Genomic DNA, 54,442 nt, shown 5'->3' with positions numbered 1-54,442 from the left:
GCTGACGGCCGCCCTGATGCTGATGCTCGGCGAAAAACATCGACCGCTCAAAGCCCGGATCAACCTGTTCTCGAGCCTGCTCGGCCTGGGGATTTCGCTGCTGTTGGTGCAGTGGACTCAACAGACAGGCGTGCCCGGTTCCATCGGCGTGTACTTGCCGGGCAACTGGCAGGTGCCGTTCGGTATTGTGCTGGTGGTCGATCGTCTGTCGGCGCTGATGCTGGTGCTGACCGGGATCATCGGCGTCTGCGCCCTACTGTTTGCCATGGCCCGTTGGGACGGTGCCGGTTCGAGTTTCCACGCGCTGTTCCAGATTCAGTTGATGGGCCTTTACGGCGCCTTCCTGACCGCCGACCTGTTCAACCTGTTCGTGTTTTTCGAAGTGCTGCTGGCGGCCTCCTACGGGCTGATGCTGCACGGCTCGGGCCGGGCGCGAGTGTCGTCCGGCCTGCATTACATTTCGATCAACCTGCTGGCCTCGTCGCTGTTTCTGATTGGCGCGGCGCTGATCTATGGCGTCACCGGCACCCTGAACATGGCCGACCTGGCGCTGAAGATCCCGTTGGTGGCAGAAGCCGATCGCGGTTTGCTGCACGCCGGTGCGGCGATTCTCGCCGTGGCGTTCCTGGCCAAGGCTGGCATGTGGCCGCTGAACTTCTGGCTGGTACCGGCCTACTCCGCCGCCAGTGCGCCGGTGGCGGCGATGTTCGCGATCATGACCAAGGTCGGTGTGTATACCTTGTTGCGCTTGTGGACCCTGCTGTTTTCCGGGCAAGCCGGGGCGTCGGCGTACTTTGGCGGCGACTGGCTGATCTATGGCGGTATGGCGACGATCATCTGCGCGGCAGTGGCGATCCTCGCCGCGCAACGGCTGGAACGCATGGCCAGCCTGAGCATTCTGGTGTCGGCAGGGATTCTGCTGGCGGCCACAGGTTTCGCCCAACCGAGCCTCACGGCCGGGGCGCTGTTCTATCTGGTCAGCTCGACCCTGGCGTTGAGCGCGCTGTTCCTGCTGGCGGAGCTGATCGAGCGTTCGCGCTCGGCCAATGAAATGCCGCTGGACTGTGAAGGCGAGATCATCCCGCGACCGCCGAAATCCTTGCAGCCGCCCAAAGGCACCAACCTCGATGATGAACAGCAAGCCGTGGTCGGTCAGGTGATTCCCTGGACCATGGCCTTTCTCGGTTTGAGTTTCATTGCCTGCGCCCTGCTGATCATCGGCATGCCGCCGCTGTCGGGGTTTATCGGCAAGCTGAGTTTGCTCAGTGCCCTGCTCAACCCGTTGGGTCTGGGCAACAGTGTTGATGTACCGGTATCGAATGCTGCCTGGGGCTTGCTGGCGCTATTGATCCTCTCCGGGCTGGCGTCGCTGATCGCCTTCTCGCGCCTGGGCATCCAGCGGTTCTGGACACCCAAGGAGCGCCCTTCACCGCTGCTGCGGCGCCTGGAGTGCGTGCCGATCATCGCGCTGCTGAGTCTGAGCATTCTGCTGACCTTCAAGGCCGAACCGCTGCTGCGCTATACCCAGGCCGCTGCCGAGACCCTGAATGACCCGCAGCAATACGTCATGGCGGTGCTGGGCACCCGTACGGTGCCGAACCCGCAAGCCCAGGCCGCGCTGCTGGAGGTACAACCATGAAGCGTCTGTTCCCCGCGCCCTGGTTCTCGTTGGCGCTGTGGCTGTTGTGGTTGGTGCTGAACCAGTCTGTCAGCCCCGGCAATCTCTTGCTCGGTGCCGTGCTGGGGTTGGTCGCACCGTTGATGATGAAACCGTTGCGACCGCTACCGATCCGCATTCGCCGACCCGGGGTGATTGTGCGGTTGTTTTTCCTGGTCGGTCGTGACGTGCTGGTGTCCAACCTCGCCGTCGCCTGGGGCGTGTTGAACGTCGGGCGACGGGCACCGCGCGCCAGGTTCATCAAAGTGCCGCTGGACCTGCGTGACGCCAATGGCCTGGCCGCGCTGTCGATGATCACCACGGTGATTCCCGGCACCGTCTGGTCGGAGCTGGCGCTGGACCGCAGCGTCTTGCTGCTGCATGTGTTCGATCTGGATGACGAAGCGCAGTTTATCCGGCACTTCAAGGCGACCTACGAGCGTCCATTGATGGAGATCTTCGAATGAGCGCCCTGCTCTCGAGTGCGACTCTGCTGAGTCTGTTCATTTTTTCCGTGGCCATGGTCCTGACCCTGATCCGCCTGTTCAAGGGGCCGTCGGCCCAGGACCGGGTTCTGGCGCTGGACTATCTGTACATCCTCGCCATGCCGATGATGCTGGTGCTGGGCATCCGCTACGCCAGTGACACCTACTTCGAAGCCGCGTTGCTGATTGCCTTGTTTGGCTTTGTCGGCTCGTTCGCGCTGGCGAAATTCCTGCTGCGCGGCGAGGTGATCGAATGAATGCTCTCGGCGAACTGTCACTCTGGATCGAGATTCCAGTGGCCATCCTCCTGGTGCTCAGCAGCCTGTTCGCGCTGATTGGCGCGTTCGGCCTGCTGCGGATGAAGGACTACTTCCAGCGCATGCATCCGCCGGCCCTGGCATCGACATTGGGTGCCTGGTGTGTGGCGCTGGCGTCGATCATTTTCTTCTCGGCACTCAAGTCCGGTCCGGTACTGCATGCCTGGCTGATCCCGATCCTGCTGTCGATCACCATGCCGGTGACCACCTTGCTGCTGGCTCGGGCGGCGCTCTTTCGCAAGCGAATGGCTGGGGATGATGTGCCGGCTGAAGTGAGTAGTCGAAGAGCTGAAGGTGGGAGTTGAGGCTGTACTTTTTGTGTCGCCTGATAGTCAGTCTTCGCGGGCAAGTCGGATCGCCGCACCGCCGCTCCCACAAGGACGGTGTGAAACCTGTGGGAGCGGGCTTGCCCGCGAAAAATTTTGAAGCCGCCACCACCAGCAACCCAAAGCCCAGCACCACACACAGTGGTGAAAACGCCCAGGTGTCCAGACGGGCAAACTTCGAACCACCGACTTCTTTGAAGAACCCCACCAGCTCGGAGTCGCCGATTGCACGAGCGAACATCAGCAGTGCAATCGCGCTGATCGCCCATTGCAGCGTCCAGTGGGAAACCACTGACGCAAACAACCCGACTCGCAGACAGACCAGCAGCGCAATCACCGTCAAGCCTGCGGCCACCAGCAGTGTGCCGAACGCCGAGGGTTTGAACGCCGGCTCCAGCTCCTCGCCAGACGTGCCCGGGACCTGCGGCACCACCGCGTCACTGCCTGCCTTGCCGCCTGACGCCCAGTAAATGTGGATCAGGCTGATCAACACAAAAATTCCGGCAATCCATTGAGCAACCAAAAGCGTCATGACCAGACTTCCTTGGTGAAAGGTGCAGCAGAATGTGGCGAGGGAGCTTGCTCCCGCTCGAGCGCGAAGCGGTCGCAAAACCAGCTGACACGTTCTGCCTGAATAACCTGGTTGGATGGTTTTAGGGCCGCTTCGCCCGAGCGCGGACCGGGCCGCGGGAGCAAGCTCCCTCGCCACAGTGGGTCGTCCTTACTTCAACGCAGCAGCCACCTTGTCAGCCACATCCTTGGGCAACCACGCCCGCCACACATCCGGATGCGCCCGCATGAAGGCTTCGGCAGCTTGACGTGGCGTCGTGTGTTTTTCACTCATGTCGGCCAAGGCCTTGTTCAAAGGATCGATCGGCAAGTCGACCTTGGTAAAAAACTCGACGAGTTGCGGATATTGCTTCTGGAACGGCGTGGACACGCCAATCGACAGTTTCGACGGCAGCGAGCGGGTGGGTTTGGGATTAGGGTGATCGGTGTCGGTCAGGGTTTTCCAGGCCTCGGCGTCGAACGGCGGCTCTTGCAGTTGAATCAGCTTGAAACGCCCCAGCAACGGAGTGGGTGACCAGTAATAAAACAGCACCGGTTTGCCACGACGAATCGACGAACTGATTTCTGCATCCAGCGCTGCGCCGGAGCCACTGCGGAAATTCACATAACTGTCGTTCAGGCCATAGGCCTTGAGCTTCTGCTTGTTGACCACTTCCGAGGTCCAGCCGATCGGGCTATTGAGGAAGCGCCCTTTGCCCGGGGTTTCCGGATCCCTGAAGACATCCTTGTAACGCGGCAAATCGAACACGCTGCGCAAACCCGGTGCCATGGGCTTGATCCCTTTGGCCGGATCACCCTTGACCACATACTCAGGAACCCACCAGCCCTCGGTCGCACCCTTGACCGTATCGCCCAGGCTCGCCACTTTGCCCTCGGCTTCGGCCTTGACCCATACCGGGCTGCGTCCGGCCCATTCTTCGCCAATGACCTGAATGTCATTGTTGGCCAACGCGGTTTCCAGCGTGATGGTGGTGCCCGGAAGCATATCGGTGGGCAGTCCATAACCCGTCTCGACAATAATCCGCAGGATATCGGTGATCAGGCTACCGCTTTCCCAGTTGAGGTCGGCAAAATGAATCGGCGCCGGGGCCGCAGTTGCCGGGATGGGTGCGGTCAACAAACCGAGTGTGGTCAACGTGCTGGCCAGCAGTACGCGAAATCCTTTCATGCTTTTGCACCTCGTGCTTTTCACAGCAATAGCAGGATGATCTTCCAGAGGAAGACCACAGCCTCTCGTAGTCAGTCAATTGACTGTAGTAGAGGTTGCTGTATTCGAGGCATGAGGACTATTTTTCGCCGGATTCCTGCAAACACTTCAATTCGCGTCGAACCATGCTGGCGTACTCCGCCGGGCGCAAGCTGTAGATCTCAGAGGCTACCCAACCCAACCAGGCGCCTTGCAGAACGGCCTTCTGCGTGAAAAGACGAAGAGCCTGCGCGCGGGCACTTTCAAGATTCTGCTCATGGAAATCGGCGCGAGTCAGCGTCATTACTCGCTGGCCTTGAACGTGAGTTCGCCCTTGCGCCATTTCGCCGCTTTGCCGGTCACCGCTTTCAAGGTCTTGGTCAATCCGCCCTCCAACTGCTGGTTGGCGGCAAACACCGTCACGACGGTTTGCCCTTCCTTGAACAGGATTGCGTGCCCGTCGGCGGTGGTAACAAAGGCGTATTCGCCCAGGCCATAGACCGTGAGTTTGATCTCGCGGAACTTGATTTCAAACTTGCCACCTTCACGACTGGGCAATACCGCGGCCCTGAAATGGTCACCCACTTTGAGCTCCAGCCGCGGTTTGTCATCGACGACCAATGCCGTTTCGGTATCGATTTCGGCGATGTAGATGCCTTCAGCGGTCTGTTCAGTGACATAGACGAAACGTGATTGAAACTGTTTGACCAGCTTTGCGCGCAAATCACCGAGCACGAATAAAGCATGCATATCGAGATTACTTACTGCCAAGGAAACGTCCCCGAATCTAAAAATGACTCTGCCTGCATGAAACGCAGACAGCACAAAAAAACGACCCTGTCGGTGTGTCACGACAATGAGTAAACGCTCAAACCCCTGAATAGAGCCGAGCTCTCCTTCGACACAGGGGGCTTGAGAATACTAGTGGAGCGATGCTCGCGCTGCCTTTCCCGACCGTCGTCAGACCTTGAAGGAAATCGCCCTTCTTACAGCCAGAGAATACTGGACTATCTACTTTAGGGAGAAAACTCTTTAAAAAAAGCACTTTTCCGACATATCGCCAGAAGAAAATTGCTTTAGATAAGGCTGAACCACCGGCGCCGGAGGTAATTCTAGAGCAGCGACGCTGTTTCAGACTACCTGTTAGCGACGGACCCAAACCATAGAAAGGGATTTCATATGCATGCACTTCCACCCTCGGCTCAGGCCCCGAGCACGTTCGCGAACAGCCTGGCACCGCTTCGCAAGGTGCTATTCTACGCGCTGGAGTCAGAGCCCGAACAGCTACCTTCGGTCCGTTATCAAGTGCTACTGGCGGGCAAGAATTTTTTCCATATCAAAGAAATCTCCACCGGTCGTGTAAGAGGTTTCCGCCGAGATCACAACGAAGCCTGTGCGCTCGCAAAGAAGCTCGAGACGCGCACTTGACACACCGACCAGCGTTTGCCGGGGCTGGCGTTTCGTCATATCCATGACTTATCTCAGCCGCCGGCAGGCAACAACTGCCATACTGGCCCGACCATTGAAAAGCAGCCAGCATGGCTGTACTTCAAAAAAGCACAATAACCCCCATGGGAAGGCTTTACGTGACGGAATTTGATATAGGCGAGTTTTTCATCCATGGCGAGTCCAGGGAAGTAGAAGGCGAGTTTCAGGCCGTGATCGTGATGCGCGCCAAACCGCCACTCACCACCGTGACTTATCATCAGGTTGAAAAGGACCGCTGGTTCAAGACTTCAGACGTTGCCGCAACGGCCGCCAAAGAGGCAGCCAGGTCGCTGAAAACTGCCGTCGATGAAGGTGCATTGAACGCTTGATGAGCTGCCCGATGTCGCCAATCGAACTCCTGGCGGCAGTTTCCCTCAGATACAGTGCATGGCAATGACCTCAACCCCGGGATGCCTGGGTTGCCAATCTGCAAGGAGATGATCATGGAATCGCCAACACATGACTTGAAGGGTTTATTCGATCAGCTCGGACTGGACTCCACCGAGAAGGCGATCGATGATTTCATTGCCCGCCATTCGCCGCTGGCCAACGATCAGAAAATGATCGACGCCGATTTCTGGACACCGCAGCAAGCGGCGTTCCTGAAAGAGGAGCTGCGCGAAGATGCCGATTGGGCACGCGTCGTCGACGATTTGAATCTGCGTTTGCATCAAAGGCACTAGCGCCGACGACTCACTACCAGGCAACCGGCTGCCTCAATGGTTCAACGCGGATTTTCGGGTTTATAGCCCAGCCGCAAGCCACCCCAATGCCGGCCCTTGAGCATGATCGGCACCGACAGGTCGTGCATCAACTCACCGGTGTCGCGGGTATAGGTCTGTAGCAAAACCGCCTGCTGATGGCTGCCACAGCGGATTCCGGTTCGGTCTGAAAATTTTCGTTTGGTGCGATTTTGCAGGGTATCGACTTGCGCATCACCGCTCAAAGGCTGACTGAATATCTTGTTGTGGGTCGGCACGTAACCCTGCTGGGTGCAGGCAATAGCGAACACCAGGCCTTCGTGACGAGGCAGCAGTGGCTCCTGAATCCCCGGCAATACCTGGTCGGCGTAGCTATCAAAGCGAGTCCGGAATTTGGCCGGTGTGGTATTGGGGATTGCCTGATAGTTGCGGTCGAACAGGTCGTCCAGACTGACCCGGCCCTGATCGATATCGGCTTCGAATCGCACCGCGATCTGGCTGGCGCCTTCCCGGGCAAGGTCATAGATCCGCTGGTGATAGTCGTCCAGCCCCACTGCCGCGAGGCGTTCGCTGATGGTCTCGGCCTGGCCTTCCATCTGTACCGCCGCTTGCGCCAGGCTGCGGGTCTGTTGATCGCTGGCCGCCAGGTTACTGCGCATCTGCTCGACAGCGTGAAACAGACTGTCGAGTTGTTCGCGATTGGTTTCTGTCCCTTTGGCGATGTCACCCACCTGGCTCTCGACCCCAGCCGCCAGCCGGGCGATGTTCTCCAGGGACTGGCCGGTGTGTTCCACCTGCTCGACCCCGGTATTGAGATCGCTGGACAACTGCCGAATCTGCTCCACCACCTGCGCCGTGCGCTGCTGAATATCAGCGACCATCACGCCGACCTCGTCGGTAGCGCTCGCGGTGCGCCCGGCCAGGCCTCGTACTTCGTCGGCAACCACGGCGAAACCTCGTCCGTGCTCGCCCGCGCGTGCAGCTTCAATCGCCGCGTTCAGTGCCAATAAATTGGTTTGGCTGGCAATCGACTGAATCACCAGAGTCACGCGCTGGATTTCTTCACTGCGCACACTCAAGGCTTCTATCAGCTGGCGACTGTCATTGGCGCGCTGGCTGAGCTGATGCATGCGGGTAATGGATTCAGCGAGCACCACGCGCCCTTCGGCACTGCTCTGACGGGCTTCACTGGCCGCGCTCAGGGCTTGTCGGCTGAGGTGTGAAGTGACTTTCTCGGTGTCGATCATCGCTTCGGCACTGCTGACGATCCGTGCAGCGGCATCCAGTTGCGACTGCAGCTTGCCGGCCAGTTGCTTGACCGAGAAGGCCACGCCGGCGGCGGACAGTGCGTTGTGACTGGTGGTATGGGACAGGTCGCGGGTCAACTCGGCGATGGCGCTGCCGGTGTCCGCAGGGGTTGTATCGATGCCGGGTCGCGAACGCAGCCGGGGAAGCCAGATAGTCAGCACCGCCAGTGGCAGGCAAAGGTAAAGCGGCCAGCCGCCGAATGCCATGCTACTGAGCACCAGCGTCAGGGCGATGCTTTGCACAGTGGGCGCCAACCAGCGCACCGTGGCGTTGGACACAGCCACAGGTTGCGGCACTGTGCCAGCCAGAGAGCCGTCTCTCGTCATGTTCGTCACCCCACGCTTGTTCTATTTGTTGTGTCTGCATTGAACGCCACTACCAGGCCATTATCTATGGTCCATTAGTAGTGGGGGTTGCAGCAGATCAATAGAAGTGCGGGGGATTGGATGGAACGCTGGAACCTGTGGCGAGGGAGCTTGCTCCCGCTCGACTGCGCAGCAGTCGTAAACCTGCAAATGCGGTATACCTGACGCAATGGAGTTGCAGATTTTAGGGCCGCTGCGCGCCCCAACGGGAGCAAGCTCCCTCGCCACACAAGCGCTCTTGCCACAAAGGGTGTATCAGGCCTGACGCTGGTGCTTGTCGATTTGCTCGTGACGCTCTTGAGCTTCGATGCAGTACTTGGTGGTCGGGCTGATCAGCAGGCGTTTCAGGCCGATGGCCTCGCCGCTGTCGTCGCACCAGCCGAAGGTGTCTTCAGCGATACGGCCCAGAGCCATTTCCAGCTGCGGCAGCATACGCTGGTCGCGATCGATGACATTGACCAGCCAGTGGCGCTCTTCTTCGACGGAAGCAGCGTCGGCAGGATCGGCTGGAGTGTCCAGGCTTTCAATGGCAACACGGCTCTGCTCGATACGCGCGTGGGTTTCGACCTTCATGGCTTGCAACAGCTCAGTGAAGAAAGCCAGTTGCTCGGCATTCATGTAGTCATCCGCCGGCATGGCCAGCAACTTTTCCTTTGTCATTGATTTCTCTATAAAAAATACGTGCATTAAGGCGAATAAGGGAGCGTTCCAGTCGACCGGCTTCAGATCGTCGGAAAGGCGCCATACATTCCAAGCGCCACCCGGCACTCAATTTACGAGGGGCGGCAGTCTAAGGCCGACTTGAGGGCTCAGCAACTGAAATGACAGCGAATTTGTCGACAAAGCCCTGAAAGTGCTCTATGGCAGGCTTTGTTGGCGGTAATCGGAGTGCGTTTATAACAAGAAATTCAATCGAGTAGCGCTATATAGAAGACAAACGGCTACGCCACGGTGGAAGATCATCGCGATGGAGGCTTCGAACACTTTTGGTGTGGGGCCAGACTAAAACGTCTTGCGGCACCAATCGATAGTTATTCTATGTAGCAGCTGCCGAGCTGCGCGAGGCTGCGCAGCAGTCCTAAAACCTGCGATAGCGGTTTAACAGAACAACCGCATGCATCGGATTACGACCGCTTCGCCCGAGCGCGGACCGGGCCGAACGCAGCCTGGCGGCAGCTGCTACGGACCGCGTAAAAGCTTAATTGACCGTCTTGCTAACCAGGGTGAGTGTGGGCCCGCAATGAACCCGGAACCCCGGTGCGCGCCAGCCCGCCCTTCTCGATCCAGGACTGGGTCCATTGATAGGCCCGTTGCATCAACTGATCGGTCTGGCTGAAGTCGAACACCGAAATCCCCAAAGGGCACAGTGGCGCGACCACATGGATGTCGGCCCGCGGCGAATACAGCTCAATGTCCCGCACCAGTTGCCCCATGCTCATCAGGTTCAGGGTATGCAGCGCCAGCGCCACCAGACCGGTCGGCGGGCATGGGCAGGCACAACCGAAGCCGGTCGGCACTACCACCACACGGGTCGCCCCAAGACCTACCGCGCTGGCGATCGGGGTATTGCTGGCCACGCCGCCATCCACCAGCCATTTGTCGCCGATCTGCACGCAAGGAAACACCAACGGGATGGCCGCGCTGGCCAGCAAGGCCTGTTCGGCGCTACCGCTCGACAGCAGCTCCTCGCCACCCGTGAGCAGGTTGGTGGTGACGATGTACAGCGGCAGTTCGGTGTCTTCGATCAACGTGACCGGCAGCGCACGGCGCACCAACTGCTCCAGCGCCGAAGACTGCAGCAAAAAACCTCGTCGACGCAGGATCGCCGCCACGGTATCGATCAGCGAAAACGGGAACACGTCCGCCTTGCGCAAGCCTCGCCAGAAGTCCGCCAGCTCAGCGACGCCCCGGGCATTGGGTTTGGCCGCGAAATACGCGCCATTGATGGCCCCGACTGAAGCGCCGATCACCAGATCGAAAGCAACGCCTGCCTCGACCAACGCCCGCAGCATACCGACCTGAACAGCCCCGAGACTGCCGCCTCCGGCCAGGACCAACGCAGTTTTAACCGCGGACATATCAGGCCCCCTGCTTCAACCCGACCCGTGGATTAACAAGCATAGCTGGCGCCCTGTTCAAGAGGATGGTCAACCCTGAAGGTTTACCGCTAAATTAGCCCCCGTCATCGCACCGTTGCTCATCACAAGGAGCTGTACATGAAGCTGATCGGAATGCTGGATTCACCTTACGTTCGACGCGTCGCCATTACCCTGAAATGTCTGGATATCCCCTTCGAACATGCGTCGGTTTCGGTGTTCAGAAACTTCGAGCAATTCCAGCAGATCAATCCGGTGGTGAAGGCGCCGACGCTGGTCCTGGACGACGGCGAAGTGCTGATGGACTCGAACTTGATCATCGACTATCTGGAGGCGCTGACCGGTCCCGGCAACAGCCTGATGCCCGCCGACCTGAATCAGCGCCTGCGCTCCCTGCGGCTGATAGGGTTGGCAATGGCGGCCAACGAGAAATCGGTGCAGATCTATTACGAGAGAAACCTGCGACCTGTCGAGAAACAACATGCCCCGTGGCTGGAGCGTGTTCATGGGCAGTTGCTGGCGGCGTATTCGGAGCTGGAGCGGGAGCTGGTCAAACAGCCGCTGAAAATGGACGGTTCGATCGCTCAGGACGGCATCACCCTCGCCGTCGCCTGGAGCTTCACCCAACTGGTGATCGCCGACCAGGTCGACGTTGCGCAATACCCCCGGATCAGAGCCTTTACTGCCTACGCCGAACAGCTCGAAGCGTTCCTCTCGACTCCGGCGACCTGAACTGGTTTCAGCCACGCACAGGTTATGGACCCGACATAATGTGGGAGCGTGGCTTGCCCCGATGGGCTTGGCAGCGCGTAGCAGCTGTCGAGTAGAACGAGGCAGCGTCCGGCTGTGAAGCAGCCGTAAAACCCTGCACCTCGGTGTTTCAGATAAACCGCGAGCACAGGTTTTACGAGGACTCCGTCCTCGAACGCTGCCTCGCTCTACTCGACAGCAGCTACGGGAGGCTAGCCTTTAGAGATGTGTAGATACCCATGCCGCGATGGGCTGCGCAGCGGCCCCAAAATCTGTGTCCGCGTTATTTCAGGTAATACAAGCGCAGAAATCTTCAATTGGAAAACACATACTGCCCTTTTACTTTCTTCGGCTTGATAAAAGCAAAGTCAGGAAATAGCTGCGTGCGCAGATACCAGACAAACGCCAACATGGCGAGAGTGATCCCCATGCCGATGGCCGAAATGACCGGTGCTTCAGCAAAGTCTGCGAGCGCCCGAGGAATCTGAATAACGCTCAAGAGGATGTAGATGTTATAGGCACCTGCGTAGTTTCTATAGAAACCATAGGCAAACAGCAACGGAATAAATCCGCACAGGGCGCCAAATACCCATGCAGCATTTGGCCCTATTGTCGCCCCCAGCCCAAAACCCACTACAGCGCCGAGTAATGCCTGGATAAAGATGATCGTGATCAGAATATTGATTTTCTTGTAATGCTGCTCATACAGGTTCTGATCGGAATATGAAGCGATCCAGAACGCCAACAGTCTGTCCTTGGCCGCACCGCCGGCAAACGCCTGGAACGTTTCGGTTTTGGATCGTCCGGCTGCCAGCATCCGGGTGATTTGCTGTTTGATTTCCTTTTTGTCCAAGATCCGTCTCCTGCCAGTCAGAAGCACCAAACCCGAGCTGCCTGAGGTATCAAGCGATCGGCAATCTAATCGCCCATCCGAAAGCGCCGATTTGCGAAGGCCAACAAGACAATCCTAGACCATGCAATGGGTAACAGCGGGGCGACATCAGCGGGGGTTATGCGTTACTGATCAAGGCTGGACTTCGAAAACAAAGGCTATTTACGTTTATAGCTTTTGCTCCCGCCTGGCGTCAGGCAATAAACCCCACCTCTTGGGCCGGTGCAGTAAGTGCTGGTGCCGCATTGGCAGCCGTCAGCGCTTTGCAGCAAGGATTGTGGACGTGGGCTCTGGCTTTGTGTCCCGTACATGGCCGAGCAGCTCTTCTTCGAGGCACTGATGGAACCGTCGTTACACAGAAAGGTATCGCCATCGCATCCGGCGATTCCACCCTTCCTGCCCGAGCACGGCTGGTTGGCCGCCGATGCATTCGAGGCTGCAAACAACAGCATCGAGATCAAACAAAAGGTTGAAAAAGGCATCCAGCCACGGCGAGTCAGAGCGCGCACGTCAACGTCCTCCTATGAGTTATGGCCAGATGATATCAAATCTTGATCGTTCCGCAGGGAACGATCTGAGATCTTAATCCGGAAAATTGGCCCGCAACGCCTCCAGCCCTTCGCGGTAGATGCCGGTAAACAACTCCACCGCCGCCTCGTCGCTCACGCCGACCGGTGTGAAGCGGCCCGACCAGGTGACTCGCGAAGTCTGTCCGCTTTCCAGGTTTTCGACGCGTAATGTGGCCAGGTAATCAGTGACCGGAAACGGTGCCTGGCTGATCGAATAGCTGTAGGAACGCGCCGCATTGTCAAAGGCCTCAAGGCGCTCGACGATCACCAAACCATCCGTTGTATTCAGGCTGCGCACGCGGCCGCCATCGCTGAGTTCGCTTTTCGGGATGAAGGGCAACCAGTCCGGCAGCGAATTGAAGCCGCCAATCAATCGCCAGACCCGTTCGGCCGGGGCCGGGATATCGATGAATACTGAGGCACTAGCCATACAACACTCTCCAGAAAATCAATACCTGATAACGGCTTCAGGCGGCCGCGGGTGGAAACCTTCAGGGAGGTGCTGACCGATGAGGGTGATCAGTACCGTCACTGGCTGACACACACCGTCGAAGTGCGCGTGCTGGTGGTCTGCCCCTCCTGCGTTGGAACGCCTTCGACTTCAGTGCTCTCGGTGGTCTGGCATTCTTTGGTGATCGGGGGCGGGGCCGGAACCGGGATTGGGACCGCGATCGGGGCGTCGCGCTGCTCGCGTTGCCGGTCGGCGGCGGCCTGACTGCGCTGGGCATCCGATTGCGTCATGCAGTTGGCGAAACTTTCGGTGCCGGGCTCGAAACCGTAACTGACACAGGCCTGGCGGCTTTCGGCGTCCCGATTCTCGGAACTGACACAGCCTCCCAGAGTAGCGGCGACGCAAAGACCGAGCAGAAGCGGCGCGAGAGCGAATCCGAGACGGATTTCCATGGTGATACCTGCGGTGGGGAGCGAACTGGATTAAGCGGCGTTATGAGAGGCACCGCTTGCCTGCGGGCCCGTCGCTTCAAAAACTATTCCTGACATTTCTTATAGTTCAGCCATGAGGCAATGCCAGTCGGCTATAGGGATTGTGTACAGGCGAATGTACTCGGTCGACGTTGCCGAACGCCTGCGCAGGCTTACACTGAATACAGGTGGCGGCCTCACTGAAGCCGCGCCAGGAGGTGTGTGATGCGCGCGAAAAGCGTTGGTACCGCGGTCCTGCTGATGCTTATGAGCAGCATGGCGCAACCGCTCGCCGCAGCGACCTCGGTCGAGGTCAGCTTCAAGAATCCCGAGTCGTTCCGGGATGCCAACCTGGACACTTCAGGCTATGGCCGTGGTGCGGACGACTTCGTGTTAAAAGAGTTGCGTGGCTATTTTGAACAACTCGGCCAACGCTATCTGCAATCCGGGCAAGTGCTGCAGATCGAAGTGCGCGATATCGATCTGGCCGGTCAATACGAGCCCTGGAAAATCAACTACAGCCATGTGCGTTTTATGCGCGATATCACCTGGCCATCCATGAAACTGCATTACGTACTCAAGCAAAACGGTCAGACAGTCCGCCAGGCTGATGTCCATCTAAGCGACAAGTTCTATCTGGAGCGTCCCGGCCGGGCCACCAACAGTGACCGGCTCTACGCCGAAAAAGCCATGATCGCCGACTGGTTCCGCAGCCAGTTCAAACGGCCGGCGTCTTAGTGCTCAAAACGAGCAATACCTACCCCGCTCACCCAGGAGCCCTGCCATGATCAAACCTCTGCTCACGACCCTGGCCGTACTGGCAGTACTGACCGGTTGTAGCACCCCGCCAAAGCAGATCTACCAGGACCAACCGCTGGTCGCGCAGGTCAAGAAAGGGATGAGCAAGCAGCAGGTTCTCGACATCGGTGGCCCACCGCTATCAGTGAGCAAACGCTCGGTAAACCCCGGTTCCTGTCTCGACTACCTGTTCACCAAGGACGGCCAGCAACAGGCCTATCATGTCAGCCTCGATGCTGCCGACAAGGTGGACCACAAGGGTTTCCTTAACTGCGCCGGTCGGGAACACGCGGACCAGTCCGCTAAAGAACGCGTCGAGCACAGTGGCGGTGGGGGTTATTAGGACGCTTGCGTGGCTGAGTAACGCAAAAGCCGCGCAGTGCGCGGCTTTTCAGCTGGATTTGCTGTGAGCTTGGCCAAGCCAACCTCACATCTATTACATCGCAGTACGGAAAATTTCCTCGATCTCGTCCTGGGTGGCCGGACGCGGGTTGGTAAAGCCGCAGGCATCTTTCATGGCGTTGGCAGCCAGGATCGGGATGTCGTCAGCCTTGGCGCCGAGTTCGGCCAACCCGCCCGGAATGCCGATATCCGAAGACAGTTTACGAATGGCGGCGATGGCCGCAGCGGCGCCTTTTTCCGCATCCAGCCCCCGGGTGTCGACACCCATGGCAGTGGCGACGTCTTTCAGACGGGCCGCGCAGATGCTGGCGTTGAAGCTTTCGACATGCGGCAGCAGGATCGCGTTGCAGACTCCGTGCGGCAGGTCGTAGAAACCTCCGAGCTGGTGCGCCATGGCGTGGACATAGCCCAGCGAAGCGTTGTTGAAGGCCATGCCGGCCATAAATTGCGCGTAGGCCATATTTTCCCGGGCGTTCATATCGCCACCATTGGCCACGGCGTTGCGCAGATTGGCCGAGATCAACTCCACAGCCTTGAGGGCACAGGCATCGGTGATCGGCGTTGCCGCAGTGGACACGTAGGCTTCGATAGCGTGGGTCAGCGCGTCCATACCGGTGGCGGCGGTCAGGCCTTTTGGCATGGCCGCCATCAGCGAAGGATCGTTGACCGACAACAGTGGAGTGACGTTGCGGTCGACGATGGCCATTTTTACGTGCCGGATCTCGTCGGTGATGATGCAGAAACGGGTCATCTCACTCGCCGTGCCAGCGGTGGTATTGATCGCGATCAGTGGCATTTGTGGCTTGGCGGACTGATCCACGCCTTCGTAGTCGCTGATGTGGCCGCCGTTGGCAGCGCACAGGGCAATGCCCTTCGCGCAGTCATGGGGTGAACCACCGCCCAGGGAAATAATGAAATCACAGTCACTGCGATTGAGCAGCTCAAGGCCTTTCTCGACATTACTGACCGTCGGATTGGGCTTGGCGCCGTCGAAGAGCGTGGAGTTGATGTCCTGTTCGGCCAGAAGCCTGGCGACTTTATCGGCCACGCCGGCTTTGGCCAAGCCTGCGTCGGTGACGATCAAGGCTTTACGAAAACCATATTTGCGGATGGCGACCATGGCTTCGTCGAGACTGCCAATGCCCATCATGTTCACGGAGGGAATGAAGAACGTGCTGCTCATGACTAATCCTCTTTTATTCTGGAATACGTAGAAGCTGGGGGAGGCTTCTACTCATAACGCAGGCAGTGAGGCTTGTATGATTGTCATCCTTGACAACGTTCGGCGGGGGCGTGTGTTGCATCGAGCGTTCAGATGAACAGTGTCAAGATGCAGAGATTGGCAGGGCCATCGCTACCGGTATTGTTTGATCCTGGGATTGAGCCTAAAGCAATGACGCAAAACCTGAATGCTTCTTTAGGTTTCACTGGCTCCTCCTTTAGTACTGCTTTCCCGAGCACTATTCAGACCTGATCAACTGACCCACTATCTGCCGCAGCTGTGGATGTTGCGGCACGCGAATCCCGAATTCGCTTTGCAGCAGTTCGATCAGTTCGTCGGCGTCGGTGATCTGCCGCCGTTCACTCTCAGCGCCCATTCGATGGAGGGCATAGCTGCCGTTATTGAGCGTTCGACGCAGTCCCTCCCCCGTCCTCGCCACCATCAACTGCCCAAGAAACGGCGAGTCTTTATGGGTCGAGACGTACCAGTTACCAATCTCGTAATCGATATACGATTGCGGCTGCAGATCAAATATGTAGAGCGCGCGCCACTCGCCGGAGACCTTCGCGCGAAGGGTATAACTGCCTTCATGCTGTGTTATACGGTACGGCTCGTGAGGGGTTGGCTGCTCGTCTTCAGTGTCCAGTCGAAGCGGTGTCGTCGGCACCATGCCGCCGAAGCCGACGTCGGTGATATAGCGGATTGCGTCCAGCGTCAGCACACTCAAGCGGTGAGTGCGAGCGGTCCATGCGTCCTCGGGACCGCCCATCACCACGCGCCCGGTGATGCCCCGGGCTTCGTATCCCAGCTGTTGCAGCAATGCCAGGAACATGTTGTTGAGTTCATAGCAGTAACCGCCGCGCCCTTCGTGCAGGACTTTGCGCTCCACCGACGCAAGATCGATCGGAACCGGAACCTGCAACATCGTAGAAAGCGATTCAAAGGGGAAAACGCTGGTGTGGCGAAACTGAAGCTCGCGCAGCGTTTCCAGGGTCGGTGGTGGCGGCGCGTCGTAACCCAGGCGTTGCAGATACAGCGCAACGTTCGCCAGCTGTGGTTGGCTCATGACTTGGTCCTTATGCATGGAGGCTCAAGGACGCTACCCATCCAACCAGGTTCTGATGATGGAAACGCCCTGCTGATAGGCCAGGTATATTGCATAAGTGTGCGGTGCCGACAATTGATTTAACCAATCAGGTCAGATTGCAAAAACCATCGTCCACTCGCATGGCGCGTAACAAGGCTCACGGAGAGGGTGGCTGGTTGAAGGTGCTCAGAGTGCCAAGGGTGGGGACGGTCGGGCTATTTTTGCAGCGTCTTCTTCAGTAGACCAAATAGCGCATATGAACTTTCACTTGATATTTCAAATTTATCCAAGGGTGGCAGTTTTTCCGGGGCGAGAGTTTTGCGCCAAGCTATACTAAAAAGGTTAAACACGCGCGGGAGAGTGTTGCAGGGTGGAGGTATTGGAAGTTATGGAAATTTATATATGTGGCGATCCTTGGATAGTACATGGTTAATAATAATTTTTCTGTGATAGTTTGGTGTAGTCGTGAGGATTTGATATGAATGCCTTGTTGAATAAACTGCAAGCCTATCATCATGAGGTGGCTATCAAAATTACTCAGATCAAAGGATTGCTGGGGAGGGTGAGGCATGAACCCGCTGATGCCGATGACTGCAAGCTATTGTTTAAGACGCTGGAAGCCTTGCATGGTGATGCAGAGCGACACCACCATGAAAATGAAGAGCTTATTCGGGTGGCCTTGCTAGCGACCAAGGCACCGATCCACCAACGGGTCAAGGATATCGAGCGAGATCATCTGGCATTTGAGCGCATTGCTGGACAGCTCAAGATGTTGGAGGACTCAACTCAGGAGACGAAAGTGATCGCTGACGCCATCGATGACTTCATCAAAAAATACTACGATCATATGGATGCCGAGGAGAACATTTTCTTTCCGATGGCAGATAAGTGGCTGTCAGACATCCAGTGGCAGGAAATAAAGCGTCAGTGGCATTAATGGGCACTTCTAAAAACCTCATTTATGATCCGTATCGCAATGGAAGAATGCGGCTTTCAAACACGTTTTCCGGTCAAAGAATGGGTTTTTAGAAGTACCCTGATCAGCGCTCGCAGCGTCTTCCTTCAAGATTGGGCTGCTATTTAATAGTCGAGCTCACAAAGTAATTGCGTGGATGCCAAAGCACGATTAACTACACAAGCAGGTCGTAGGACAGTTTCCCGATCAGGATGCAGAGCAGCACCAGGAACAGCACCCGCACAAACGGCACCCCTTTACGCACGGCCAACCAGGTGCCGGTCAATGCGCCAAGGATATTGAACACCGCCATTGGCAAGGCGATGGCGTACAGCACGTTACCGGTCGGGATAAAAAATATCAGCGCAGCAATATTGGTCGCGATATTGACCAGCTTGGCGCAAGCGCTGGCATGCAGAAAATCGAGGGCAAAAAAACGGATGAACAGGAAGATCAGGAAACTGCCAGTGCCCGGCCCGAACAGGCCATCGTAAAAGCCGATGGCACCGCCAATCAGCACCGCCAGGCACTGTTCTTTCCGGCCTATCCGCAGCGGTTTGTGCAATGCGCCGAAGTCTTTCTTCCAGAACGTATAGACCGCCATGATCACAATCATGACCAGCACCGCCGGCCGGATCACCGACTGCGGGATGAGCGAGACAGTCGCCGCGCCAAAGAACGACATCACGAAAGCGCTCGCTGCAGCGGGAATGATCAGCCCCCAGTCAATCACCACCTTGCGCACGAAAGACCTGGCCGCAAACGCCGTCCCGCAGGCGGCGGCGACTTTGTTGGTGCCCAGCAGGGCCGCAGGTTGTGCAGCAGGAAAAACGTTGAACAGCGCGGGTATCTGAATCAGCCCGCCGCCGCCGACTGCCGCGTCGATCAGACCTGCAGCGAAGGCGAACAACGAGAGAACAAAAATATCGGCCATAGCATCCCCTTTTTTACCGCTTCCATGTACAGGTGGCGGGAAGGCTAACGGATGTGTCAGGTTTGTGTTGCAATGCCATATTGCAAAAAGTGCAATCAGGAGAGGCATCGTGGCTTTGGATATGTTGCGGGAAATACAGGCATTCCTGACCGTCGCGCGCAAACGCAGCTTTATCGTGGCCGCCCGTACGCTGGGGCGCTCACCTAGCGCCGTGACACGGGCGGTGCAGGCTTTGGAGGAAAATGCAGGGGTCAAACTGTTCAATCGCAGCGCCAATGCCGTCACGCTGACCGAAGCAGGCGAACACCTGTTACCCCATGCCCAGCGATTGCTCGATGTGCAGCGCGACGCCGGTGACGAACTGGCCGCCCTAAATGGCTCCGCCACAGGCTGGATACGCTTCTCGGCGCCCGAACTGCTGGGGCTTGAGGTGATCCCGAGGCTGATTGCCGACTATTGCCAGCGCTACCCGGACGTCAACATCGAAGTGATTTTCACCGACGAAAGCATCGACCCGGCCAAGAGCAAACTCGACTTCGCTGTCCGTGGCGCCTTCCCGCAATCCAGTGACTTGATCGGCTACCCGCTCTGGAGCTACTCACGCCACCTCTATGCAAGCCCGGACTATCTGAAAATAAAAGGCACGCCGACGACCATTGATGCGCTGGAAAACCATGCCTTGATTCTCCACACGGCGCCGCGGATCCTGAAGGAGTGGAATTTCTGCCGCGAAGGCCGGATGACCAGTCTGCGGGTCAATCCCAAATTGCGCCTCAGTTCCGGAACCGCCGTTTTCAAGATGGCCCTGGCGGGTGTCGGCATCGCCCGCCTCGCAGACTGGCAAGCCGAACCTGAAGTCCAGGCCGGACACCTCGTGCGTGTATGCCCCGACTACACCCTCACCTCCAGCACCGGCGAAAACCCACAAATGCATGCCGTTTACCCGGCGGGTAATCTGCCATTACGGGTGAAGTTTTTTCTGGAGACGGTCAGGGGCTATAGCGCACGATTTGGCGAGCAGAGTCGTCGCACCGGACATTAAATCGACTCACTCATCGAACAGGAGGCACACGGATCTCTCCGGACCGACATTGATTTCTGACGCCCTTGCCGCAGGCGCCGAATGCCAGGTCCTTGCCCATACACACACGAACCTCCGACAGTTCCGGCCCATTACAGATAATCGCGATGCCATTGGCGGGCATGCCTGGATTGCTCTGCCGGAACAATCGCGCAATCTCTCGAGCCTCGAAGTAAATCGTGGTGCTGAAGGGTTGCAGCTGCTCCGGGATCCGGACAGCGCCAACGGCCTTGTCTGCTGCGTCCAGATAACCCGAAGCCCCCAGACCGCTGCAGGTGCCATGCTTTTTCCATTCATGCTCAAGCAAACGTTGCGTTGGGAACAACGTCAGCCCCTTCGCCCGCTCAGCAGCTGATAAAGGAACCAGTGGCGAACAAGACTGCGGCCAGCCGCCATTGGCGTACTGAGGCCAGAGACCATGAAGCACAAAGCCGTAGCCTTTTCCCGAGCATTGCTCATTCTCGCGATGGGTCAGGCAAAACGTCGGTGACCAGGACAACGTCAGAAGATAATAATCAAAGACCCCCGCAACCGAATCACCCCACTGCTTGCTGTTTCGGGTTTCCCGGGCATCGCTCATACCAACGCTGAACATCGTCAGCGCAACGAATGCCCACAGTACCGATAGTCTTCTCATTTACCCTCCCCAGAGGATCGGTTCATCCTGCCACCCCATTCTGACCAGTCACCGGTAAGTTAAGCGAACGCTGTACCCCTGTGGGAGCGAGCTTGCTCGCGATGAACGTTAACGATAACGCGTGTTTGCTGAATAAACGCGTCGCCCTTGAGGCCATCGTCGGAACGCTGCCCGGAGCAAACGAGCGTCGACCGGCTGCTCCTACACTGGCATTGGGCCAAGCCCTAATGCCGGTAAGTTGCAAACTTGTGGGAGCGAGCCTGCTCGCGATGAAGGCGGTACATTCAGCATCAATATTGGCTGACCCGCCGCTATCGCGAGCAGGCTCGCTCCCACAGGGCTGTGATGTTCAAGTCCTAACTTACCGGCATTGGGGCACCACAAAAATGCCCGCAAGCTGGCGCCATGCCTTAACTCTGATTCATTCGATAGGCCATCGCGCTCCAGTACCGGTTGCCACTGGATTTCTGGCGAGTCCATCCGCCAGCCTCCAACTGCTTGGCGATCATCCGATTCATGAATCCATGACCGAGCAGCAGGACCGGCCCTTCGCCGGCAAGGGATTGAAGTCTCTGAGCCGCCGTGTTGGCCCGCATCCTGGCCTTGCCGGCAGACTCGACCTTCCCTGAGAAGCCGCAAAACCATAAGATCCGAAGGATAAATGCCCAGGTAAACGGTGAAAGGCGCGGCAATGTCCAGCGACCATAGGGCAGCTGCGCCTCGCAGAAGATCGCATCCACCAGGGTGGGCTGCAGGCCAAGCGCCCGAACAGATGTCAGCGCCCGAGGCGCACTGCTCGACACTATCACTTTGGCGGTAGCGGCCAGCTGCACACTAGCCTCCGGGGCGGGCTGGTTGATGATTTCGGCCAGGTTGTATTGCTCGATCCAGAGTTTCATATCGAGTGCTGAAACCTTGTCGATCGCGACCAGATCCGGTTGGCCATGACGCATCAGGATGATTTCCCTGTTCACTGTATTTACTTCCTTGTCTTATTGTCCCGTGAGTGCAGAGGATGCACTCTTCCCGGCCTTTGAAGCGTGGTGATCGTGCCTGGATAAAACTGCACATTGAGACGTAAGAGTATCAGCTGGAGCGACAATTGCGCCTTGTGTGACGTAAGCGACTGTTCCCCCTTCATCACAAAAAATGGGCGACGTCAGAGGTCGCCCATTTTCTTTACGACAAACCTGCGCCAGCAATCGTCGCCCGATGACATCCAGCAAATTGCAGCCATCACGCAACGGGATGGCCACCCGCGCGAAGTCATTCAGAACCACCGCGTCGCCGCTGATCTCCTCGTGCATGGCGAGGTTTAGCCCTCTGGCCGGATAGTTGGCGCCTGACAGCAAAGCCGACTCAACCGTGCGTGCAGCATCATGTTGGACTAGGCTTTGTACGGAAACGGCTTGAACCCGGACCGGCCAGACTAAAGCGTCCCTGGGAGTAGAAACCGCCATGAGCTTGATCTCGGCCGGCTTGTTTACAGCACTCCGGCATATGGCAGTCGTTTTTGCCCTTATGAGCCCCCTCCTTCTCAGCGCCAACGCTGCGGATGCGCCTTCGTTTCGGGTTCAATCCCTCAAGGAGATTCGCGAAAAAGCGGTGGTCATGCAGCGCTGGGAGACTAGCTGCGCAGCTGCATCGCTTGCCACCGTACTGACCTATGGTTTTCAGGACCCTGTGAGCGAGCGCCACATCGCCGCAACGATGCTCAAGAACACCGAGCCGGCAAAGGTACGAGCACGCGGCGGTTTTTCACTTCTGGACATGAAGCGTTTCGTAGAAGACCGAGGCTATAGCGGCGATGCTTATCAGAACCTGTCGCTTGAGGACCTGAAGCTGTTCCAGGCACCGATAGTGCCGATCAACGTCCGCGGGTTTAATCACTATGTGGTGCTGAACGCCATCACCGAGAGTGAAGTTCTACTCGCGGATTCAGCTTTCGGAAATCGCCGCATGTCCCTGGCGCGCTTCAATGAGGTCTGGCTGAGCGGTCTGGCGTTTGTCGTGTCTCCCAAAGCGAGTACCGCCCTATGAAATATGCGCATCCACTGCCCCTCACCCTGCTCGTCCTGGCCGCCGCTGTAGCGATGCCCGCAACCGCCCAGACCGAAGAGGAGCTACTCCAGCAACTGGAGGCGCAAAAAGCACTTAACGCACAGCTGCGTGAGCGTGTAAAAACACTCGAGCGCCAGGTTTCCGGAAGCGCACCGACACCTGCCCTGCGATCAACGGAGGCGTATTCGACGCAGATCGAGCCGGAAAGTACCGAGGGTACGACGGCAATCGAAGAAGCTTTGGTGTCGAGGGGACTGGTGCTGTTGCCCCCGGGATCGTACCGCGTCACGCCGCGGTTCACTTGGGCGCATTCAGGCGCCGACAGATTTCGTACCCGCAGCGACAGCTACACGGGCAGCTTGGCCGGCCAGGCAGGGTTACCGCTGGGGATGATGCTGAGTGCATTTGCACCCTACACGTATCGCGATACTTCGATCGGTTCGAACAGCGGTGCCGGCAACTTCGTGCTTGAGCTCAGCAAAAAACTGAACAACGAGTCGGAGCGCCTGCCCTCATTCGTAACAAGCCTCAGCTATTTGCACGACAATGGCGACGACCCCTTCGAGCCAATTCCGATCAGCTTTGGCTTTCGCGCCATCAGCGGCTCGCTTTTTGCCCTCAAGCGTATAGATCCGGTAGCGCTCTATGGCGGTATTTCGTACACGCACGCCTATTCGAAAAACGTCAACGCCGACAATCTGCTAGGCGAACGAAATTTTTCGGGGAGCATCGCCCCGGGCGACACGTGGGCCTACCGTCTGGGCGCCTCCCTTGCCGCTACACCAGACATCAGTCTGGACGCTTCGCTGTCAGTGGCTTTCGTCCAGGGAACAGAGGTTCGCTCGGACGCCGTTGGCCGCTATACGCTATCGAGATCGACCATCGCGGCCCTTAATCTGGGCGCCGACTTCATCCTCAGCGAGGATTTTTCGCTGCTGCTGTCCGCGTCCGCTGGCGCGACTGATGACTCGCCGGACTTTATCTTCTCGATAGCCTTGCCATATCGCTTTTAGCCAGGACAGGCAGAGGACATCGCTGAATACTCACGTTCAGAGTTCAAACGGGAAGCTTGTCCAATCCATGGTTCTGGGCATAAGCGAACAGCCCCAGCCGGCTGGTGACACGGAGCTTGTGGTAGATGGCGGTCAGGTGATTGCGCAGCGTATGTTCGCTGATATGCAGTTTTTCCGCGACCCCGCTGGCAGGTACACCAGCATGGTTTGACATGACCGCAATGATCTCTCGCTCGCGGTCGGTGAGAGAGGATATTTTCTGCCACTCGGGATCGGCCTCCTGAGCGGGCTCTTGGGACGAAAATTCATCTAAAATTCGACCGATGGTGGCGCGATCCAGCCAGATCTGTCCTTGGTCTACCTTCACTATTGCTGTCAGGATAGCGTCGACCGGCGCCACCGTCTCGACGACGCCGTGGGCACCAGCGAGCACAGCCTGGCCATGCACCCATTTGTCTTGCAGCGCAGTCAATACCAATATCTTTGCCGGCGATCTCGCCCTGAACAGCGAAATCGCGTCAAGCCCGCTTTCCGTACCGAGATCAAGGTCGAGCAGGATGATGTCCGGGGCAGCCTTACCCATCAAGGCAAGCGCTTCGGCACAGTTGGTTGCGCTCCCGACAACTTCCATGACGGGCTTGCCGCTCTGAATGAGCTTTTCCAGCCCCCACAGGATGCAGCGGTGATCATCGACAATAAGAACGCGGATCGGCCTGGAGCGCTCAGTACTCATGTGGCGATTTCACTTACATGGGAATCGTGGCGGGGTACGACAGTATAGCTGTCCAGCGTAAACCAGTTCGCCGTTGCAGCGCTTCGCCCCCGCGCTACGAGCCGAGGTTCCATAGGAGAAACCTCCTACGGATGCAGGTACTTACCAATCACTTCCTCCCATGAAACAAAGGAAAACACGCCCATATACGCCACGCTGCGCACAGGTAAAGCTTACTTCACACAATAAACAACCAGCAGTGTGCCAGCAGCAAAGTCATATTTTGATTTGTTTCACCTCCCCATGCGGAGAGGAGCGTGAAACATGGGTCCGATCAACTATCCGCAAAATCAAGCCAGGAGATACCAAATGAACACAACTCGGAAAACGTTGGCTATGGCGGTCACGGTAGCCGGATTGCTGAGCGCTGGCGCGGTATTTGCGGACAGCGCGCCGATTCGCCTGACGGAGGCGCAAATGGATCAGGTTGTTGCTGGTGCACAAGTGTCTTCTACCACTACCGTTGAATACTTTCACGGCCATTCCAACAACCCTGCAAGCGAAGACGCGAGTGGGACCAGCTCCTTCGCAACTACGACGACGATATCCTGCGGAGGGGCGTCAACCAACTGCGCTAATCCGGCGCAGACTACCGAAGTAAGTGACCCCGTCTTTGTGGATGGGCCAGGTAAAAATTAGTTCTGAACCAAGGGGCGGCATCCAGGCTGCATGCGACTGGTGGGTGTTAGAGTCAAAGCAACAGATCAGTCGCTGTCGTCAGAACACCCTTGTTAAAGGCATGCCGTTCACTTGCATCAAATGAACGGCATTGCTTGGAAGGAAGGGGGACAGCCCCTGAGGGATCCCCACAAACCTACTCCAACGCCTGCGCCTGTTGACGTACCTCGGCTCGTAACACGCGCTCCCCTTTTCATCGTACATTGAAGTCCCGCGCATTCGTGGCACGGTTATGGTGGACTTGAAATCCCGCATGGAAGGTTTGGAATGACTCGAATTGTTGAAATTCTGATGTACACCTTGAAGCGGGGATCGGGATTGGATTTCCATCGAATAATGCAGGAAGCAAGCGTTCCGCTTCACTTGAAAGCGGGCATGGATGTCGTTTCTTATGGCGGTTCATTACATGATGATGACAGCTATCACTTGATTCGCTCCTATGAAAGCGAGACCCATCGCCTGGCATCTCAAGCTGTTTTTTACGCAAGCGCTGCCTGGAGACAAGGCCCGAGAGCAGACATCATCAGTCGGATTGAAGTCAGTACAACGACAGTTATGGCGCTCACTCAAGACGCGATTGATGCCATCAGAGCTTCACATAAATCTATCTAGGGTCGACACTCAATCAGAGTAGCCATCCACCAAAACTCCCTGCTCTCATAGAGAAGCGATGTTCCAGCCAACACACCAGGCCTGCCCCCTCTTCTCATAACAAAAAATGGGCGACCCCGTGAGGTCGCCCATTTTCATTACGACGCCAAAACCTGCGCCTGCAATCGTCGGCCGATAACGTCCAGCAAATCACAGCCGTCGCGCAGCGGAATCGCCAGTACCCGCGCGAAGTCATGCAGCACCACTGCGTCGCTGCTGATCTCCTCGCGCATGGCGAGGTTCTCCAGCAACTGGGTAACGGCAGCGATGCGGTACGCTGCGGTGTCGTGCAGCACGTCGAGGGACGCTTCGGTGTCGATCAGCAGGGAGTGGAAATCGTTGTCGATGCCGGTGATGGGTATGTAGCGAGCCATGGGGGAAACCTCCATTGGATAAAAGAGCGCGACCACTTAGTGGGCGGACGTTGGGGTCACCGCGGACGCCGTAGAATCGGACGTGTCTAGGTGATCCAGCGCTCGGTTCACCAACAGCTCGCCCAGGACGATCAGTTGCTGAATCACCAGGGCCTTGTTGCGGCGCGAGCCTTCGAGCTCCAAGGCCAGGTCAGTGGTCATCGCACCGAGGGAAGCGAGCGTTTCTGAGGCGTGGACCAATACGGTCTCGGTATCGACGTCGGGGGCAATGGTGAAGATATGGCTTATAGCATTTGCGGGTTTGGGGTTACGCAAAGGGCCACAGAGGGTACGTTGAGCGACCTTGGAGCGTTGAGCGGGATTGAGGGAATCGGAGGTGGAAAGGCTTGGGGTTTCGGGGGGATCGGGGGTGATCTTTTTCATTGGCTCATTCCTAGAATTAAAAAAGGAACTGCCAGCATCACTTCCACATGATGGGTGGCAGCTGTACGCAGGTGTGGAAGACCGGGGATCTAGGAACCCGGCGCACCCGAAAGTGCCCCGCGCACAGCTGCCATAACTTAACAGCAGACATGAAAAAAGCGCCTGCGTAAATTTATGGGCGCTTGTGCGCCTAGATCTCATGAAGGGCTTCCACACCCTTGTCGCTGATTTTGCAGCGACTGGGGAAGGTTATCTGGCCGGTCGATTGAGCGCAAGCTCGCTAAAGGCGTCGTAGATTGCAGGAAACGTCCGAAACATGTGTGCAGCTAGATTTTTTTCGCACTCAACCGAATCAGCTTTGCCAGAGCCTTGCACTCCGGGTCAGTCTCAGCCTCAACGCAGGCATTCTTCATCGCGAGCTTCGACACCCCGCCCCACTCCAGCAGAAAACCAGCTCGTCGAGCCAGAGAGTCCAGGTACTCGCGTTGAGTCCGGCCGTTTCCTTCCCTGAATGGGTGGATGTGATTGATGCGGCCAAGGGCAATCCCAGCCTCACCGGCGAATCCCTGCAGATCCAATTTCAGGTCAGCCAGAAAATTCGTTTGCGAGAGCCTCTGCCACATCACCTGGAATGCAGCCTCAATCTCTTCGTGGGGTAGGAAAATCGTTTCATTTTTGGCAATGCCAACCTTGCGGCACTCACCTGCCCAAGGATAGATATCCTGGAAAATGAATTGGTGGATGACCTTCAAGTGCTGAAGTGAGTAGTCGCCTTCAATGGGACTCTCTTGCAGCTGAATGATACGTACCGATGCAAAGTCAGTTTCCGCCTCGCCAAGGGATGCGGTGTCCTGGATGTTCAGGAGGTTGATCAGAACGCCGTTGGGATAGACGTAAGGATCGTTTTCAGCCGAATAGCCACCAATGTAATAGTGGTCATCACCCTGGCCGTGGGTGATATCGCTGGTCATTTGCAGCCGTAACGAGCTTTCGTCGCAGCGAGCAGCTCGGCAGAGGAAATTTTCCCATCGCGGTAATCGGCCATTTTGCTTGAAACGAAGGCGCTGGTGCGTGCGCCTTCCAGATTATTGGTCGCCTCAACGTGGGCTACGTTGGCGCTACGGGTAGCGGCTTCACGAGTAAGCATGACGGGCACCTAGGGTGGTTGGATGCGTTCACTTTATACAATACAAGGCTTGGGGTTCAAGCGGATGCATTGACCGCGGCGCCGGGGTACTGGTTGCTACGCTTATCACACCCACCATCAAGCCCAAGATAAGATAGATCTATTTTTTTGCGCACTTGCACAGAAAAATAAACCCGTCCCTTGAATACCGCAGCGCTTGATTTTACGGCTGCTGCGCAGCCGGACGCAGCCTTCGGCAGCTGCTACGGGGACAGCGCTGAGCCTGAAACTCCTTAACTGATTGGAACATAGCTTGTCCGCATTGAGGCCAAAGACTCAAGCATTCCTTTTGTTAAGACTTTTCAACCGCAAACTCGCCCGCTGCACCGCAGCCATCTTCTCAGGTCGCTTCATACGCTTCCATTTCCTAATGTCCTCCTTGGTTCGGCCACAACTCACACACAACTCACCGCTCAACTGGCAAACGGAAATACAAGGGTTTTCGATATCCTTGGCCACGCGTCAACCCCGAGTCGAGCGCTTGCGCGCCAAGCGTTGCTGCCAGTTGCCGGCATTGGCACGCTGACATTGCTCTTCGGTATCGAAATGCACATGGGCCGATACCGGACTGACGAGAACATCCGCTTCTCTTAACGCCACGGCAGTCAGTTCGACCATGCGCTCGCCCTGCCCACTGGCCAGGGCCTGGTCCTTATTGGCTTGCGTATCGAAGACCCAGACAACCATCAGGCTGGAAGGGAACGCACCGTAATTCATCTCGTGGGTCAGCCAGGAGAACCCCACTATTTCTGCTTTGGCTGTCTCACACGCCTCGGTCAGGGTAGCCACCAGGCGACGCTCGATGTGCGCCTGATCGCGTTTGCTTAAAAGCATGGGTTGATCCTTGAAGGGCTATCGAAGGCAAAAATCAATCATAGGATACCTCAATGCCCTCCGGCCTCGTCCCACACTGAACTCGCCACCCCATGGCGTTCCACGTGCAATGGGCGCACCTGGCCGTCGACGCTGCCCTGGCTCGACCATTCGTCGCCCAGGCGTAGCACCACCCATTGACATCGATTGGCTTCTGCGCGAATATTATTTCAATCGCATACGATATTAACGGATGCGATAATATATCCAACCTAGCGCAATTCTGAGGATCCATCCCATGAGCAAGATCGAAAAAGTTCTGGTCACCGGCAAGACTCACACCACGCTCAGCGACACTGGCAACACTTCGCGTGGCCATAACGGCAGCCTCGACATCCAGCTTTCATCGCCCGGAAGCGCGAAACCGGCGCACGTGTTTGCAGCCACCCAACCGCACCCACACGCCGAACAGCTGTTCGCGGGGGCATGGTCGGCCTGTTTCATCGCCGCGGTCGGACTCGTGGCCAAGGAGATGAAGGTGGTGCTTCCGCCCGACCTGTCCGTCGACATCGAGGTCGATCTGGGCCAGACCGGTCAGGCCTACTTCCTCCAGGCCCGGTTGAATCTCCGCGTCCCGGGCTTGGCGCACGACGTCGCGACGGCGCTGGCGCACGCCGCAGACCAAGTCTGCCCCTACTCGAAGGCGACTCGAGGCAACATCGACGTGGCCATCAACGTCCTCACGGCGTGATGCACGGCGCGGCTTTGACATCGATTGGTATTTTCGTCCTGCAACATATATCGCATGCGATTAAAACGCATGCGAATTACAACCCTATTGAAACATTCAGGTAATCAACCATGAGCAAGATCGAAAAAGTACTGGCCACTGGCAAAACCCATACCACTGCCAGCAGCGCTGGCAACACATCGCGCGGTCATAACGGCAGCCTCGACATCGAGCTTTCGTCGCCCGGAAACGCGAAGCCCGCACATGTGTTCGCCGCCACCCAGCCGCACCCGACCGCCGAGCAACTGTTCGCCGGTGCATGGTCGGCCTGCTACACCGCCGCCGTCGGGCTCGTGGCCAATGACATGAATGTGGTACTGCCGTCTGATCTGTCGGTCGATATCGAAGTCGATGTGGGTCAGACCGGGCCGGACTACTTCCTCCAGGCTCGGTTGACTCTCCGCGTGCCGGGCCTGACGCACGACGTCGCGACGACACTGGCGCACACCGCAGACCAAATCTGCCCGTACTCGAAAGCGACGCGAGGCAACATTGACGTAGCCCTGAACGTCCTCACGGCGTGATGCACCGCGCGGCGGGTTCGACGTCGCCCTGCACGTCGAGCCCGCCACTTGTGGTTGATCACCATTGAAAGCTACAGCTCTTACGATACAATCGCATACGAGGTATATTTCAAGTTTGCGAGACAGCAGTCTTTGACGAACGAGGCTACACATGAAATCCACCGACAAAGCGGCCCCCGCGAACCTGAAGCTCTCCGACTTCCTGTGTTTTGCGGTCTATTCCACGAACCTCGCCTTCGGCAAGGCATACAAGCCGATACTCGAGAAGCTTGGGCTCACCTATACGCAATACATCACCATCGTTGCGCTATGGGAGGAAGACAATTTGACCGTCGGCAGCTTGGGCGAAAAGCTGTTTCTGGAATCGAACACGCTGACGCCGATTCTGAAGAAGCTGGAGGCGATGGGCTATCTGCAGCGCCAGCGTGATCCCGAGGACGAGCGCCAGGTGCGGATCATCCTGACGAAGAGCGGTCGACAGCTACGCGAAGATCGCCCGGAAATGGGCCTCGCCGACGCGACTGGCCTGACGCCGGACGAGTTCACGCAAATGCAGAAGGCGATCGTGACGCTGCGCAAAAATCTCATCCGATCGGTGAAAGACGGGGAATGAGCCCCTTTCCTCTCGAATTGTTTGATGTGCGCTGACGCGATATCACCAGCCACCCTTTGCGCGAATTCAGGAGTAGCCTCTTCTTATCTTCACAGGAGCCTGAAATGAAAATACGAATCCAGTCTGTCAGTCATAACGCTGATTTAGAGCCAGAAATCTTCTCGGTCCGCCTTCTCCTGGAGCCGGATGATGGCTATGAAGGCGTTTTCATGGGCGAGACCGTTGTGACCATCCCCTTTGATTCCGAGCTGACGTTTTCGCAGATTGAGCAGAAGGCTATCGCCGAGGCGAAAAGGGTTATCTGAAAGTAACCTTGCTAGCCGACTACCGGCTAACAAGGTACACCGCCCCCAAGAGTCACTGGCCACACCACGCCAAGGTGCAGTACCTTGGGAACGCTACGATTACACTCACCTCGCGATAGGAAATCGGAATGAGTAAGGCAGATGAGCTCGCCGCAAAACTGAAACGCAAGCAGGACACTCGCGTTGACGCAGATGCCTCGGCCGACAAGGCGATCGAACTGTGGCCGGCCCAGGTCTATGAGATGTATCACCAGCTAGAGACGTGGCTGGTGCCGCTGTCCGAAGCCGGACTGAACATCAGGCGTGTGCCCACCCGGGTGTTCGAGAGCCACGCCAGCGGTGCGACCTTCAACTACGCCATCGACCAGTTGCTGATCGAGGGCAATTACAGAAGCATCACCTTCGACCCCGTTGCCCGCTTCGCCATTGGCGGCTCCGGCCGGGTCGAAATCCACGCTAAAGACGCAGAGCGCTACATGCTGCGTACCGGCAGCGAGCATGGTGAAGGCCATTGGCTGATCCATACGGTGCCACGCGCAGGCCAAGCCCGGGCAAAGCCGGTCGAACTCAATGAAGACAACTTGCTCTCGGTGATTGAAGAAGGGCTGGACCTGTAGGGTCACGACCCGGAAACCCTGGCCTCGCCAGGGTTTTTCTTTGGTGGCTTCAAGGCCTTAAGTTCGCCGTGACGCCAAGTCAGGCATACCGTGCTCCGCGCCAACGCGCTCTTGCCAGAGCAGCAATCCCGGCTCGCTGGTTTCGCATAACGAGCGACAAGGCGTCGCTATGGACAATCAGCAGAAAAACCAACGCCATATTATCCAGCAGTCACTTTAATGACCTGCTCGATACGCTCACGCGCTGCTCCGGTAAGCCTCTTGATTCCCAAGATCCTTGCTATTTCAAGGGGCCTGTCAGAAGCCTGAATCAATGAAGCCAACATCAGTAGCTCTTCGGCTGCGATTTCCTCTACTGATCTCGCATCGTCAAACGTTGCGGGAATGCGATAACTGTTCCAAACAGCGATATCACCTTCCGCTCGCCATACAAATTGCCCGTCGACTGGATCATTTTTCAGATGATGATTCTGTTCGGTAATATCCAGCACTCGATCACGAATCAATCGGCCTGACCGCTGAAAACCGTGAGCGCGTGCAACGCGCTGCACCAATAATGAATCGAGTATCGGAGCTTCTTGAATCAAGACATGCTCAATCAGCTCGGCAAGGACATGGTTGTACTCTTGCGAGTAGAAATCATCGGCCTTTATCCGATCACTCAGACCACTAAAATCCGTCACACGGTATTCGCTTCGTATCGCAGAAACCGGTGAAATTTCACATATTCCAGCACTTTTCAGCTCTGCCAAAACGGGATCAGATTTTAGTGTGGGCAGAGTAGCTGGCTCTGCTAGCGGAGTATCCGCTGCCATCTCGAAAGGCACACTCTTCTCCACTAGCGAAAGCTGAGGAGAATGGGCTGGCGCAGCAAGTTCCACTTCGATAGCCATGCTTGAACGGGAGCTTTCAAGCAAAGCTTCCAGGGCTGCATGCAAACGATCCAGTGCGCCCGCTTTATCAATCCACCATTCAGTCGACCAGAGCCGCACAAGATTCCAGCCTAAGCCCTTGAGAATCGCGCTGCGGACCTTGTCTCGATCCCTGGCAGTCGCTGCACTGTGATACGTCGCGCCATCACACTCAACGCCGACCAGATAATCGCCGGGCCTGTCCGGATGGACGATTCCAAGATCAATACGGAAACGAGAAACGCCGATTTGTGGCACCACCTGCCAGCCCTTTCGTCTGAGGCCTTGAGCTACAGCCTCTTCAAACGGCGAATCATATCCACCCACCGATCCTTGTACGGCCTCAGCCAGCGCTCGCGGCCCACGCTGAGCGAACTCGATGAAATGTTTCAAGTCACGCACTGCCCGAGCGTTGGTGCGATTCAGGTCAACCATGGACGAGTCAAATGAGGAAAACACGAGCATCTCGCGTCGTGCGCGGGTAATGGCGACGTTCAGTCGACGCCATCCACCTTCCTTGTTGAGCGGGCCAAAGTTCATCGACATCACCTGGGCACCAGGCTCAGTCGGGCCATAACCAACACCCAGCATGATCAGGTCACGCTCATCGCCTTGCACCGTTTCAAGATTTTTGACAACGACAGGCTCTGGGAGATCATCCTGAAAAAAAGCTTCAATGTGCGGGTGTTGCTGGCGTGCCCTATCCAGTAGATCAGTAATAAGTCTTTGCTGATCGGTATTGAGCGTGATGATCCCGATCGAATGCCCGGCAGCAACAAAGGCGGGATCAGTCAAACGCTTCACTGTTTCAGCTACGATTGCTTCTGCTTCCGCTTGGTTATGCCGACCTTTACCCTTCGCATAGACACCCTCAACTCGACGCCATTCAACAGCGCTTGCACGGGTTTGCGCGGCAGGGAAGGTAATCAGGTTACTGTCGTAGTAACGATGATTGGAGAACGCAATCAAACTCTCATGACGGCTTCGGTAGTGCCAACTGAGACTGTGGCTTGGAATCCCGGCGCCCAGGCACTCGTCCAGGATGCTTTCCATGTCCTCTGCCGTATCATCATCTTCAGATGCAGAAGCGCCACGGTTGAAGAAGTTAGTCGGCGGCATTTGTCGAGGGTCACCGGCGATTACAACCTGCTTACCTCTAGCGATGGAGCCAATGGCATCCCATGGGGCAATCTGGGACGCCTCATCAAAAATGACCAAATCAAAAAGCGCCTGATCGGGCGGTAAATACTGCGCAATAGAAAGCGGGCTCATCAGCATGCAAGGAGCCAGCCTGGACATTGCATCGCCCATTTCCGCTGCAAGCTGGCGTACCGGCTTGTGGCGTCGCGATTTTTGCAGTTCATGTTTGAGGATGCCGAAACCACCCTGCTTGCCTATTTCGTTCTTGGACGGAATCAGACCGCAAAGCTTTGCACGCACATAACGAACCGTCAGCCTGGAAAGCTCGTCATCCAGTCGGCCAAATGCCTCAATATCACTGATATGCTCTGCTGGAACGAAATTGCGCAGCAGCGGCTGCGAATCAATCACGACCGTTGCAAACCATCGGGCGTAAGCCGTTTCGAAAGCGTCGCTGGTGCCACCTTCGGGCAGCGCATTGATGGTTAGCGCATCGGTAAGCGGTTGCAAACCGAGCGCTATCGCCTCCTCCCGAACCCTGGACCAATCGCACCATGCCTTGAGCTTCGTCTCTTGCTCTACGATGGCGTTAGCGGTATTGAGCAGTGGCTCGATCGTGACCTTGGCATCAACGGAGTTGCCCGCAAGCTCGTTGAACCGACCAGATATCTGATTGAAACGAGAAAGAGCATCCTTCAGTTGATGCAAAGCCGAGTCGATAAACCCGCCTCCACCGAGCAACTCATTGGCTTCAACTACCAATTTTGCTGTAGCGCTTCGCAGGGTGATCAGATCCTCGGGAGAACTCGAGAGCACACTGATCATTGCGCGGATGCGCTCGCTTAGCTCAACCGAGGTGGTGATGAGCGACGTATCACTGAATACGCCATTCCACCCGGGTATTGATATCAAGTCCGCAGAGAGAGCATCCAGCGACGTGAGCAAGGTACGCATATTGAAAAGCTTTGGCAGGTCAGACTCCGTATCCGGCAGTCCGGATACACGGCCTTCGGAAGCCAAACGCTTTGTCACTTTCTTCTTTGCCAGCGTCGCGAATATCCAGAATTTACGCTGCGCTTGATCCCAATCGTTCTTTATTTGCTCGAGATTGAGCCCCCGACAGGCCTCCTCCACATACGGCAAAGACAATGATTGCACTATCGTTCGATATTCATCTAAAAGCTGAACTGCTCGCTTTGCCGCAACGACTTTCGCATTCACATTGAGAGTGAAGGCAAACGTCAGATCCAGACCGTTCGCGTCGATCAAGAGTGATACGAACTTGGCCAACTGGGCAAGGTCATCGCTCTGCGCAACCAATAGGGAGAGATTGGTTGCTTTAAGAAGGCTAACGCTCGCCGCCTTCAACTCCTGGATCGCCACAGGCAGCGTTCGTGCGGTGGCAACGATCGCCTCTTGCCAACCGTTCGACCACTCAGTACGACACAACAACCCAAAGCTACTGGAAAGATCCCGCGCCGCATGACTGTTAAGATCAAGGCGCCTCGCTACATCCCGAAACTGTGCATATATGACAGCGTCATGCACTGTTCCTTCAGGCCAGGCAAGACGAGGTGTGGCTGAAGTCCCATCACGAACAACACGACCAATCGCCTGATGTACAGATAAGCCATTTGGCCAACGCCGATGTAATAGCTCAACGACCGCATTCAGTTTATTTCGTAACTTGAGTATTTTCGCTGTTTCTCCAGCCCACTCCTCAGCAGTCAGCGTGTCACGCACGTCCCAGGCACGCTCCAATTGCTTGAGCACTTCGACTTTTGAAGTCTTGCTCGAGTGGAGTTCCAGGCAGAACTCACCTAAGCCCTTTTCTTCCAGTCGACGATAGACAACATCCAGAGCAGCCATTTTCTCGGCGACAAACAGCACCCTGCGTCCCAAGGCCAGGTTATGAGCGATCATATTGGCAATAGTTTGCGACTTTCCTGTTCCTGGTGGTCCGTCGAGTACAAAGTCACAACCACTGGCCGAAGCGACTACGGCCGCAAGCTGGGAAGAGTCAGCCGGCAATGGCGTAAATAAATTGGCCGGATCGACTTTGGCGTCCAGTTCATCAGGTCGTGGAAACTCGCCTGACGAAGTGAATCCTGCTCCGCCTGCTGTGCGCTCCAGCAAATGCTTGACCAGTGGGCTTTGTAGAAGCTGCTCAGAGCGAGCAGCCAAGTCCTGCCACATCAGATATTTGGCAAAGGAGAAGGTACCCAGGACGAGTTCGGTAGTCACCTCAAATCCAGGAACATCCCGGACTGCCCGTCGCACTGTATTCCAAATACCTTCAACATCGATGCCGCTCTCATCGGTAGGAAGCTCTCCCTCCAATCCCGGGATCACCAGTTCAAAGTCGTGCCGAAGTAGCTCAAGCAACGTCAAATTGAAGCGTGGTTCATCCTCAAGCAGGGTCATCGTCACGCCAGACAGCGCGCTTTTTCGATCAAGTTTGACCGGAAGCAATATGAGTGGCGCCGAATAGGTTTTTGGGTCGTCCGCAGTTTTTTTCCACTTCAGAAACCCGATCGCCAAGAACAGTGTGTTGGCGCCACCTTCGTCAAGGTCGCTACGAGCCTTACGATACAGTTCGATCAAGGCAACTTCGAGTTTGCTCTTCTCTAAAGTGGCCAGCACCTCACCGCGTGTTAAAGCTGTACGTGCATACTCATCGCGTAAAATTTCTCGATTCTGCTGTTCGTAGAGCGCTGCATCTCTACCTCCGGCTTCCAGATCAGGTATCGAGACGATCCGAATGCGCTTACCACTGGCAAGTTGATCTTCTAGTACGGCAGGATCCGGGCATATCAGACGAACACCTTTTGCACTATCGGGTAAATGCAAGAGCCGGTTACGCGTCGTGAGATCCAACAGTTTTCTTTGCCAGAGCGTGAGCTTTCCCGCTGGGCTATCGACTTCAGAAGATATCTCCACGTCAAAGCCTGGAAGGACAGGTGCATCCTCTAACGCCTCGAATGCTTGCGGTTCATTGCTGTCGTCAACCTTTAGCGAGGTCGATGACATCGCCAGAGGGCGAATGCGTTGCATCCGGGCACGATGTATATCAACCGCCATGATGAAATCATCATCATTGATCTGGCGCTCAGCGTTGGACACGGCTTGGCTGAAGCTTGGTACGGGCATCTGGGTTGCCAGCGTGGTTTCAAAAACCAGAATTTCTTTTAGATCTATCCGTTTTCGTACAGCCGAAGCTTCATCAGTGATGAGTTGAGAAAACTCCTGCGGCTGCAGCCACACGCCGACAAACGCGTGTCCCTTGGTCAGGATCAATAAAGCATTGAGCCCTGCCTGTTCCAACGCCGCCGCAAAAAGCAATGCGGTATCCAGACAAGTAGCCACGCCACCTTCCAGAATCAAACCAGGTGTTCGTACCTTCTGCCCTTGAGTTTCAAAACTCGCGGGAGGCAGGGCGTAACTCAACCTAAGGCCACACACCGCTGACCATATAGCTGAAGCCAGCTCCCAGGTTCTGGTTCTCGATTGGCCGGAATACCCGTCAATGCCATCTTTCTTCCCGGCACGACGCAACACATCAGCAGCAGATTTCAATACTCGATCCACAGCAGGATCATTTGGCATCGCAAACGCGGCCAAAAGCTCTGGCATGGAAAGGAGGCCTCCCCATTCATTTTTCGCCAAAAGCTCAACGGGAAACGATTGGCTATAAAGCACTTCGCCTTTACAACTAAGGCGCAGGATTACACTCGCGTTAAGACTTTCAGCCAGGTCAGCCAAATATCCAGCATTGAGGTTCAGATTGCGCTCAGCAATGTGAAGACTTGAATCTTTGCTCAGACGGTCAAGACGCCAAGTCCGCGCTTCCAGAAATGGCGGATCGGCAACGAGTTCAAGAACAAGATCGTTGTAATCGGTACCACCATCGTTGAGCACAGCAAGCTCTCGCATCACTGGCACAGCATTTTGGTGGGAGGCAAAGCCAATTTTGCTGGCAATCACTCCTTCGATCTTGATGGTCATCAACCATTACTCCATGGTGAGCGCAGTCACGCTTATCTGAAAAGTGCTGTAATTAAGAAAAAAGGGGACAGAAAAAAGGGAAAAATGGGACAGTTTATTTTTATGCGCCTCAACGTCGCCCTATAGAGGCTAGAAAAATAAATCCGTTCCCTTTTCCTTCCCTTTTCCCCTATAGCTTGTTTTGCCTCGTCGCCACAGCCGCCCCCCCTGCTCGCGGCAAATCCAAAACAGGCAATTCCGAAGGCAGATTCAACGCCCGCAACACAGCTAAATCATACCCATACACATCAGGTTTAAACGCCACCCGACCATCGTTACTCAGGTCCACTGTCCAATAGGCTAATAGCACCGGCACTTTTACCGGGAGTCTGATGTTTTCTGTCTTGCCGTTGGCTAACTGCGTCTGAATCGCGGCGGTATTCCAACGAGCCGGGTCGTTGAACAGCAGTTCTACCAGCTGCAGCGGATTTTCGACCCTGATGCAGCCGGAACTGGTGGCGCGGCGTGATTGAGCGAACAACTCCCGATGAGGGGTGTCGTGGAGATAAATCGCGTAGTCATTGGGAAAACGAATGACCACCTGGCCGAGAGAGTTGTCGGGGCCGGCATCCTGACGGAGGGTGATGCCGCGCGGGTTGTGCCAATCGATGGTCGACGGATCGACGACAGCTCCTTGCCTGTCGAGGGCTCGAATGCGGTTTGCGTCAAGGTAATGAGGGTCTTTTAGAATCTTGGGAAGCATGTCTTTGACGAGAATCGTCGGGGGCACTGTCCAGGTAGGATTGAAGGTTATGTAAGTAATCTCGGACTGAAATACCGGTGTGCTGCGGAAAGGTTTACCGACCTGTACACGAGAGCGCCAGATAGCCTTGCCATCGCGATAGAGCGCGACCTTGTATCCGGCGATATCGACGATGACGAAGGTTCCCTGAAGTTTGTACAGCAGCCAACGTGCTCGCTCCATGTTCACCCGGACCTGGTCTATCCGTGCCTCTATCGGTATGTTCAGCGCGGCGAGTGTCGCCGCCCCCACGACGCCGTCCACCGGAAGGTATTGCTCGGCTTGAAACTTTTTAACCGCCGATGCAACGGTTTCGTCGTAGTCAGTCGGTGTTGCGGTTGGCTCGTTCAGATAACCACCCGCCGTCAAACGGGTGCGCAACACCGCTATTGAGGCGTCGGTCACGCCTGGCTTGAGGACCTGTCCTGCAGCAATCAACGGCCAGCCACCGCTGTCTCGAACCCTGCGCAATTGCGCCAGCCCCTCTCGCAACCTGCCGTAAATCGCATTTTGTGGCGGCGCTTGATTGAACGCGCGCGCTACGTCATGGGTTTCGATTGCATCGAAGAAGCCTTTGACGTCTTCGCGAGGATCGACGTCGACTGGATCGAAGTTCCAGTGTATTTCCAGCCGGGAGGGATCGACTTTGCCGCGCCGCAACTGGAGCAACGCCGTAATGTAAGTCTGGGTGGCGGCTATATCAAAGGTCGCACGCTGTGCGGGGGTTGGCGCCGTTGTGCGCATCGACGCTTCGGCCCTGGTCAGTTCTGCGATACGGAAATCACCAGGGTCCAGGCCGTCAGTTTGAGTGTCGTTCAGGCTTTTCAACAGCTGGGCTACATCTCTATCGTTTGTCCAGGCAGCACGAAAGCTTCGCCGAGCATAAAAATCGGCGACCGCACGACTGACATCCACGCGTTGGTGGCCTGGTGAGGTGGCAGGTAGAGGGGCTGGCATTGAGCCCACTGGGGCGAGAATGGCCTGGACCGCTTGGGCGACGGCGTCGTTTGGTGCAACGTCAATGACACCATATGGCGGAGTTAACAGCGAAATCGGCGAAGACTGTGCTGTCGCCGAGCTGCCGATCAGCAGTCCCATAAAAAAGACGCGGCTTAACCTGGATAAATTTGATAGCTGCCGCATGGATAATCCTTAATTCCCCGTACATAAGGGCTAGCATCCGTCACACTGCTAGACTCGTATAAATCGCGATGAGATACGTACATGACGCTAGACCGCTTCGGCCTTTTAAGGACGGCCATGCTGCTGATGTCCATTTCTGTAGAGGCAGCCTACGCCGATTCGCTTGAGGCCGCGCTGGTCAAAGCGGCGCCAGACGCTAACGCCAAGGTTATCGCGTTGGCCGTGCGTGCGTCTCAGTGCCGATTGGCACAAGGCGAAGTACCTGCCCAAAGACTCGCCGTGATTGATTATTCTCTTCCCTCGACCGAGCAGCGGCTGTGGGTTTTTGACCTGAAACGCCGCACATTACTGTTTCATGAACTGGTCGCCCACGGTCGAAACAGTGGCGAGAATATGGCCAGTCAATTTTCCAACCAGAATGAAAGCCTGGCTACCAGTCTTGGCTTGTACCGGACGCGCTCAACCTATGTCGGTCAAAATGGTTATTCCTTGCGCATGGAGGGATTGGAACCTGGTTTCAATGATCGTGCATTCGACCGGGCGATTGTCATTCACGGGGCGCCGTATGTCAGTCGCGACCTGGCGCGGTTGAACGGCCGTATTGGTAGAAGTCTGGGTTGCCCGGCCGTGCGTCCGGCTATTGCGCATCAACTGATCGACTCGATGAAAGATGGGCAGTTGCTGTTTTCTTATTATCCTGATCGGCAGTGGCTGAACTCTTCTTCGTTTATCAATTGCGATAAGTCTACTGTGGCTGAAGTGTCTAAACCGGGTACAGGCTATTAAGTTGACTTCGCTGCCCTCTGGTGGGCGTCCATCGTCGCAGCGGGTGAGCCCAATCAACGATCCAAATTGATATCGTGATTGAGCCCGTGCCGGCTGATGTTACTTCGGCTGCTCCACGGTGCGCAGATAGGGCTTCAACGTCTTGAAGCCCTGCGGGTATTTCTTCCTGGCCTCCTCGTCGGACACCGAAGTGGGAATGATGACGTCCTCACCCGGCCGCCAGTTCACCGGGGTGGCGACTGTGTGTTTGGCGTTTAATTGCAGCGAATCGAGCAGGCGCAACACTTCGTCGAAGTTGCGCCCGGCACTCATCGGGTAAATCAGCATCGCCTTGACCTTCTTGTCCGGGCCGACGATGAACACCGAGCGCACCGTAGCGTTGTCCGCGGCGGTCCGTGGGCCGCCACTGGCATTCGGATGAATCATGTCGTAGAGCTTCGCCACTACCAGGTTTTCGTCGCCGATCATGGGGTAGTTAACCGCATGCCCCTGGGTTTCCTTGATGTCGCCGGCCCAGGCCTGGTGATCACTGACCGGGTCGACGCTAAGTCCGACTACTTTGGTATTGCGTTTGTCGAACTCCGGCTTGAGCTTGGCCATATAACCGAGTTCGGTGGTACAGACAGGCGTGAAATCCTTCGGATGCGAGAACAGGATGGCCCATTTGTCGCCAATCCACTCGTGGAAATGGAGAGGACCTTCGGTGCTTTCGGCGGTGAAATCCGGTGCTTCGTCACCAATGCGAATTGCCATGTTCGGTCTCCTTGCTGTGACTGGGAGGGTAGCTGTCAGCACACTGACTGCTGTTGCGACGGCGTTCGAGTATCTGCGTCGAACCTGTCGGCGCGGATCAGTATAGGAGACATACCAGGACAAGGCGCAAACCAGGCCATTCCCTCGGTAGGCAGGGAAACATGGGGGCACGAGACCACGACTTCCTGTCGCAGCCATCAGCAGGTATTGCATCGGGATCAGATCTAAGACACGCATAACACCGATCGCGCCCGCGCCCACAGTACTTGCCGATCCTTCAGGCCGTTAAGCCCACCGTTGATCTTCCGGGTGATGCCCTCGAAGTCATCACGATCCGCCAGGGCATTCAGCTCGCGCACCCACCAGAACCAAGCAGCCGACTCGGCAGCCCACTGCGGCAACTCGAGTAGCTCGGGAGTCAGCAGCAGACGCTCATCGCCAAACAGTGCCAGGCTGCATTTTTGGTAGTTGTCCCGGCCGGTCACCTGAATCAGACCGCGACCGCGATAGCGCGGTCCATCACCTTCCGAGGTGTTGCCCAGTCTCGCAGCCAGTGTCCCGGTGTCGTACTTGCTCAGGTACTGATCGTCGCCTAGTTCGCGGACATACTGCAGTTGACCGGACTCGTGGCCTATCTGAGCCAGGAAGGCCGCCTGACGCTTCGGTGTATTGATCTGCCGATGTGCCATGGCAGTATTTAGTTCGAATACAAAAACGCCCGCTTGGTGGCGGGCGTCGGGCATGATATCGAGTAGTTGCTGTTGAGTTACTTGCATAGTTTCTCCCGATAAAAAAAGACCGTTCCCTCATAAGTAATTCGAGATCAATGCTATCAGTAATGCAGGTGTTTCTGCCCGAGCCTTACTATTAGCAATCATTGCAACTCCAGTACTTTGAGCTCTCTTTAGCCTTTGCTTTCCGGCCGCATTGGCCTCCTTCCCTCGCCAAAATTGCATCCAACAGTCGTGCTCCAACCGGCCTGGGTATAGACGTGCTCAGACTGCTGATGCGGCCATCCCAATAGTGCGTCCGAGCGTACAAAGTCAAAAAGCGGGGCTCGGCATCCACCTGAACGATCTGGCTGACTAAATTGACCGACAGCGGGAGAACGCTACCCGTGAGCAGGCGTAGCTGAGGGGGCGCAATGACTAACCTCCAGATACAAATCAGCTCTCAACTCCTTGAGCAAGAACAAAAATTTCATCATATGGTTGGACGCAGTCACCCTAGCTGCAAGCCAAACGAAAAAGGGCTGACACAGGGCCTTTTTTATACATATAGAATATGCATAATGACAACATTCAGAATTCAGTATGACCAGGCGAAAAACGTCGCGAACAAGAAGAAACACAAGGTGAGCCTGGCAGATACCGAGGCCGTGTTTTACGACGACATGGCCCTTGCGCGTGAGGACAATGATCATGATGAAAAGCGGTGGATTATCATGGGGCAAGATGCCTGCGGCCGTGTACTCGTCGTTGCATACACCTACCGCGAGCCAGATTTCGTTCGCATCATCAGCGCACGAATAGCCTCCAAAAATGAACTGAGTCAGTACCTGGAGGGTTGACCGATGAAAGAAGAATACGATTTCAGCACAGCCAAGCGTGGCCCGGTTGCGAGCAGCAAAAGCAAAACCCGCATCACCATCATGCTCGATGACGACGTGATCGAGGCTGCTCGCGAGTGCGCCGAAAGTGCCGGCACTGGATATCAAACCGTCATCAACAACCTATTGCGTCAGGCCCTGGTATCTCAGACTGCCCACACGCTGGCACCAGCAGCCCGAAAACGGACCCGAATGGTCAGACCCTACGCAAACGGTATTACCCGGTCCGATGTGAAGGACCTGGAGAAACAGCTAGCCGCGATGGCTGAAGAATTACATAAAATGATGGATGCATCCAAACCCGGCAAAGCCAAGGCATCGGTATGAACTGAGAGAAAAAATGGGGACAGGCCACGGTTTTCGGTTTTTCGGGAAGAAATTGTGGTCTGAGAATCATCTAGCCATGCACCAGTACGACGAAGCCGGCCTGGCAGAAAGCTTCGGCGAAGCGCTCGATGCCGTGGTACTTGGTGCCGGCGTAGCCGTGCGCCATAGTGATGGCCGGATGAGGGCCCGTGCCTTCGGGGACGAATAGCCGGCGCCGGGGTTGATGCCGCCATCAGCCGGGAAGGACACATTGGTTCTGCTGACCATGCAAGTGGGTCTCTCGTTAGTTGGCGTTCTTCGCGATGAAGCTTGCCGTCGCCGAAATCAACTCATCAACCTGCTTCTCGTCCTGGAACGCATTGAAAAAGTGATCCATCGGCCTGACGAACAGTTCGCCCTCGCCGTGGTGGTAGCGGATCAGGCTCTGGCCCAAGGCGGGTTGCGGGAAGACGATATCGTCCTTCGTGCCGACGGCGACGAACAGCGGGCCGTCATAGCCGGCGATCTCCGCAGCCGGAACCAGGGTGAGCAGACTGACGAAGAAAGCCGACTTGACCTTGAGCGGCTGCCCCTGCGGCATCGGCAACTCCACCGGCTTGTCACCGCTGGCCAGGGCCTCTTTGATCTTCTCGGCCCCCCACAGCAGCGGGAACGACGCCGGCATGTTGGTCGCCGGATTCCACAGCGCTACGGCGTCCAGTTTATGCGATGTACGGGCCGCCACTGCGGTAGACACGGCACCGCCCATGCTCCAGCCGACCAGAGCCATTCGGTTGGCATCGACGCGGCCGGAGTTGGCGAGGTAGTCGAGCGCGCCCAGTCCGTCCGCTACATGCGCGTCCAGCGTGGCGTCTGCGCTATCTCCATCGCTGGCGCCGCCGGCGAAGCGATAGTCGATACGCAGACTGGCGATACCCTGGTCGGCCCAGATGCGCGCGGCGCGTGCAAAGATCCCCTCATTGACAGCAGGTATCTTCACTTCATCCCGGCTACCACCAAAGCTGTGCAGCAGCAGAGCGACCGGTGGTTTTTCCACGCCCTCGGGCAGGTTGAGTGTACCGACAACCTTCATGCCATCTACTGTGAAGGTGACGGTTTGCTCGGCTGCTTGGGCAAACACGGAAAAGACGAGAAGAGCGATGGCCAGTGCCGTACGGCTAAGAGAGGTGAACATGATGAATTCCTCAAGGATGATGGGCGGGTTGTATCTCGTCCGTTTACTGATCGGTTGAGGACTTCGCGTTCTTGTTGGCCGAAGATTGGCTGAGCAGCCCGACGCCGCTATACCACAGCGGGCCGAGGTTAATTCGGTTGGGATAGAGCTTGATCATCTGGTCAAAGTATTCACGAGGAGTCGGCTTCTGCGCCAGTAGCCGTTGTGCATCCAGCAGGTACTGGCGGGTTTCATCCAGGATGGCCGGATCGTCGGGGAGGGATTTCTGCTTGTGGCCCGCAACCACAGCACGTGGTTTGAGCGCCTTGACGCGATCTATCGCCTCTATCCAGGACTGCAGGCCGCCGTGCCCGCCTTCGAGCAGGTACTGATGCACACCGTTGTAGGCGACATCGCCGGCCACCACCAGGCCGATGGCAGGCACATGCAAGACGGTGGTGTCGTCGGTGTCGGTGTGGCCGACCTCGACCGGGAGAACGACATTGCCTTCCAGCAGGAAGCCGTCGGCCGGAACCGGTTGGGCAAGAATCGGTGTCTCGCCAATCAGGCCGGGGAAGTCCTTGTCGAACACTCGCTCCCGGCCGACCGTCGCCTGCAGATGCATGAGTTTGATCGTGCCTTCGGTCGCATAGACGGTGACGCCGGGGAACCGCGCCATGAGCTGCTTAGCCCCGAACCAGTGGTCGCCATGCCCATGGGTGACATAGATGTATTTCAGTTGTTTGCCCGAGGCCGCTACCCAGTCAGCGACGCCTTTGGTCTGTTCGAGCGTCATCGGCGGATCGACCAGCACAGCCTCCTTCTCCCCGAAAATCAGGGTGGACGAAATCGGCGAGGATACGACGGGCTCGCCGTTCGGTAGTCGAGCGCCGGAGGCCCGTTGAACCCCATCCGAGACGAAAACCTCGTACGACAGCTTAGTGGTGTTGCCGCCTTGCGCCTTGCCTGCTGCGGGATCGGTGGCATGGGCCAGGCTGGAAATGGCAGCAAAAACAGTGGCGAGCACCGTGGGGGTGGATGTCATGTGCATGATGGAACCTCCATGAGGCTTACTATTTGGATCGCGGTTGCCACGTGTCGGGCGCGACGAAGCCGTCCACTGCACCAGCCTGTTCAGCGCCTCAGTAAGTCTAGACTGGCAAAGCCAAGGCATCGGTATGAGCTGAGAAACTCCGGTTACTCAGGAGCAAGGCACTGTCTCAACTCAGTGCCTTCAACCACACCCATCCCGCATAAGGTCGCCACGTCCTCGCAAATGTGTATACCGGCGCATAGAGTTCCAATATCGATGCCCTGAAGCTATTCATATCCCTAACTAAGGATTCCTCAGGAACAGACCACGACTTCCAGTCGCAGCCTATCCCCAACCCAGTCAATCTCCCTCCAATCCTGATAAACTCCCATATTTACCCAACCTGTGAAATTCCCTAGCCAAGCCCAGCCCGTTCTTCACTTCTGCGCCCAGCTAAAACCGCAATCCAACAGACGTCCCAATGCCTCTAGATCTCGCTCCAACCACCCATCCAGCCCTCTCCCGCCGCTTCAGCGTTGCGCCGATGATGGATTGGACCGATCGCCATTGCCGGTTCTTCCTGCGCCTGCTCTCCAGACACGCCCTGCTCTACACCGAGATGGTCACCACTGGTGCGCTGCTCAATGGCGATCACGACCGTTTCCTGCGTCACAACGAAGCCGAACACCCGCTCGCCCTGCAACTGGGCGGCAGTGTCCCGGCGGATCTGGCCGCGTGCGCCCGCATGGCCCAGGAACACGGTTACGACGAGGTTAACCTCAACGTCGGCTGCCCAAGCGATCGGGTGCAGAACAATATGATTGGCGCGTGCCTGATGGCGCATCCGGCTTTGGTGGCGGATTGTGTGAAGGCGATGCGGGATGTGGTGTCGATTCCGGTGACGGTGAAGCATCGGATCGGGATCAATGGCCGTGACAGTTATGCGCAGTTGTGTGATTTCGTCGGGCAGGTTCGCGACGCTGGTTGTACGAGTTTTACCGTGCATGCGCGGATTGCGATTCTGGAGGGGTTGTCGCCGAAGGAGAATCGGGACATCCCGCCTTTGCGCTATGACGTGGCGGCGCAGTTGAAGGCGGATTTCCCGGAGCTGGAGATTATTCTCAACGGCGGAATCAAGACGCTGGCGGAGTGTCACGAGCATTTGCAGCGCTTTGACGGGGTGATGCTGGGACGCGAGGCGTATCACAATCCTTATGTGATGGCCGAGGTGGATCAGCAGTTGTTCGGCAGTACGGCACCGGTGATTTCCCGGGCGCAAGCGTTGGCGCGCTTGCGGCCTTATATTGCCGAGCATCTGGCGGCTGGCGGGTCGATGCACCATATCACCCGGCATGTGCTGGGGCTGGGCACGGGTTTTCCGGGGGCGCGGCGTTTTCGGCAGTTGTTGTCGGTGGATATCCATAAGGCCAAGGAGCCTTTGGCGTTGCTGGATCAGGCGGCGGAGTTGCTTGAGGGGCGCTAGCGGTCATTTGCCAATGTCTACGTCAAAGACGTATGATCGCTTCCATGCTGACAATCATCGAATCCCCGCTGTTCACCAGGCTCTGGCCGGACTACTGGACTGAAGAAGAACGTGGCGCGTTCATGTCCTACCTGGGGAACAACCCGGATGCCGGCGCGGTGATCCCCGGGTCTGATGGATGTCGCAAAGTGCGCTGGAGCATGGATGGCCGCGGCAAAAGCGGCGCGGTCAGAATTATTTACACCGCGCAACTTGCCAGCGGAGCTTTGGTCACATTACTGATCTACGGCAAAGGCGCCACAGAGAACATCCCCGCGCACATCCTGCGCAAAATCGCAAAGGAGCTGAATCATGCCCCTGACTGAAAAAGAACTGATGGAACGGGATGCCAAACGCAATATCGGCGAAGAGCTACTTGCGTCCATTCTTGAGGTCAAAGCTGGCCGCCATGGCGACGTTCATAAGGTTGAGGTGACCGAGGCTGCCGAAGCGCGGAGCAAAACCGGGCTTTCGCAGCCAAGGTTTGCCGAGCTGCTGGGAGTGTCTGTACGCACTCTGCAGGAGTGGGAACAAGGACGGCGATCCCCTTCTGGCGCTGCTCGGTCGCTGCTGCACATTGCAGCGCTTCGACCAGATGTTTTCCGGGATGTATTGGCGAACTAAAGATGCGTTTGCGGATGCTCATGGAACACTAACAGTCAATTGGTTTGAACCTGCCGAGTGTTTTGACATCGAATTTATCTGGACGACGCCCCGCTATTCAAACATCTGTTTTCAGGTAGTTGCGGTTGGGGCGGTCGTTAAGCATAAGCGCCCTTGAGTGGCTGTCAGCCCTCGGGTAATGTCATTAGACCCACAGGACAGAGCACGCCCATGACTTCCAAGCTGGATCAACTCAAGCAGTTCACCACCGTTGTTGCCGATACTGGCGATTTTGAAGCTATCGCTCGCGTCAAACCGGTGGATGCCACCACCAACCCTTCGCTGCTGCTCAAGGCCGCGGCCATTCCTGGTTATGCCGAGTTGCTGAACGCCTGCGTCAGCGACTGCAAGGGCGATATCGGTCTGGCCAGCGATCGCTTTGCCGTGGCGGTTGGGCAAGAAATCCTGAAAGTGATTCCTGGGCGTATTTCCACTGAAGTGGATGCGCGCCTGTCGTTCGACACTGACGCCGTATTGAAGCGTGCGCACCGTCTGATCGAATTGTATGAAAAAGCCGGTATTGGCCGCGATCGTGTACTGATCAAGGTCGCTTCCACCTGGGAAGGCATCCGCGCCGCCGAACAACTGGAGCGCGAAGGCATCCAGACCAACCTGACCCTGCTGTTCTCCTTCGCCCAGGCGGTTGCCTGTGCCGATGCCGGGGTGTTCCTGATTTCACCGTTCGTGGGCCGGATTTACGACTGGTACAAAAAAACCAGTGGCAACGACTACGCCGGCGCCGATGATCCGGGCGTGCAGTCGGTCACTCGAATCTACAACTACTACAAGGCCAATGACTACAAGACCGTGGTCATGGGTGCCAGCTTCCGTAATCTGAACCAGATCGAGCAGTTGGCCGGCTGTGATCGCCTGACCATCAGCCCGGACCTGCTGGAAAAACTCGCTGCCGACACTGGCAAGCTTGAGCGCAAACTGGCGCCAGGCCACGCAGGCGAACCCCGCCAGAGCCTGACCGAGAGCCAGTTCCGCTGGGCCTCGAACGAGGACGCCATGGCCACCGAGAAGCTTGCCGAAGGTATTCGTCAGTTCGCCCGCGACCAGGAAAAACTCGAAGCGCTGCTGTCCGCCAAGCTCTGATTCCCAAGCTCTGATCGGAAACGGGCAGATGCAAAAAGGGCGAACCCTCGCGGGTTCGCCCTTTTTTATGCGCTGAAGATTGCTGCGATCAGTGACGCTCCAGGGCGTTCACCAGATCGTGGAAAGCTTCGCGATTGGAGTCATTCAAGCCCATGAGGATCTTGTGCGCTTCGAGCACCTTGATCCGCACCACTTCTTCCGACTGATCCTGGGATGGCAGGTCGGTCAGGCTTTCCGGGCACGGAATCGGGCGATCAACGATGTTGAACACCTGATCGAAGCCCATCGACTGCAAAAGCCGGGTGATGTCTTCGTGGGTGGTGACGACAGTCGGCAAGAGGCCGACCTTCTGCCGCGAGAGGATCGACAATTTGGCCAGCAAGCCAAGTGTCGTGCTGTCGATGCTGCGGGTTTCGGTCAGATCGATGACGATCGCTGAAAAATTCAGCGAAGTGAAGATCTTCTCAATAGTCGCATCCAACGCCGAACACAGGGTCAGGCGTACTTCACCGATGAACTTCAGGACGAAAGTCCCATCCTGCTCGGCGAACTGGATTCTACCGGTACTCATTGAAGATTCCTGCTCAACACCAACAGGGCGATATCATCCGGCATCTCCCCTAGCGTGGCCAATCCAAAAACCTGCCGCAGACCATCCAGGCTGCCGCCCGCCGTTCTCACCCTTTCAGGTAAGGCGGCCTCTTTCTCTTTGAGTGTCTGCTCGGGCAAAAGGTCCAAAATGCCATCGGACATCAGCGTCAGGCTGAATACCGGGGGCAATTCCAGTACGTGATCTTCGTAGGTGGCTTCATTGAACAAGCCCACCGGCAGACCACGTCCTTCCAGATAACGAACACTGTCTGGGGTGTACAACACAGGCAATGGCAGGTGACCGCCAATGCTATAGGTCAACAAACCCGTCTCCTCGTCGATGACTCCACCGACCATCGTGACATGTTTGCCCAGCTTACAGCTGATCAGGCCACGGTTGATATGGCCAAGAACTTCCGAAGGCTTGAATTCCGGCAAGGTGCCGTTGCGCTTGGACTCGAACAACAACCGCGTGGTCATGAATTTCAACAGCACCGTCACGAATGCCGAAGATGCGCCATGACCGGAAACGTCTGCCAGATAAAACGCTACCCGACGCTCGTCGACCCGAAAGTAGTCGACAAAATCACCGGAGAGGTACAAAGACGGAATAATCTGATGCGCGAACTGAAACTCATCGATCGACCAGGGACTGACCGGCAACATGTTCATCTGCACCTGACGCCCGGCGTTCTGGTCTTCCTGCAACAGGTTCAGGCTGGCTTCGAGCTCGCGGTTGGCGGTTTCCAGCTTCTCGCGGTAACGCTGGTTTTCCAGCAGCAGACGCGCTCGATCCAGAGCCCGGCGCACAGAGTGCTCGAGCACAGCCAGGTCTTCCAGGGGTTTGATCAGGTAATCCGCCGCACCGAGACGCAAGGCCTCGACAGCGTCGTTCATGACGCCCGCGCCCGAGACCACGATCACTGGCGTTTGCGGTGCAAGCTCGGTCACCTGACGAATCAGCTCGAGTCCGCCCATCTGCGGCATGCGCAGATCGCAGATCACCAAGTCGGGCTTTGCTTGCTCGAATACCTTAAGACCTTGCTGGCCATTGCTGGCCTGAAGGACGCTGAATCCACTGTCTTCCAAATAGGCCGCGAGGCTCGCGCGCACTACTTCGTCGTCATCGATAATCAGCAGCGTGGCACTGGTTTTTTGCATGTGGGCAAACGGCGCCAGAATTAAGTTTGCGTAGGCGGGCTGGGCATTGGCCAGGCTCACTCTACTGGATTCGCTTTCTAGCCTCTCTGAGTCGCAGCCTTTGGAGCTATTGCCCTATTTGCGCGTTAATCAGAGGTGCCCTTCTAAGGCGCAGACGGTACTCCCATCTGCGGGGCGTTTCAAGCTCATGCCGATGGTCTCCTGACGTCTTTACACCACAAATCACCGGGAGTTATAAGAACAGGCAAAACCTTAACGAAATCGAAGGATAGAGCTCATGAGCCAAAATGGTCGTGACTACAGCGAAAAGCGCGACTAGATCCGCATGCGGGTGGATGCCGAGGTCACCCTGATCCACGCCGGACAGGTGATTCCAGCCGTCTGCGTGGACCTTTCCAGCAGTGGCATGCAAGTCCAGGCTCAGCGCTCACTCAAGGTGGGCGACAAGCTCAGCGTACGCATCGACATGCCGCACTGAAGGTCTGGAAGCCGAGACCGAGGTCGTGTGGGTGAGAGAAGCGGACAGCAGCAGTCAGAAACTTGGGCTTACAATCCTGAAAATGAATTAATCACCAAACAAAAACGCCCCGACAAGTCGGGGCGTTTTCATGTGCGCTCGCTTAGTGCGGGAACGCTGGCGGGTTTACCCCGGCCATGTCTTCCATCACGCGAACTACCTGGCAGCTGTAACCGAATTCGTTGTCGTACCAAACGTACAGAACAACGCGGTTGTCTTGGCAGATGGTCGCTTCAGCATCCACCACGCCGGCGTGGCGCGAGCCAACGAAGTCAGTGGAAACCACTTCCTGCGAGTTGACGTAGTCGATTTGCTTATGCAGATCGGAGTGCAGCGCCATGTAGCGCAGGTACTCGTTCATCTCTTCGCGGGTGGCGGCTTTCTCAAGGTTGAGATTGAGAATGGCCATCGACACGTTTGGCGTTGGAACGCGGATCGCGTTACCGGTCAACTTGCCAGCCAGCTCAGGCAGCGCCTTGGCAGCAGCGGTGGCAGCACCGGTCTCGGTGATAACCATGTTCAACGCGGCGCTACGACCACGGCGATCGCCTTTGTGGAAGTTGTCGATCAGGTTCTGGTCGTTGGTGTACGAGTGAACGGTTTCAACGTGACCGTTGACGATACCGAACTTGTCGTTGACTGCCTTGAGCACCGGCACGATGGCGTTGGTGGTGCAGGAAGCCGCGGAAACGATCTTGTCGTCAGCGGTGATTTCACCGTGGTTGATACCGTGCACGATGTTCTTCAGCTTGCCTTTGCCAGGCGCGGTCAGAACAACGCGGTCGATACCCGGGCAGGACAGGTGCTGACCCAGGCCTTCGGCGTCACGCCATACACCGGTATTGTCTACCAGCAACGCGTTCTTGATGCCGTACTGGGTGTAATCCACTTCAGTAGGGTTCTTCGCGTAGATCACCTGGATCAGGTTGCCGTTGGCGGTAATGGTGTTGTTGGCTTCATCAATAGTGATGGTGCCATCGAACGGGCCATGAACCGAGTCACGACGCAACAGGCTGGCACGTTTGACCAGATCGTTGTCGGCGCCCTTGCGGACAACGATGGCGCGCAGACGCAAGCCGTCGCCACCACCGGTTTTTTCGATCAGGATGCGCGCCAGCAGACGGCCGATACGACCGAAGCCGTACAACACAACGTCGGTGCCGGTACGTCCGGAACCATTTTGCTTGCCAACCACATCGGCCAGTTCGTCACGGACGAACTGCTCGGCGGTACGGTCATTGCCTTCAGTCTTGAACTTGACGGCCAGCTTGCCCAGATCGACCGAAGCGGCGCCGAGCTTGAGCTCGCTCATCGCTTTGAGCAGCGGGAAAGTTTCGTGGACGGACAGCTCACTGTCGTCGGACTGGCGATGGCGAGCAAAGCGGTGGGCTTTGAGAATCGCGATGACTGAACGGTTGATCAGGCTGCGGCCATAGATCGAGCTCACCACGTTGTTGTTGCGGTAGAGCTGACCGATAAGCGGAATCATCGCTTCTGCGAGTGCTTCACGGTCGATCCATTCACCAAGACACTGGTCGGGCTTCTGAGTCACGGGAACCTTCCACATATGTAGGGGCAGAAAAAAGGGGCTACATTATGCCGCCGAGTGCCTCCCGTAGCAATGCGCGCCTGTCGCGCGGCCCGTAACAAAATCCCCTTCAAAAAAATTACGCCGCGCTGAAGCCCAATAAAACCGGGGCCTCCAGCTTCGTCAGTTTTTCGGGGACAGCGCTGCATTGTCCGTAACCATCCGTAACACTGGTTCGTTTTGCCACTACATAATTGGTAATTCTCACTAAAAAACGACCCGATTTTGTGATTACAACTACATTTCGCCCAACCCGCGTAATAGACACATCTGCAACTGACAGCCGGCACCGGAGGCCGCTACAATTACCGACTTTGTCGCAACGCTTGGAGCTCAACCTTCCGTGCCCGTTCTGCGTCTACCGCTACTCCCTGCTGCCGCAGGTAAACAGCATTGGGGCAACCTGCCCGGTGCCGCCCAGAGCCTGGCCATTGCCGAGGCTGCCAGCGCTGCCAAGCGCTTCACCCTGCTACTGACCGCCGACAGCCAGAGTGCCGAACGGCTGGAACAGGAGCTGAGTTTCTTCGCGCCCGATTTGCCGGTCCTGCATTTTCCGGACTGGGAAACCCTGCCTTACGATCTGTTTTCGCCCCATCAGGACATCATTTCCCAGCGCATCGCCAGCCTTTATCGGTTGCCGGAGCTCAGTCATGGCGTTTTGGTAGTGCCGATCACTACCGCCCTACATCGCCTGGCGCCGACCAAATTTCTGCTCGGCAGCAGCCTGGTGCTGGACATCGGCCAGAAGCTCGATGTCGAGCAGATGCGTACGCGACTGGAAGCCAGTGGCTACCGCTGCGTCGACACGGTGTACGAGCACGGCGAGTTCGCGGTCCGTGGCGCACTGATCGATTTGTTCCCGATGGGCAGCAAACTGCCCTACCGCATCGACCTGTTCGATGACGAAATCGAAACCCTGCGTACCTTCGATCCGGAAAACCAACGCTCCATCGACAAGGTCGAATCGGTGCGGTTGCTGCCAGCGCGGGAATTCCCGCTGCAAAAGGATGCGGTCACGCGCTTCAAGGCGCGCTTTCGTGAGCGTTTCGATGTCGACTTCCGTCGCTGCCCGATCTTTCAGGACCTGAGCAGCGGGATCACCCCGGCCGGTATCGAGTACTACCTGCCGCTGTTCTTCGACGAAACCTCGACCCTGTTCGACTATTTGCCCCAGGACACCCAGGTGTTTTCCCTGCCAGGCATCGAACAGGCCGCCGAGAACTTCTGGAACGATGTGCGCAACCGCTACGAAGAGCGCCGCGTCGATCCCGCTCGTCCATTGCTGCCGCCGGCCGAGCTGTTCCTGCCGGTGGAAGACTGCTTTGCGCGCCTGAAAAACTGGCCGCGAGTGGTCGTCAGCCAGCAGGACACCGACACCGGGGTCGGCCGCGAGCGCTTCCCGGCCCAGCCATTGCCCAATCTGGCCATCGAAGCCAAGGCCACTCAGCCAATGGCGGCACTGGCCGGTTTCCTTGATGAGTTTCCCGGTCGCGTACTGTTTACCGCCGAGTCTGCCGGTCGCCGCGAAGTGCTGCTGGAACTGCTTGAACGCCTGAAGCTGCGGCCGAAAAACGTCGACAGCTGGCCGGACTTTGTCGCCAGCAAACATCGTTTGGCGATCACCATCGCACCGCTGGACGAAGGCCTGGTGCTGGATGATCCATCACTGGCGCTGATTGCCGAAAGCCCGCTGTTCGGCCAGCGCGTGATGCAGCGTCGGCGCCGCGAAAAACGCGCCGACGCCAACAACGATGCGGTGATCAAGAACCTCACCGAGCTGCGCGAAGGTGCGCCAGTGGTGCACATCGATCATGGCGTCGGCCGCTACCTGGGCCTCGCGACACTGGAAATCGATAACCAGGCCGCCGAATTCCTCACCCTCGCCTATGCCGAGGGCGCCAAGCTCTACGTGCCGGTGGCCAACCTGCATTTGATCGCCCGTTACACCGGCAGCGACGATGCCTTGGCCCCGTTGCACCGTCTGGGCTCGGAAACCTGGCAAAAAGCCAAACGCAAAGCCGCCGAACAAGTACGCGACGTGGCTGCCGAACTGCTGGACATCTACGCCCGCCGCGCGGCTCGCGAGGGTTACGC

At 56.9% G+C, this 54,442-nt stretch carries 61 protein-coding genes and 3 pseudogenes (2 of these 64 running past the window's edge); 30 read left to right on the top strand and 34 right to left on the bottom strand.

Annotation, left to right across the window (positions count from 1 at the left end; genetic code table 11):
- The 4 genes in view from AC3I0A_RS10340 to AC3I0A_RS10325 are tightly spaced (each overlapping or abutting the next) and all read left to right on the top strand, a layout consistent with a single transcriptional unit that may run on beyond the window.
- A protein-coding gene (locus AC3I0A_RS10340) for a monovalent cation/H+ antiporter subunit D (RefSeq protein WP_489377650.1) crosses the window boundary here: on the top strand, positions 1-1,639 show its 3' portion. It extends 47 nt beyond the left edge of the window; 1,639 of the gene's 1,686 nt are visible here — the last part of the coding sequence; its start codon lies off the left edge, out of view; the stop codon is at positions 1,637-1,639.
- Positions 1,636-2,124: a Na+/H+ antiporter subunit E gene (locus tag AC3I0A_RS10335; RefSeq protein ID WP_489377649.1), complete on the top strand. Its 489-nt coding sequence runs from the start codon at positions 1,636-1,638 to the stop codon at positions 2,122-2,124. The genes AC3I0A_RS10340 and AC3I0A_RS10335 overlap by 4 nt, the downstream gene beginning before the upstream one ends.
- The gene (locus AC3I0A_RS10330) at positions 2,121-2,399 is read left to right on the top strand and encodes a K+/H+ antiporter subunit F (protein ID WP_489377648.1); all 279 of its coding nucleotides are present in this window, start codon (positions 2,121-2,123) and stop codon (positions 2,397-2,399) included. The genes AC3I0A_RS10335 and AC3I0A_RS10330 overlap by 4 nt, the downstream gene beginning before the upstream one ends.
- Positions 2,396-2,764 (top strand): Na+/H+ antiporter subunit G, encoded by a 369-nt coding sequence (locus AC3I0A_RS10325; RefSeq protein ID WP_489377646.1) that lies wholly within the window; start codon positions 2,396-2,398, stop codon positions 2,762-2,764. The genes AC3I0A_RS10330 and AC3I0A_RS10325 overlap by 4 nt, the downstream gene beginning before the upstream one ends.
- A 124-nt stretch (positions 2,765-2,888) precedes the next feature.
- Here AC3I0A_RS10325 and AC3I0A_RS10320 read toward each other — a convergent pair.
- The 4 genes and pseudogenes from AC3I0A_RS10320 to AC3I0A_RS10305 form a co-directional block, all read right to left on the bottom strand.
- Positions 2,889-3,317, bottom strand: a pseudogene (locus AC3I0A_RS10320) (DUF3995 domain-containing protein); the annotation flags it as partial.
- Between the two features lie 189 nt (positions 3,318-3,506).
- Positions 3,507-4,523: an ABC transporter substrate-binding protein gene (locus tag AC3I0A_RS10315; RefSeq protein ID WP_489377645.1), complete on the bottom strand. Its 1,017-nt coding sequence runs from the start codon at positions 4,521-4,523 to the stop codon at positions 3,507-3,509.
- A 118-nt stretch (positions 4,524-4,641) separates the two neighbouring features.
- Positions 4,642-4,845, bottom strand: a complete 204-nt coding sequence (locus AC3I0A_RS10310; protein WP_489377643.1) for a hypothetical protein — start codon at positions 4,843-4,845, stop codon at positions 4,642-4,644.
- Entirely contained in the window at positions 4,845-5,291 is a 447-nt protein-coding gene (locus tag AC3I0A_RS10305) for a hypothetical protein (RefSeq protein WP_489377641.1), read from the bottom strand. Before AC3I0A_RS10305 ends, AC3I0A_RS10310 begins: the two co-directional genes overlap by 1 nt.
- Positions 5,292-5,720: 429 nt before the next feature.
- Between AC3I0A_RS10305 and AC3I0A_RS10300 the strand changes: the two genes are divergently transcribed.
- From AC3I0A_RS10300 to AC3I0A_RS10290, 3 genes are all read left to right on the top strand, one after another.
- Positions 5,721-5,969 carry a hypothetical protein gene (locus tag AC3I0A_RS10300; protein ID WP_489377640.1) on the top strand — a complete coding sequence of 83 codons (249 nt, stop codon included), beginning with the start codon at positions 5,721-5,723 and terminating at the stop codon, positions 5,967-5,969.
- A gap of 158 nt (positions 5,970-6,127) precedes the next feature.
- Positions 6,128-6,358: a hypothetical protein gene (locus tag AC3I0A_RS10295; protein WP_489378467.1), complete on the top strand. Its 231-nt coding sequence runs from the start codon at positions 6,128-6,130 to the stop codon at positions 6,356-6,358.
- Positions 6,359-6,472: 114 nt separating this feature from the next.
- Complete coding sequence (locus tag AC3I0A_RS10290; RefSeq protein ID WP_489377639.1) at positions 6,473-6,712, top strand: DUF2789 domain-containing protein; 240 nt, start codon at positions 6,473-6,475, stop codon at positions 6,710-6,712.
- Positions 6,713-6,753: 41 nt separating this feature from the next.
- Here AC3I0A_RS10290 and AC3I0A_RS10285 read toward each other — a convergent pair whose 3' ends face one another.
- From AC3I0A_RS10285 to AC3I0A_RS10275, 3 genes are all read right to left on the bottom strand, one after another.
- Entirely contained in the window at positions 6,754-8,364 is a 1,611-nt protein-coding gene (locus AC3I0A_RS10285; RefSeq protein WP_489377638.1) for a methyl-accepting chemotaxis protein, read from the bottom strand.
- Positions 8,365-8,658: 294 nt separating this feature from the next.
- The gene (locus AC3I0A_RS10280) at positions 8,659-9,063 is read right to left on the bottom strand and encodes a TraR/DksA family transcriptional regulator (protein ID WP_489377637.1); all 405 of its coding nucleotides are present in this window, start codon (positions 9,061-9,063) and stop codon (positions 8,659-8,661) included.
- Positions 9,064-9,617: 554 nt separating this feature from the next.
- The gene (locus AC3I0A_RS10275; RefSeq protein WP_489377636.1) at positions 9,618-10,481 is read right to left on the bottom strand and encodes a patatin-like phospholipase family protein; all 864 of its coding nucleotides are present in this window, start codon (positions 10,479-10,481) and stop codon (positions 9,618-9,620) included.
- 138 nt (positions 10,482-10,619) lie between these two features.
- Between AC3I0A_RS10275 and AC3I0A_RS10270 the strand changes: the two genes are divergently transcribed.
- Positions 10,620-11,231 carry a glutathione S-transferase gene (locus tag AC3I0A_RS10270; protein WP_489377635.1) on the top strand — a complete coding sequence of 204 codons (612 nt, stop codon included), beginning with the start codon at positions 10,620-10,622 and terminating at the stop codon, positions 11,229-11,231.
- Between the two features lie 331 nt (positions 11,232-11,562).
- Here the strand turns inward: AC3I0A_RS10270 and AC3I0A_RS10265 are convergent, their stop codons facing one another.
- From AC3I0A_RS10265 to AC3I0A_RS10250, 4 genes are all read right to left on the bottom strand, one after another.
- Complete coding sequence (locus tag AC3I0A_RS10265; protein WP_489377633.1) at positions 11,563-12,102, bottom strand: hypothetical protein; 540 nt, start codon at positions 12,100-12,102, stop codon at positions 11,563-11,565.
- Between the two features lie 197 nt (positions 12,103-12,299).
- Complete coding sequence (locus AC3I0A_RS10260; protein WP_489378466.1) at positions 12,300-12,623, bottom strand: YdcA family protein; 324 nt, start codon at positions 12,621-12,623, stop codon at positions 12,300-12,302.
- Between the two features lie 100 nt (positions 12,624-12,723).
- Positions 12,724-13,140, bottom strand: coding sequence for an SRPBCC family protein (locus AC3I0A_RS10255; RefSeq protein ID WP_489377632.1), 417 nt, complete (start codon positions 13,138-13,140; stop codon positions 12,724-12,726).
- Positions 13,141-13,238: 98 nt separating this feature from the next.
- Complete coding sequence (locus AC3I0A_RS10250) at positions 13,239-13,613, bottom strand: hypothetical protein (RefSeq protein WP_489377631.1); 375 nt, start codon at positions 13,611-13,613, stop codon at positions 13,239-13,241.
- Between the two features lie 243 nt (positions 13,614-13,856).
- Here AC3I0A_RS10250 and AC3I0A_RS10245 point away from each other — a divergent pair, with 243 nt between their 5' ends.
- Positions 13,857-14,369, top strand: coding sequence for a DUF3016 domain-containing protein (locus AC3I0A_RS10245; protein ID WP_489377629.1), 513 nt, complete (start codon positions 13,857-13,859; stop codon positions 14,367-14,369).
- 46 nt (positions 14,370-14,415) lie between these two features.
- Entirely contained in the window at positions 14,416-14,772 is a 357-nt protein-coding gene (gene osmE, locus AC3I0A_RS10240) for an osmotically-inducible lipoprotein OsmE (protein WP_489377628.1), read from the top strand.
- A gap of 93 nt (positions 14,773-14,865) precedes the next feature.
- On the opposite strand, the gene yiaY is transcribed toward osmE, so the two are convergent.
- Together yiaY and AC3I0A_RS10230 are read right to left on the bottom strand one after the other, a co-directional pair.
- Positions 14,866-16,014, bottom strand: a complete 1,149-nt coding sequence (gene yiaY, locus AC3I0A_RS10235; protein WP_489377626.1) for an L-threonine dehydrogenase — start codon at positions 16,012-16,014, stop codon at positions 14,866-14,868.
- 277 nt (positions 16,015-16,291) lie between these two features.
- Complete coding sequence (locus AC3I0A_RS10230) at positions 16,292-17,119, bottom strand: arylamine N-acetyltransferase family protein (RefSeq protein ID WP_489377625.1); 828 nt, start codon at positions 17,117-17,119, stop codon at positions 16,292-16,294.
- 499 nt (positions 17,120-17,618) lie between these two features.
- Here AC3I0A_RS10230 and AC3I0A_RS10225 point away from each other — a divergent pair, with 499 nt between their 5' ends.
- Entirely contained in the window at positions 17,619-18,077 is a 459-nt protein-coding gene (locus tag AC3I0A_RS10225) for a hemerythrin domain-containing protein (protein WP_489377623.1), read from the top strand.
- A gap of 193 nt (positions 18,078-18,270) precedes the next feature.
- On the opposite strand, the gene AC3I0A_RS10220 is transcribed toward AC3I0A_RS10225, so the two are convergent.
- Positions 18,271-19,029: a sulfite exporter TauE/SafE family protein gene (locus AC3I0A_RS10220; RefSeq protein WP_489377622.1), complete on the bottom strand. Its 759-nt coding sequence runs from the start codon at positions 19,027-19,029 to the stop codon at positions 18,271-18,273.
- Positions 19,030-19,138: 109 nt separating this feature from the next.
- On the opposite strand from AC3I0A_RS10220, the gene AC3I0A_RS10215 reads away from it, so the two are divergent.
- Positions 19,139-20,071, top strand: coding sequence for a LysR family transcriptional regulator (locus AC3I0A_RS10215; RefSeq protein ID WP_489377621.1), 933 nt, complete (start codon positions 19,139-19,141; stop codon positions 20,069-20,071).
- Positions 20,072-20,081: 10 nt separating this feature from the next.
- Here the strand turns inward: AC3I0A_RS10215 and AC3I0A_RS10210 are convergent, their stop codons facing one another.
- From AC3I0A_RS10210 to AC3I0A_RS10200, 3 genes are all read right to left on the bottom strand, one after another.
- Complete coding sequence (locus AC3I0A_RS10210) at positions 20,082-20,747, bottom strand: ribonuclease T2 (RefSeq protein ID WP_489377620.1); 666 nt, start codon at positions 20,745-20,747, stop codon at positions 20,082-20,084.
- Between the two features lie 410 nt (positions 20,748-21,157).
- The gene (locus tag AC3I0A_RS10205; RefSeq protein ID WP_489377619.1) at positions 21,158-21,721 is read right to left on the bottom strand and encodes a histidine phosphatase family protein; all 564 of its coding nucleotides are present in this window, start codon (positions 21,719-21,721) and stop codon (positions 21,158-21,160) included.
- Positions 21,722-21,739: 18 nt separating this feature from the next.
- Entirely contained in the window at positions 21,740-22,207 is a 468-nt protein-coding gene (locus tag AC3I0A_RS10200) for a hypothetical protein (RefSeq protein ID WP_489378628.1), read from the bottom strand.
- Here AC3I0A_RS10200 and AC3I0A_RS10195 point away from each other — a divergent pair.
- Entirely contained in the window at positions 22,206-22,787 is a 582-nt protein-coding gene (locus tag AC3I0A_RS10195; protein ID WP_489377618.1) for a C39 family peptidase, read from the top strand. The two genes, AC3I0A_RS10200 and AC3I0A_RS10195, sit on opposite strands and share 2 nt — an antisense overlap.
- Positions 22,784-23,821 carry a hypothetical protein gene (locus AC3I0A_RS10190; RefSeq protein WP_489377617.1) on the top strand — a complete coding sequence of 346 codons (1,038 nt, stop codon included), beginning with the start codon at positions 22,784-22,786 and terminating at the stop codon, positions 23,819-23,821. The genes AC3I0A_RS10195 and AC3I0A_RS10190 overlap by 4 nt, the downstream gene beginning before the upstream one ends.
- 43 nt (positions 23,822-23,864) lie before the next feature.
- Here the strand turns inward: AC3I0A_RS10190 and AC3I0A_RS10185 are convergent, their stop codons facing one another.
- A complete protein-coding gene (locus AC3I0A_RS10185) occupies positions 23,865-24,554 on the bottom strand; it encodes a response regulator (protein ID WP_489377615.1) in 690 nt (229 codons plus the stop codon).
- A 303-nt stretch (positions 24,555-24,857) separates the two neighbouring features.
- On the opposite strand from AC3I0A_RS10185, the gene AC3I0A_RS10180 reads away from it, so the two are divergent.
- A complete protein-coding gene (locus tag AC3I0A_RS10180) occupies positions 24,858-25,232 on the top strand; it encodes a hypothetical protein (protein ID WP_489377613.1) in 375 nt (124 codons plus the stop codon).
- 306 nt (positions 25,233-25,538) lie between these two features.
- A complete protein-coding gene (locus AC3I0A_RS10175; protein ID WP_489377611.1) occupies positions 25,539-25,883 on the top strand; it encodes an NIPSNAP family protein in 345 nt (114 codons plus the stop codon).
- A 137-nt stretch (positions 25,884-26,020) separates the two neighbouring features.
- Here AC3I0A_RS10175 and AC3I0A_RS10170 read toward each other — a convergent pair whose 3' ends face one another.
- The 6 genes from AC3I0A_RS10170 to AC3I0A_RS10145 all read right to left on the bottom strand — a co-directional run bounded on the left by AC3I0A_RS10170 (position 26,021) and on the right by AC3I0A_RS10145 (position 28,739).
- Positions 26,021-26,296 carry a hypothetical protein gene (locus AC3I0A_RS10170; RefSeq protein WP_489377609.1) on the bottom strand — a complete coding sequence of 92 codons (276 nt, stop codon included), beginning with the start codon at positions 26,294-26,296 and terminating at the stop codon, positions 26,021-26,023.
- A 36-nt stretch (positions 26,297-26,332) separates the two neighbouring features.
- Complete coding sequence (locus AC3I0A_RS10165) at positions 26,333-26,719, bottom strand: DUF6124 family protein (RefSeq protein WP_489377608.1); 387 nt, start codon at positions 26,717-26,719, stop codon at positions 26,333-26,335.
- Between the two features lie 326 nt (positions 26,720-27,045).
- Complete coding sequence (locus AC3I0A_RS10160) at positions 27,046-27,690, bottom strand: Fic/DOC family protein (protein WP_489377607.1); 645 nt, start codon at positions 27,688-27,690, stop codon at positions 27,046-27,048.
- A complete protein-coding gene (locus AC3I0A_RS10155; RefSeq protein ID WP_489377605.1) occupies positions 27,687-27,866 on the bottom strand; it encodes an antitoxin VbhA family protein in 180 nt (59 codons plus the stop codon). Before AC3I0A_RS10155 ends, AC3I0A_RS10160 begins: the two co-directional genes overlap by 4 nt.
- Positions 27,867-28,181: 315 nt before the next feature.
- Positions 28,182-28,364 carry a DUF1289 domain-containing protein gene (locus AC3I0A_RS10150; RefSeq protein WP_489377603.1) on the bottom strand — a complete coding sequence of 61 codons (183 nt, stop codon included), beginning with the start codon at positions 28,362-28,364 and terminating at the stop codon, positions 28,182-28,184.
- 3 nt (positions 28,365-28,367) lie between these two features.
- Entirely contained in the window at positions 28,368-28,739 is a 372-nt protein-coding gene (locus AC3I0A_RS10145) for a hypothetical protein (protein ID WP_489377602.1), read from the bottom strand.
- A 277-nt stretch (positions 28,740-29,016) separates the two neighbouring features.
- Here AC3I0A_RS10145 and AC3I0A_RS10140 point away from each other — a divergent pair, with 277 nt between their 5' ends.
- The 5 genes from AC3I0A_RS10140 (at position 29,017) to AC3I0A_RS10120 (ending at position 31,567) form a co-directional block, all read left to right on the top strand.
- Positions 29,017-29,469, top strand: coding sequence for an Ohr family peroxiredoxin (locus tag AC3I0A_RS10140; protein WP_489377600.1), 453 nt, complete (start codon positions 29,017-29,019; stop codon positions 29,467-29,469).
- Between the two features lie 110 nt (positions 29,470-29,579).
- Positions 29,580-30,032: an Ohr family peroxiredoxin gene (locus tag AC3I0A_RS10135; protein ID WP_489377598.1), complete on the top strand. Its 453-nt coding sequence runs from the start codon at positions 29,580-29,582 to the stop codon at positions 30,030-30,032.
- 151 nt (positions 30,033-30,183) lie between these two features.
- Positions 30,184-30,645: a MarR family winged helix-turn-helix transcriptional regulator gene (locus AC3I0A_RS10130; RefSeq protein ID WP_489377596.1), complete on the top strand. Its 462-nt coding sequence runs from the start codon at positions 30,184-30,186 to the stop codon at positions 30,643-30,645.
- Between the two features lie 104 nt (positions 30,646-30,749).
- Complete coding sequence (locus AC3I0A_RS10125; protein WP_489377594.1) at positions 30,750-30,950, top strand: hypothetical protein; 201 nt, start codon at positions 30,750-30,752, stop codon at positions 30,948-30,950.
- Between the two features lie 128 nt (positions 30,951-31,078).
- The gene (locus AC3I0A_RS10120) at positions 31,079-31,567 is read left to right on the top strand and encodes a hypothetical protein (RefSeq protein WP_489377592.1); all 489 of its coding nucleotides are present in this window, start codon (positions 31,079-31,081) and stop codon (positions 31,565-31,567) included.
- Positions 31,568-31,767: 200 nt separating this feature from the next.
- Here the strand turns inward: AC3I0A_RS10120 and proA are convergent, their stop codons facing one another.
- Together proA and AC3I0A_RS10110 are read right to left on the bottom strand one after the other, a co-directional pair.
- Positions 31,768-37,623, bottom strand: coding sequence for an anti-phage protein ProA (gene proA, locus AC3I0A_RS10115; RefSeq protein WP_489377590.1), 5,856 nt, complete (start codon positions 37,621-37,623; stop codon positions 31,768-31,770).
- A 169-nt stretch (positions 37,624-37,792) separates the two neighbouring features.
- Positions 37,793-39,547: a L,D-transpeptidase family protein gene (locus AC3I0A_RS10110; protein WP_489377588.1), complete on the bottom strand. Its 1,755-nt coding sequence runs from the start codon at positions 39,545-39,547 to the stop codon at positions 37,793-37,795.
- A gap of 81 nt (positions 39,548-39,628) precedes the next feature.
- Between AC3I0A_RS10110 and AC3I0A_RS10105 the strand changes: the two genes are divergently transcribed.
- A complete protein-coding gene (locus AC3I0A_RS10105; RefSeq protein WP_489377586.1) occupies positions 39,629-40,333 on the top strand; it encodes a murein L,D-transpeptidase catalytic domain family protein in 705 nt (234 codons plus the stop codon).
- A gap of 99 nt (positions 40,334-40,432) precedes the next feature.
- Here AC3I0A_RS10105 and AC3I0A_RS10100 read toward each other — a convergent pair whose 3' ends face one another.
- Both AC3I0A_RS10100 and AC3I0A_RS10095 read right to left on the bottom strand, forming a co-directional pair.
- Positions 40,433-41,086, bottom strand: coding sequence for a peroxiredoxin (locus AC3I0A_RS10100; RefSeq protein WP_489377584.1), 654 nt, complete (start codon positions 41,084-41,086; stop codon positions 40,433-40,435).
- Between the two features lie 224 nt (positions 41,087-41,310).
- Complete coding sequence (locus AC3I0A_RS10095; RefSeq protein ID WP_489377582.1) at positions 41,311-41,862, bottom strand: glycoside hydrolase family 19 protein; 552 nt, start codon at positions 41,860-41,862, stop codon at positions 41,311-41,313.
- A gap of 515 nt (positions 41,863-42,377) precedes the next feature.
- On the opposite strand from AC3I0A_RS10095, the gene AC3I0A_RS10090 reads away from it, so the two are divergent.
- Complete coding sequence (locus tag AC3I0A_RS10090; protein ID WP_489377580.1) at positions 42,378-42,656, top strand: BrnT family toxin; 279 nt, start codon at positions 42,378-42,380, stop codon at positions 42,654-42,656.
- Positions 42,657-42,659: 3 nt separating this feature from the next.
- A complete protein-coding gene (locus tag AC3I0A_RS10085) occupies positions 42,660-43,022 on the top strand; it encodes a BrnA antitoxin family protein (RefSeq protein WP_489377578.1) in 363 nt (120 codons plus the stop codon).
- A gap of 283 nt (positions 43,023-43,305) precedes the next feature.
- Here the strand turns inward: AC3I0A_RS10085 and AC3I0A_RS10080 are convergent, their stop codons facing one another.
- The 3 genes and pseudogenes from AC3I0A_RS10080 to AC3I0A_RS10070 form a co-directional block, all read right to left on the bottom strand.
- Positions 43,306-44,196, bottom strand: a complete 891-nt coding sequence (locus tag AC3I0A_RS10080) for an alpha/beta hydrolase family protein (RefSeq protein WP_489377576.1) — start codon at positions 44,194-44,196, stop codon at positions 43,306-43,308.
- A 43-nt stretch (positions 44,197-44,239) separates the two neighbouring features.
- Positions 44,240-45,226, bottom strand: coding sequence for an MBL fold metallo-hydrolase (locus AC3I0A_RS10075; RefSeq protein WP_489377574.1), 987 nt, complete (start codon positions 45,224-45,226; stop codon positions 44,240-44,242).
- A gap of 169 nt (positions 45,227-45,395) precedes the next feature.
- Positions 45,396-45,493 (bottom strand): annotated as a pseudogene (locus AC3I0A_RS10070) (tyrosine-type recombinase/integrase); the annotation flags it as partial.
- Positions 45,494-45,689: 196 nt separating this feature from the next.
- On the opposite strand from AC3I0A_RS10070, the gene dusA reads away from it, so the two are divergent.
- From dusA to tal, 4 genes are all read left to right on the top strand, one after another.
- The gene (gene dusA / locus AC3I0A_RS10065; RefSeq protein WP_489377572.1) at positions 45,690-46,691 is read left to right on the top strand and encodes a tRNA dihydrouridine(20/20a) synthase DusA; all 1,002 of its coding nucleotides are present in this window, start codon (positions 45,690-45,692) and stop codon (positions 46,689-46,691) included.
- A gap of 44 nt (positions 46,692-46,735) precedes the next feature.
- On the top strand, positions 46,736-47,056 hold the full coding sequence (locus AC3I0A_RS10060) for a transcriptional regulator (protein WP_489377570.1): 321 nt from the start codon (positions 46,736-46,738) through the stop codon (positions 47,054-47,056).
- Positions 47,043-47,354 (top strand): helix-turn-helix domain-containing protein, encoded by a 312-nt coding sequence (locus AC3I0A_RS10055; RefSeq protein WP_489377569.1) that lies wholly within the window; start codon positions 47,043-47,045, stop codon positions 47,352-47,354. Before AC3I0A_RS10060 ends, AC3I0A_RS10055 begins: the two co-directional genes overlap by 14 nt.
- Positions 47,355-47,564: 210 nt before the next feature.
- Positions 47,565-48,491 carry a transaldolase gene (tal, locus tag AC3I0A_RS10050; protein WP_489377568.1) on the top strand — a complete coding sequence of 309 codons (927 nt, stop codon included), beginning with the start codon at positions 47,565-47,567 and terminating at the stop codon, positions 48,489-48,491.
- A gap of 88 nt (positions 48,492-48,579) precedes the next feature.
- Here tal and rssC read toward each other — a convergent pair whose 3' ends face one another.
- Both rssC and rssB read right to left on the bottom strand, forming a co-directional pair.
- On the bottom strand, positions 48,580-49,062 hold the full coding sequence (rssC, locus tag AC3I0A_RS10045; RefSeq protein ID WP_489377567.1) for an anti-sigma factor antagonist RssC: 483 nt from the start codon (positions 49,060-49,062) through the stop codon (positions 48,580-48,582).
- Complete coding sequence (gene rssB / locus AC3I0A_RS10040) at positions 49,059-50,243, bottom strand: two-component system response regulator RssB (protein ID WP_489377566.1); 1,185 nt, start codon at positions 50,241-50,243, stop codon at positions 49,059-49,061. Before rssB ends, rssC begins: the two co-directional genes overlap by 4 nt.
- A 325-nt stretch (positions 50,244-50,568) precedes the next feature.
- On the opposite strand from rssB, the pseudogene AC3I0A_RS10035 reads away from it, so the two are divergent.
- Positions 50,569-50,812: pseudogene (locus tag AC3I0A_RS10035) on the top strand (PilZ domain-containing protein).
- Between the two features lie 51 nt (positions 50,813-50,863).
- On the opposite strand, the gene AC3I0A_RS10030 reads toward AC3I0A_RS10035, so the two are convergent.
- Positions 50,864-52,327 (bottom strand): glyceraldehyde-3-phosphate dehydrogenase, encoded by a 1,464-nt coding sequence (locus tag AC3I0A_RS10030; protein WP_489377564.1) that lies wholly within the window; start codon positions 52,325-52,327, stop codon positions 50,864-50,866.
- Positions 52,328-52,691: 364 nt separating this feature from the next.
- On the opposite strand from AC3I0A_RS10030, the gene mfd reads away from it, so the two are divergent.
- On the top strand, positions 52,692-54,442 hold the 5' portion of the coding sequence (gene mfd, locus AC3I0A_RS10025) for a transcription-repair coupling factor (protein WP_489377563.1). It continues 1,699 nt past the right edge of the window; only the first 1,751 of its 3,450 coding nucleotides appear in the window; the start codon lies at positions 52,692-52,694; its stop codon lies off the right edge, out of view.

The sequence above is a fragment of the Pseudomonas sp. KH_024_B2 genome, assembly GCF_057839965.1.
The sequence above is the reverse complement of the archived record's forward strand: the minus strand, read 5'-3'. Positions and strand labels throughout refer to the sequence as shown.

Bases quoted from the DNA above. Each gene is read 5' to 3' on its own strand.
- AC3I0A_RS10095 (WP_489377582.1), bottom strand. From the start codon at position 41,862: ATGCAAGTAACTCAACAGCAACTACTCGATATCATGCCCGACGCCCGC.
- AC3I0A_RS10270 (WP_489377635.1), top strand. From the start codon at position 10,620: ATGAAGCTGATCGGAATGCTGGATTCACCTTACGTTCGACGCGTCGCC.
- AC3I0A_RS10145 (WP_489377602.1), bottom strand. From the start codon at position 28,739: ATGCTTTTAAGCAAACGCGATCAGGCGCACATCGAGCGTCGCCTGGTG.
- AC3I0A_RS10085 (WP_489377578.1), top strand. From the start codon at position 42,660: ATGAAAGAAGAATACGATTTCAGCACAGCCAAGCGTGGCCCGGTTGCG.
- AC3I0A_RS10155 (WP_489377605.1), bottom strand. From the start codon at position 27,866: ATGCTTACTCGTGAAGCCGCTACCCGTAGCGCCAACGTAGCCCACGTT.
- AC3I0A_RS10125 (WP_489377594.1), top strand. From the start codon at position 30,750: ATGAAAATACGAATCCAGTCTGTCAGTCATAACGCTGATTTAGAGCCA.
- AC3I0A_RS10105 (WP_489377586.1), top strand. From the start codon at position 39,629: ATGACGCTAGACCGCTTCGGCCTTTTAAGGACGGCCATGCTGCTGATG.
- AC3I0A_RS10075 (WP_489377574.1), bottom strand. From the start codon at position 45,226: ATGCACATGACATCCACCCCCACGGTGCTCGCCACTGTTTTTGCTGCC.
- AC3I0A_RS10055 (WP_489377569.1), top strand. From the start codon at position 47,043: ATGCCCCTGACTGAAAAAGAACTGATGGAACGGGATGCCAAACGCAAT.
- AC3I0A_RS10230 (WP_489377625.1), bottom strand. From the start codon at position 17,119: ATGAGCCAACCACAGCTGGCGAACGTTGCGCTGTATCTGCAACGCCTG.
- AC3I0A_RS10225 (WP_489377623.1), top strand. From the start codon at position 17,619: ATGAATGCCTTGTTGAATAAACTGCAAGCCTATCATCATGAGGTGGCT.
- AC3I0A_RS10165 (WP_489377608.1), bottom strand. From the start codon at position 26,719: ATGAAAAAGATCACCCCCGATCCCCCCGAAACCCCAAGCCTTTCCACC.
- osmE (WP_489377628.1), top strand. From the start codon at position 14,416: ATGATCAAACCTCTGCTCACGACCCTGGCCGTACTGGCAGTACTGACC.
- AC3I0A_RS10120 (WP_489377592.1), top strand. From the start codon at position 31,079: ATGAGTAAGGCAGATGAGCTCGCCGCAAAACTGAAACGCAAGCAGGAC.
- AC3I0A_RS10090 (WP_489377580.1), top strand. From the start codon at position 42,378: ATGACAACATTCAGAATTCAGTATGACCAGGCGAAAAACGTCGCGAAC.
- AC3I0A_RS10325 (WP_489377646.1), top strand. From the start codon at position 2,396: ATGAATGCTCTCGGCGAACTGTCACTCTGGATCGAGATTCCAGTGGCC.
- AC3I0A_RS10290 (WP_489377639.1), top strand. From the start codon at position 6,473: ATGGAATCGCCAACACATGACTTGAAGGGTTTATTCGATCAGCTCGGA.
- AC3I0A_RS10300 (WP_489377640.1), top strand. From the start codon at position 5,721: ATGCATGCACTTCCACCCTCGGCTCAGGCCCCGAGCACGTTCGCGAAC.
- rssC (WP_489377567.1), bottom strand. From the start codon at position 49,062: ATGAGTACCGGTAGAATCCAGTTCGCCGAGCAGGATGGGACTTTCGTC.
- AC3I0A_RS10280 (WP_489377637.1), bottom strand. From the start codon at position 9,063: ATGACAAAGGAAAAGTTGCTGGCCATGCCGGCGGATGACTACATGAAT.
- AC3I0A_RS10175 (WP_489377611.1), top strand. From the start codon at position 25,539: ATGACTCGAATTGTTGAAATTCTGATGTACACCTTGAAGCGGGGATCG.
- rssB (WP_489377566.1), bottom strand. From the start codon at position 50,243: ATGCAAAAAACCAGTGCCACGCTGCTGATTATCGATGACGACGAAGTA.
- AC3I0A_RS10245 (WP_489377629.1), top strand. From the start codon at position 13,857: ATGCGCGCGAAAAGCGTTGGTACCGCGGTCCTGCTGATGCTTATGAGC.
- AC3I0A_RS10060 (WP_489377570.1), top strand. From the start codon at position 46,736: ATGCTGACAATCATCGAATCCCCGCTGTTCACCAGGCTCTGGCCGGAC.
- AC3I0A_RS10190 (WP_489377617.1), top strand. From the start codon at position 22,784: ATGAAATATGCGCATCCACTGCCCCTCACCCTGCTCGTCCTGGCCGCC.
- tal (WP_489377568.1), top strand. From the start codon at position 47,565: ATGACTTCCAAGCTGGATCAACTCAAGCAGTTCACCACCGTTGTTGCC.
- AC3I0A_RS10275 (WP_489377636.1), bottom strand. From the start codon at position 10,481: ATGTCCGCGGTTAAAACTGCGTTGGTCCTGGCCGGAGGCGGCAGTCTC.
- AC3I0A_RS10200 (WP_489378628.1), bottom strand. From the start codon at position 22,207: ATGGCGGTTTCTACTCCCAGGGACGCTTTAGTCTGGCCGGTCCGGGTT.
- AC3I0A_RS10030 (WP_489377564.1), bottom strand. From the start codon at position 52,327: ATGTGGAAGGTTCCCGTGACTCAGAAGCCCGACCAGTGTCTTGGTGAA.
- AC3I0A_RS10315 (WP_489377645.1), bottom strand. From the start codon at position 4,523: ATGAAAGGATTTCGCGTACTGCTGGCCAGCACGTTGACCACACTCGGT.
- AC3I0A_RS10080 (WP_489377576.1), bottom strand. From the start codon at position 44,196: ATGTTCACCTCTCTTAGCCGTACGGCACTGGCCATCGCTCTTCTCGTC.
- AC3I0A_RS10170 (WP_489377609.1), bottom strand. From the start codon at position 26,296: ATGGCTCGCTACATACCCATCACCGGCATCGACAACGATTTCCACTCC.
- AC3I0A_RS10110 (WP_489377588.1), bottom strand. From the start codon at position 39,547: ATGCGGCAGCTATCAAATTTATCCAGGTTAAGCCGCGTCTTTTTTATG.
- AC3I0A_RS10250 (WP_489377631.1), bottom strand. From the start codon at position 13,613: ATGGAAATCCGTCTCGGATTCGCTCTCGCGCCGCTTCTGCTCGGTCTT.
- AC3I0A_RS10255 (WP_489377632.1), bottom strand. From the start codon at position 13,140: ATGGCTAGTGCCTCAGTATTCATCGATATCCCGGCCCCGGCCGAACGG.
- AC3I0A_RS10210 (WP_489377620.1), bottom strand. From the start codon at position 20,747: ATGAGAAGACTATCGGTACTGTGGGCATTCGTTGCGCTGACGATGTTC.
- AC3I0A_RS10180 (WP_489377613.1), top strand. From the start codon at position 24,858: ATGGGTCCGATCAACTATCCGCAAAATCAAGCCAGGAGATACCAAATG.
- AC3I0A_RS10100 (WP_489377584.1), bottom strand. From the start codon at position 41,086: ATGGCAATTCGCATTGGTGACGAAGCACCGGATTTCACCGCCGAAAGC.
- AC3I0A_RS10285 (WP_489377638.1), bottom strand. From the start codon at position 8,364: ATGACGAGAGACGGCTCTCTGGCTGGCACAGTGCCGCAACCTGTGGCT.
- AC3I0A_RS10185 (WP_489377615.1), bottom strand. From the start codon at position 24,554: ATGAGTACTGAGCGCTCCAGGCCGATCCGCGTTCTTATTGTCGATGAT.
- AC3I0A_RS10195 (WP_489377618.1), top strand. From the start codon at position 22,206: ATGAGCTTGATCTCGGCCGGCTTGTTTACAGCACTCCGGCATATGGCA.
- AC3I0A_RS10330 (WP_489377648.1), top strand. From the start codon at position 2,121: ATGAGCGCCCTGCTCTCGAGTGCGACTCTGCTGAGTCTGTTCATTTTT.
- AC3I0A_RS10140 (WP_489377600.1), top strand. From the start codon at position 29,017: ATGAGCAAGATCGAAAAAGTTCTGGTCACCGGCAAGACTCACACCACG.
- yiaY (WP_489377626.1), bottom strand. From the start codon at position 16,014: ATGAGCAGCACGTTCTTCATTCCCTCCGTGAACATGATGGGCATTGGC.
- AC3I0A_RS10130 (WP_489377596.1), top strand. From the start codon at position 30,184: ATGAAATCCACCGACAAAGCGGCCCCCGCGAACCTGAAGCTCTCCGAC.
- AC3I0A_RS10305 (WP_489377641.1), bottom strand. From the start codon at position 5,291: ATGCATGCTTTATTCGTGCTCGGTGATTTGCGCGCAAAGCTGGTCAAA.
- AC3I0A_RS10335 (WP_489377649.1), top strand. From the start codon at position 1,636: ATGAAGCGTCTGTTCCCCGCGCCCTGGTTCTCGTTGGCGCTGTGGCTG.
- AC3I0A_RS10220 (WP_489377622.1), bottom strand. From the start codon at position 19,029: ATGGCCGATATTTTTGTTCTCTCGTTGTTCGCCTTCGCTGCAGGTCTG.
- proA (WP_489377590.1), bottom strand. From the start codon at position 37,623: ATGACCATCAAGATCGAAGGAGTGATTGCCAGCAAAATTGGCTTTGCC.
- AC3I0A_RS10160 (WP_489377607.1), bottom strand. From the start codon at position 27,690: ATGACCAGCGATATCACCCACGGCCAGGGTGATGACCACTATTACATT.
- AC3I0A_RS10260 (WP_489378466.1), bottom strand. From the start codon at position 12,623: ATGCCTTTTTCAACCTTTTGTTTGATCTCGATGCTGTTGTTTGCAGCC.
- dusA (WP_489377572.1), top strand. From the start codon at position 45,690: ATGCCTCTAGATCTCGCTCCAACCACCCATCCAGCCCTCTCCCGCCGC.
- AC3I0A_RS10135 (WP_489377598.1), top strand. From the start codon at position 29,580: ATGAGCAAGATCGAAAAAGTACTGGCCACTGGCAAAACCCATACCACT.
- AC3I0A_RS10310 (WP_489377643.1), bottom strand. From the start codon at position 4,845: ATGACGCTGACTCGCGCCGATTTCCATGAGCAGAATCTTGAAAGTGCC.